Annotated in this window: 48 protein-coding genes, 2 pseudogenes and 1 other annotated feature (1 of these 51 running past the window's edge); of the genes and pseudogenes, 39 read left to right on the top strand and 11 right to left on the bottom strand. The window is 49.8% G+C overall.

Going from position 1 to position 57,671, the window contains the following annotated elements:
- From NDK47_RS19780 to NDK47_RS19765, 4 genes are all read left to right on the top strand, one after another.
- A protein-coding gene (locus NDK47_RS19780; RefSeq protein ID WP_251871491.1) for a nucleotide sugar dehydrogenase crosses the window boundary here: on the top strand, nt 1-1,174 show its 3' portion. Its footprint begins 182 nt before the window's first position; only the last 1,174 of its 1,356 coding nucleotides appear in the window; its start codon lies off the left edge, out of view; the stop codon is at nt 1,172-1,174.
- 231 nt (nt 1,175-1,405) lie between these two features.
- On the top strand, nt 1,406-2,146 hold the full coding sequence (locus NDK47_RS19775) for a hypothetical protein (protein WP_251871490.1): 741 nt from the start codon (nt 1,406-1,408) through the stop codon (nt 2,144-2,146).
- A 359-nt stretch (nt 2,147-2,505) separates the two neighbouring features.
- Nucleotides 2,506-2,904, top strand: a complete 399-nt coding sequence (tnpA, locus tag NDK47_RS19770) for an IS200/IS605 family transposase (protein ID WP_251871489.1) — start codon at nt 2,506-2,508, stop codon at nt 2,902-2,904.
- An 11-nt stretch (nt 2,905-2,915) separates the two neighbouring features.
- Nucleotides 2,916-4,028, top strand: a complete 1,113-nt coding sequence (locus tag NDK47_RS19765) for an RNA-guided endonuclease TnpB family protein (protein ID WP_251871488.1) — start codon at nt 2,916-2,918, stop codon at nt 4,026-4,028.
- Nucleotides 4,029-4,229: 201 nt separating this feature from the next.
- Here the strand turns inward: NDK47_RS19765 and NDK47_RS19760 are convergent, their stop codons facing one another.
- Both NDK47_RS19760 and NDK47_RS19755 read right to left on the bottom strand, forming a co-directional pair.
- Nucleotides 4,230-5,042 carry an MBL fold metallo-hydrolase gene (locus NDK47_RS19760; protein ID WP_251871487.1) on the bottom strand — a complete coding sequence of 271 codons (813 nt, stop codon included), beginning with the start codon at nt 5,040-5,042 and terminating at the stop codon, nt 4,230-4,232.
- Nucleotides 5,043-5,148: 106 nt separating this feature from the next.
- Nucleotides 5,149-5,925 carry a class I SAM-dependent methyltransferase gene (locus tag NDK47_RS19755; protein WP_251871486.1) on the bottom strand — a complete coding sequence of 259 codons (777 nt, stop codon included), beginning with the start codon at nt 5,923-5,925 and terminating at the stop codon, nt 5,149-5,151.
- Nucleotides 5,926-6,235: 310 nt separating this feature from the next.
- Between NDK47_RS19755 and NDK47_RS19750 the strand changes: the two genes are divergently transcribed.
- The 3 genes from NDK47_RS19750 (at nt 6,236) to NDK47_RS19740 (ending at nt 11,140) form a co-directional block, all read left to right on the top strand.
- Nucleotides 6,236-9,634 (top strand): ATP-binding protein, encoded by a 3,399-nt coding sequence (locus tag NDK47_RS19750; RefSeq protein ID WP_251871485.1) that lies wholly within the window; start codon nt 6,236-6,238, stop codon nt 9,632-9,634.
- 139 nt (nt 9,635-9,773) lie between these two features.
- Nucleotides 9,774-10,532 (top strand): copper amine oxidase N-terminal domain-containing protein, encoded by a 759-nt coding sequence (locus NDK47_RS19745; protein WP_251871484.1) that lies wholly within the window; start codon nt 9,774-9,776, stop codon nt 10,530-10,532.
- Between the two features lie 230 nt (nt 10,533-10,762).
- Nucleotides 10,763-11,140: a hypothetical protein gene (locus NDK47_RS19740; RefSeq protein WP_251871483.1), complete on the top strand. Its 378-nt coding sequence runs from the start codon at nt 10,763-10,765 to the stop codon at nt 11,138-11,140.
- Between the two features lie 102 nt (nt 11,141-11,242).
- Here NDK47_RS19740 and NDK47_RS19735 read toward each other — a convergent pair whose 3' ends face one another.
- Entirely contained in the window at nt 11,243-11,767 is a 525-nt protein-coding gene (locus NDK47_RS19735; RefSeq protein WP_251876256.1) for an ECF transporter S component, read from the bottom strand.
- Nucleotides 11,768-11,927: 160 nt separating this feature from the next.
- Between NDK47_RS19735 and NDK47_RS19730 the strand changes: the two genes are divergently transcribed.
- The 7 genes from NDK47_RS19730 to NDK47_RS27855 all read left to right on the top strand — a co-directional run bounded on the left by NDK47_RS19730 (nt 11,928) and on the right by NDK47_RS27855 (nt 17,433).
- Entirely contained in the window at nt 11,928-12,683 is a 756-nt protein-coding gene (locus NDK47_RS19730) for a YybI family spore inner coat protein (protein ID WP_251871482.1), read from the top strand.
- A gap of 88 nt (nt 12,684-12,771) precedes the next feature.
- Nucleotides 12,772-13,650 carry an SDR family NAD(P)-dependent oxidoreductase gene (locus NDK47_RS19725; protein ID WP_251871481.1) on the top strand — a complete coding sequence of 293 codons (879 nt, stop codon included), beginning with the start codon at nt 12,772-12,774 and terminating at the stop codon, nt 13,648-13,650.
- A 2-nt stretch (nt 13,651-13,652) separates the two neighbouring features.
- Nucleotides 13,653-15,188 (top strand): AMP-binding protein, encoded by a 1,536-nt coding sequence (locus NDK47_RS19720; RefSeq protein ID WP_251871480.1) that lies wholly within the window; start codon nt 13,653-13,655, stop codon nt 15,186-15,188.
- A gap of 144 nt (nt 15,189-15,332) precedes the next feature.
- Nucleotides 15,333-15,785 carry a VOC family protein gene (locus NDK47_RS19715; RefSeq protein WP_251871479.1) on the top strand — a complete coding sequence of 151 codons (453 nt, stop codon included), beginning with the start codon at nt 15,333-15,335 and terminating at the stop codon, nt 15,783-15,785.
- A gap of 148 nt (nt 15,786-15,933) precedes the next feature.
- On the top strand, nt 15,934-16,743 hold the full coding sequence (locus NDK47_RS19710) for a helix-turn-helix transcriptional regulator (protein WP_251871478.1): 810 nt from the start codon (nt 15,934-15,936) through the stop codon (nt 16,741-16,743).
- A gap of 93 nt (nt 16,744-16,836) precedes the next feature.
- Nucleotides 16,837-17,259 carry a VOC family protein gene (locus NDK47_RS19705; RefSeq protein WP_251871477.1) on the top strand — a complete coding sequence of 141 codons (423 nt, stop codon included), beginning with the start codon at nt 16,837-16,839 and terminating at the stop codon, nt 17,257-17,259.
- A 45-nt stretch (nt 17,260-17,304) separates the two neighbouring features.
- Nucleotides 17,305-17,433: a hypothetical protein gene (locus NDK47_RS27855; RefSeq protein ID WP_407653456.1), complete on the top strand. Its 129-nt coding sequence runs from the start codon at nt 17,305-17,307 to the stop codon at nt 17,431-17,433.
- Here the strand turns inward: NDK47_RS27855 and NDK47_RS19700 are convergent.
- Nucleotides 17,414-18,271: an amidohydrolase family protein gene (locus NDK47_RS19700; protein WP_251871476.1), complete on the bottom strand. Its 858-nt coding sequence runs from the start codon at nt 18,269-18,271 to the stop codon at nt 17,414-17,416. The genes NDK47_RS27855 and NDK47_RS19700 overlap by 20 nt on opposite strands.
- Nucleotides 18,268-21,378, bottom strand: a complete 3,111-nt coding sequence (locus tag NDK47_RS19695; protein WP_251871475.1) for a GNAT family N-acetyltransferase — start codon at nt 21,376-21,378, stop codon at nt 18,268-18,270. The genes NDK47_RS19700 and NDK47_RS19695 overlap by 4 nt, the downstream gene beginning before the upstream one ends.
- A gap of 249 nt (nt 21,379-21,627) precedes the next feature.
- On the opposite strand from NDK47_RS19695, the gene tnpB reads away from it, so the two are divergent.
- From tnpB to NDK47_RS19610, 17 genes and pseudogenes are all read left to right on the top strand, one after another.
- The gene (tnpB, locus tag NDK47_RS19690) at nt 21,628-22,746 is read left to right on the top strand and encodes an IS200/IS605 family element RNA-guided endonuclease TnpB (protein WP_251871474.1); all 1,119 of its coding nucleotides are present in this window, start codon (nt 21,628-21,630) and stop codon (nt 22,744-22,746) included.
- A gap of 98 nt (nt 22,747-22,844) precedes the next feature.
- Nucleotides 22,845-24,776 (top strand): annotated as a pseudogene (locus tag NDK47_RS19685) (penicillin acylase family protein); the annotation flags it as partial.
- 102 nt (nt 24,777-24,878) lie between these two features.
- Entirely contained in the window at nt 24,879-25,340 is a 462-nt protein-coding gene (locus tag NDK47_RS19680) for a DUF1801 domain-containing protein (protein WP_251871473.1), read from the top strand.
- A gap of 255 nt (nt 25,341-25,595) precedes the next feature.
- The gene (locus NDK47_RS19675; protein WP_251871472.1) at nt 25,596-26,021 is read left to right on the top strand and encodes a MarR family winged helix-turn-helix transcriptional regulator; all 426 of its coding nucleotides are present in this window, start codon (nt 25,596-25,598) and stop codon (nt 26,019-26,021) included.
- Nucleotides 26,022-26,166: 145 nt separating this feature from the next.
- Entirely contained in the window at nt 26,167-27,567 is a 1,401-nt protein-coding gene (locus NDK47_RS19670) for an MFS transporter (RefSeq protein ID WP_251871471.1), read from the top strand.
- Nucleotides 27,568-27,710: 143 nt separating this feature from the next.
- Nucleotides 27,711-28,888: pseudogene (locus NDK47_RS27850) on the top strand (NAD(P)/FAD-dependent oxidoreductase).
- Nucleotides 28,889-29,053: 165 nt separating this feature from the next.
- Nucleotides 29,054-29,434 (top strand): carboxymuconolactone decarboxylase family protein, encoded by a 381-nt coding sequence (locus tag NDK47_RS19660; RefSeq protein ID WP_251871470.1) that lies wholly within the window; start codon nt 29,054-29,056, stop codon nt 29,432-29,434.
- Nucleotides 29,435-29,648: 214 nt separating this feature from the next.
- Entirely contained in the window at nt 29,649-31,472 is a 1,824-nt protein-coding gene (gene htpG / locus NDK47_RS19655; protein WP_251871469.1) for a molecular chaperone HtpG, read from the top strand.
- Nucleotides 31,473-31,684: 212 nt separating this feature from the next.
- The gene (locus NDK47_RS19650; RefSeq protein ID WP_251871468.1) at nt 31,685-31,912 is read left to right on the top strand and encodes a FeoA family protein; all 228 of its coding nucleotides are present in this window, start codon (nt 31,685-31,687) and stop codon (nt 31,910-31,912) included.
- Nucleotides 31,909-33,918 (top strand): ferrous iron transport protein B, encoded by a 2,010-nt coding sequence (gene feoB / locus NDK47_RS19645; protein WP_251871467.1) that lies wholly within the window; start codon nt 31,909-31,911, stop codon nt 33,916-33,918. The genes NDK47_RS19650 and feoB overlap by 4 nt, the downstream gene beginning before the upstream one ends.
- Entirely contained in the window at nt 33,866-34,096 is a 231-nt protein-coding gene (locus NDK47_RS19640; protein ID WP_407653320.1) for a FeoB-associated Cys-rich membrane protein, read from the top strand. The genes feoB and NDK47_RS19640 overlap by 53 nt, the downstream gene beginning before the upstream one ends.
- 148 nt (nt 34,097-34,244) lie before the next feature.
- Nucleotides 34,245-34,474: a binding site (T-box leader), on the top strand.
- A 94-nt stretch (nt 34,475-34,568) separates the two neighbouring features.
- On the top strand, nt 34,569-36,128 hold the full coding sequence (locus NDK47_RS19635; protein WP_251871465.1) for a 2-isopropylmalate synthase: 1,560 nt from the start codon (nt 34,569-34,571) through the stop codon (nt 36,126-36,128).
- Between the two features lie 418 nt (nt 36,129-36,546).
- Nucleotides 36,547-37,851 carry a globin-coupled sensor protein gene (locus NDK47_RS19630; RefSeq protein ID WP_251871464.1) on the top strand — a complete coding sequence of 435 codons (1,305 nt, stop codon included), beginning with the start codon at nt 36,547-36,549 and terminating at the stop codon, nt 37,849-37,851.
- 230 nt (nt 37,852-38,081) lie between these two features.
- Nucleotides 38,082-38,402, top strand: coding sequence for a hypothetical protein (locus tag NDK47_RS19625; protein ID WP_251871463.1), 321 nt, complete (start codon nt 38,082-38,084; stop codon nt 38,400-38,402).
- A 38-nt stretch (nt 38,403-38,440) separates the two neighbouring features.
- Complete coding sequence (locus NDK47_RS19620) at nt 38,441-38,935, top strand: hypothetical protein (protein ID WP_251871462.1); 495 nt, start codon at nt 38,441-38,443, stop codon at nt 38,933-38,935.
- A 10-nt stretch (nt 38,936-38,945) separates the two neighbouring features.
- Nucleotides 38,946-39,893, top strand: a complete 948-nt coding sequence (locus NDK47_RS19615; RefSeq protein WP_251871461.1) for a serine hydrolase domain-containing protein — start codon at nt 38,946-38,948, stop codon at nt 39,891-39,893.
- A gap of 219 nt (nt 39,894-40,112) precedes the next feature.
- Nucleotides 40,113-41,336, top strand: coding sequence for an RtcB family protein (locus tag NDK47_RS19610; protein ID WP_251871460.1), 1,224 nt, complete (start codon nt 40,113-40,115; stop codon nt 41,334-41,336).
- A gap of 92 nt (nt 41,337-41,428) precedes the next feature.
- Here the strand turns inward: NDK47_RS19610 and NDK47_RS19605 are convergent, their stop codons facing one another.
- Nucleotides 41,429-42,082, bottom strand: coding sequence for a YHYH domain-containing protein (locus tag NDK47_RS19605; protein ID WP_407653319.1), 654 nt, complete (start codon nt 42,080-42,082; stop codon nt 41,429-41,431).
- A gap of 129 nt (nt 42,083-42,211) precedes the next feature.
- On the opposite strand from NDK47_RS19605, the gene NDK47_RS19600 reads away from it, so the two are divergent.
- Nucleotides 42,212-42,415: a transcription initiation factor TFIIIB gene (locus NDK47_RS19600; RefSeq protein WP_251871459.1), complete on the top strand. Its 204-nt coding sequence runs from the start codon at nt 42,212-42,214 to the stop codon at nt 42,413-42,415.
- A 154-nt stretch (nt 42,416-42,569) separates the two neighbouring features.
- Here the strand turns inward: NDK47_RS19600 and NDK47_RS19595 are convergent, their stop codons facing one another.
- Entirely contained in the window at nt 42,570-43,469 is a 900-nt protein-coding gene (locus tag NDK47_RS19595; protein WP_251871458.1) for an SDR family oxidoreductase, read from the bottom strand.
- Nucleotides 43,470-43,908: 439 nt separating this feature from the next.
- Between NDK47_RS19595 and helD the strand changes: the two genes are divergently transcribed.
- Nucleotides 43,909-46,251 (top strand): RNA polymerase recycling motor HelD, encoded by a 2,343-nt coding sequence (gene helD, locus NDK47_RS19590; RefSeq protein WP_251871457.1) that lies wholly within the window; start codon nt 43,909-43,911, stop codon nt 46,249-46,251.
- Between the two features lie 79 nt (nt 46,252-46,330).
- On the top strand, nt 46,331-48,856 hold the full coding sequence (hrpB, locus tag NDK47_RS19585) for an ATP-dependent helicase HrpB (protein WP_251871456.1): 2,526 nt from the start codon (nt 46,331-46,333) through the stop codon (nt 48,854-48,856).
- Between the two features lie 166 nt (nt 48,857-49,022).
- On the opposite strand, the gene NDK47_RS19580 is transcribed toward hrpB, so the two are convergent.
- From NDK47_RS19580 to NDK47_RS19565, 4 genes are all read right to left on the bottom strand, one after another.
- Nucleotides 49,023-49,784: an IclR family transcriptional regulator gene (locus NDK47_RS19580; protein WP_251871455.1), complete on the bottom strand. Its 762-nt coding sequence runs from the start codon at nt 49,782-49,784 to the stop codon at nt 49,023-49,025.
- Between the two features lie 100 nt (nt 49,785-49,884).
- A complete protein-coding gene (locus NDK47_RS19575) occupies nt 49,885-51,162 on the bottom strand; it encodes a TRAP transporter large permease (protein ID WP_251871454.1) in 1,278 nt (425 codons plus the stop codon).
- Between the two features lie 4 nt (nt 51,163-51,166).
- The gene (locus tag NDK47_RS19570) at nt 51,167-51,661 is read right to left on the bottom strand and encodes a TRAP transporter small permease (protein WP_251871453.1); all 495 of its coding nucleotides are present in this window, start codon (nt 51,659-51,661) and stop codon (nt 51,167-51,169) included.
- 12 nt (nt 51,662-51,673) lie between these two features.
- On the bottom strand, nt 51,674-52,705 hold the full coding sequence (locus tag NDK47_RS19565; RefSeq protein WP_251871452.1) for a TRAP transporter substrate-binding protein: 1,032 nt from the start codon (nt 52,703-52,705) through the stop codon (nt 51,674-51,676).
- A 517-nt stretch (nt 52,706-53,222) separates the two neighbouring features.
- On the opposite strand from NDK47_RS19565, the gene NDK47_RS19560 reads away from it, so the two are divergent.
- The 5 genes from NDK47_RS19560 (at nt 53,223) to NDK47_RS19540 (ending at nt 57,335) form a co-directional block, all read left to right on the top strand.
- Entirely contained in the window at nt 53,223-53,477 is a 255-nt protein-coding gene (locus NDK47_RS19560; protein WP_251871451.1) for a YciI family protein, read from the top strand.
- Nucleotides 53,478-53,543: 66 nt separating this feature from the next.
- A complete protein-coding gene (locus tag NDK47_RS19555; protein ID WP_251871450.1) occupies nt 53,544-54,488 on the top strand; it encodes a fumarylacetoacetate hydrolase family protein in 945 nt (314 codons plus the stop codon).
- Between the two features lie 2 nt (nt 54,489-54,490).
- Nucleotides 54,491-54,988 (top strand): DinB family protein, encoded by a 498-nt coding sequence (locus NDK47_RS19550; protein ID WP_251871449.1) that lies wholly within the window; start codon nt 54,491-54,493, stop codon nt 54,986-54,988.
- A gap of 18 nt (nt 54,989-55,006) precedes the next feature.
- Entirely contained in the window at nt 55,007-56,119 is a 1,113-nt protein-coding gene (locus NDK47_RS19545) for a cupin domain-containing protein (protein ID WP_251871448.1), read from the top strand.
- A 28-nt stretch (nt 56,120-56,147) separates the two neighbouring features.
- A complete protein-coding gene (locus NDK47_RS19540; RefSeq protein WP_251871447.1) occupies nt 56,148-57,335 on the top strand; it encodes an FAD-dependent monooxygenase in 1,188 nt (395 codons plus the stop codon).
- Nucleotides 57,336-57,671 lie beyond the last annotated feature (336 nt).

Here is a 57,671-nt window from a genome sequence, read left to right as displayed (position 1 = left end):
TCAAGATGTTCCCAGCACGGTTGTTGCTGATGCCGTGGATTCCGGCAGGTTTATTCCGACGACGGACTACAGTGTCATTCAAGAGCTGGATGCGATCAGCATTTGTGTCCCCACTCCATTAAGTGAAAATCAGGAACCGGATACTTCCTTTATCAAGAGTGTTGTCAACGAAATCAAAAAATATGTGAAAAAGGGTACGTTGATTGTGCTCGAAAGTACGACATACCCAGGTACTACTGAAGAACTGATTCAATTGGAATTAGAAGCAATCGGGTTAACCGCAGGTGTCGATTTGTTCATCTGTTTTTCGCCAGAGCGTGTTGATCCAGGCAACCGAAACTTCAACACTCACAATACGCCAAAAGTGATTGGCGGCACGACGGAAAGATGCAAAGAGCTAGGTGTGCTTCTCTACAGCAATGTTGTAAAAACAGTCGTTCCGGTCTCTTCTCCAAAGGTAGCAGAAATGTCCAAATTACTGGAAAATACGTTTCGCAGCATCAATATCGCTTTTGTGAATGAATTAGCGATGATGTGCGATAAGATGGGCATTGACGTATGGGAGGTCATTCGAGCAGCTTCGACCAAACCATTTGGATTTATGCCTTTTTATCCAGGTCCCGGAATCGGGGGACATTGCATTCCGCTTGATCCGATGTATTTATCCTGGAAAGCAAAAGAATACCGGTTCTACAGCAAATTTATCGGGCTGGCACAATCGATCAATGATACGATGCCGGAATATGTTTTACATTACGTCGCTCAAGTGCTTAATATTTACGCCAAGTCCATTCGCAACTCGAAAGTGTTGATCCTGGGAATGGCGTATAAACCGGATGTTGATGATCTTCGTGAGTCACCAGGCTTGGAAATCTATGAATTGTTCAAAGAAAGCGGCGCAAAGGTTCAATTCTACGATCCGCATGCCACTTCTTTCCGGGATGACCAGGGAAACGTTGTACATTCGGTCAAATATGACAGCTCCGCATTTGCCGGATATGACTGTATGGTATTGATTACCAACCATCACAGCTTCCGTTATCAGGAATTAGCTGATCTGGGCGTGCCGATCATTGATACACGCAATGCTTTCGCGGATATCAAGTCTGACAACATCTATAAATTAGGGACGGGCATCACGAAAACCGACAGGAAGGTTATTGTAGGGGCTTAATAAGGGGGTGATCCCATCAAGAAACGATTGCAAAGGATCTTTCCACTTCCATACAACCAAAAAAAGAGATGGCTGTTTTTATTGGGGGTTGTAGTTGTCAGTATCATAACAGCGTTATTGTTCGTGCATTTCAATCAGAGCTCCGCTTTACCAAAAGGGACATGGATATGGGATGCTCCGACGATTATTACCGATGGGGAAGAAATCATTTCCTTTTCCAAGCAAAATCATGTGACCGATATCTACCTGTATATTGATCGGAAGAATGTGCCTCCGAAAGCATATGCGCGTTTTATTAAAGAGGCTGCAAAAAATGGAATACGGGTTGAAGCACTCGGTGGTGACCCGACTTGGGGATTGAAAGAAAATCGCGAGCATATTCAAGCGTTTATCGAATGGGTGAAAAGTTACAATTTCAACGCACATGAAAATGAGCGCTTTTCCGGGGTCCATCTGGATATCGAGCCGTACCTCTTGCCGGAATGGGAGAATAACCAGAATGATACGCTTGTGGAATGGCTTTCTAACATGGATTTTGTCGCAAGAGAAGTGAAATCGCTTGGCCATATGGAAGTCACTCTCGATTTGCCATTTTGGATAAACAAGATTGAAATCCCGGGTTACCACGATTATTACCTAGGTACATGGATCCTCAAAAGGTTCAATACCATTGCCCTGATGGACTATCGGAATTACGCCCAAGGCGATGATGGGATCGTCGCCAACGCCCTCGCTGTGGTGAAGGAGGCTTCGTCCATGGGGAAATCGGTGATCGTCGGTGTGGAAATGGGCAACAGTAATGAAGGTGGGAAAACTACCTTCTATGAAAAAGGCTACCGGAAGATGGAAGAAGAGTTGGAGATTGCTCAAAAGGAACTGGGAAAACATGGGGGGTTTCGAGGTTTTGCGATTCATGGTTTCCCGGCCTGGGTGGCGTCCTATCAGGAAACTGTTTTACCAGGTTCGTCGTAGGAATATAAAAGCTGTTATCCAGACCAATCTTGCAAAAGACTGGGCTGGCAACAGCTTTTTTTCCATTGGCTCTTCCTGCATCCCTTAATGGGCTGTTACGAAAAATTCTTATGGAAACCAATCAAGATATCCAAGTCTATGGTGATCTCCGCAGCATCCTGATTTTTAAAGAAATCAATACGCGTATGATCTGACGACCAAATGAGAGGCGCCTTTCTTCATAATGTTAGCGTAACGTGAAGGTGCTTTTAGCAACAGTGAAAGTGGGAGATGAATTTCGGTTAGGCGTAGCCTAAAGTTGTCTCTTTTTTTGTGTCATGATATAATCAGTCTTAGATAAAAGAAAGGCTGTTATATAAATGAAATTAGACAATAATAATCATTCAGTGTTCCTATTGTATTATCATCTTGTTCTGGTCATAAAATATCGCAGAAAAGTGATGGATGATACCATATCTGACTATGCAAAAAATATGTTTGTTCGATTGGGCGAAAGTTACAATATTTCCTTAGTCGAATGGAATCACGATATTGACCATGTGCATATTTTGTTCAAAGCACATCCGAATACTGAAATGTCAAAGTTTATCAATGCCTATAAAAGTGCAAGTTCACGACTTATCAAAAAGCATTTTCCACAGGTGAAAAAGAAACTGTGGAAAGAGTATTTTTGGTCAAGGAGTTTTTGTTTGCTTACAACAGGTGGTGCTCCCATTGAAGTGATAAAAAAATATATAGAAAATCAAGGTGTAAAGTGAGGTGATTCGATATGGCAAACAAAGCATATAAGTTCCGTCTGTATCCAACGCAAGAACAAGAGAAACTCCTTGCCAAAACCTTCGGTTGTGTTCGTTTCGTCTACAACAAAATGTTAGCTGAACGAAAGGAAACATATGAACAATTCAAGGGTGACAAAGAAGCGCTAAAGAAACAAAAGTTTCCTACTCCTGCTAAGTATAAGGAGGAGTTTGCATGGCTCAAAGAAGTAGATAGTCTCGCATTGGCGAACGCCCAACTGAATTTGCAGAAGGCATACAAAAACTTCTTCTCTGGTCGTGCTGAATTTCCGAAGTTCAAAAACCGTAAGGCAGGACAATCCTACACAACCAATGTGGTAAACGGAAACATTATGCTTTTGGATGGCTATATCAAATTGCCGAAACTGAAACTTGTGAAAATGAAGCAACATCGGGAAATTCCGTCGCTTCATATTGTCAAGTCTTGTACGGTTTCTCGAACAAAAACAGGAAAATACTATGTTTCTATTCTCACTGAATACGAACATCAACCTGTACAAAAAGAAGTGCAAGCTGTTGTTGGCTTAGATTTTTCCATGAATGGCTTATTTGTCGATAGTGAAGAAGGTGAGACAGCCAATTACCCTCGTTTCTATCGCCAAGCCTTGGAAAAATTAGCGAAGGAGCAGCGTATTTTATCACGTAGAAAGAAAGGCTCTAGTCGTTGGCACAAACAACGTCTGAAAGTAGCGAAGCTACATGAAAAAATTGCGAACCAACGAAAGGACTTTCTCCATAAGGAATCGCACAAATTAGTGAAACTGTATGACTGCGTGGTTATCGAAGACCTCAACATGAAAGGAATGTCACAAGCACTCCATTTCGGGAAAAGCGTTGCTGATCATGCCTGGGGCATGTTCACGACATTTCTTGGGTACAAGTTAGAAGAGAAAGGGAAAAAGCTTATCAAAATAGATAAATGGTTTCCATCATCCAAAACGTGCTCATGTTGTGGTCAAGTAAAAGAGTCTCTATCCCTTTCTGAGCGTAAATTCCACTGTGATTGTGGTTTTGTGGCAGACAGAGATTGGAACGCTTCCATCAACATCAAACGGGAAGGATTACGCTTATTAGCGTTGGTATAGCAAAAAGAACTCTTGGAACGAGAGGGATAGCTCGGTCAGTTTTCGTTGGCTACTAAAAGCAACGATAAGTCGAGAAGCCCCCACTTCAAAAACTGTAAGGTTTTAAGTGGTGGGTAGTTCACTAATCTCCTTTTAGAGTTTAAGTACTTTCAGGACTCCAGTATAGCATTGCTGTTAGAGACGTTCAAGAAAGTTACACTCTTATCCTCGATTTAGAAAATTACGCACCATATGAATGGGTGACCACTCGGTGTTAGAGTATGTGATGATCGGATACGGAGTAGGGAATAGCTCAGCTGTAATTTCGTGAATATCCTTCCCTTGTTTGGAAAGAGCGAGTACCTTGCCTTCCATTTCTTCTAAATAGTCGATTTTGAGCTGAATCCATTTTTTCGCGTCCCTTACGTGGCCAGCGTGGCAGCAATACATATCTGCAAAATCGTAGGCCTGAATTTTTTTTAGTGAGTCGAGTGTCGTAAGAATATTTTCATCGATCAGCACAAGCTTTACTTTCGGTGTGATAAATAGGTCCCCGGTGAAAATGATCCCTCGATTTCGATTATAAAAGGAGACGTGATCTTTCGTGTGTCCGGGTGTTTCGATGACGTCCCATATATCGTTACGGGATACAAATGATTTGCCGAGTGGTTGGGATGCAAATGTCTCAGGCTGCCCCCAAAATGCTTTGCGATACGTCGGTACACGAAAAGGTTGTTCCGTTACGTGAGTGGACATTTGATGGATAAAGGTCGGAATTTCCCGGTCTTGCTGTAAATAAGCAACATTCCCTGTATGGTCTTCATGGAAATGGGTGAGCATGATTTGGTCGAAATCGGCTTTTTCAAAAAACGGCTGAAACTGTTCAAATAATGACTGCGAGCCCGCATCGATTAAAACGCCGTCAATATTAAAACTGTAAACAGCCAAAGTAACACCAGGAACTTGCAGCGTACACCGCGCCATTACCAGATCATTTTCTTGCAGTATTTCTCCGCTTTTTACTGCAGTTAACATCTAATCACCCCTTTTTGACAGTATATCAGCTCTAAAAATGAATGAACAGTCACTCAATTTTGATTTTGCAAATTTCGTTTTACAAATGAAAGGTAAATCCGTAGGTTCATAAATGATGTATTAGGCTTCCATTCCTTTCCGTTTCTTTCCGTCCCGTTACAATCCGAACGGGAGGAAACATCAGCCAGTGCGGCCCGATGATTCGTACGTCGGCAGCGCCGAGCTGTTCAAACGCATCTGCGTACTCCCGCACATGCTGGAAATCAAGAACGGCGAAGCGTCCACCGGGCTTCAGCACGCGCATCATCTCGGTTATCGCCCGAAACCGCTCCTCGGAGCCGGGAATGTTATGAATGGCCAGGCTGGAGACGACGACATCGAACTCGTTATCCGCAAACGGCATGTTCCTCGCATCGCCGTCCACGATTTCCACTCGTTCGGCCACTCCTTCGATAACGGCGTTTCTCCGCGTCGCGTCAGGATCGTTCCCAGATTGGTCCTGCTTGTTCCAAATATCGACGCCGACCGCTCGTCCTGTGGTTAGCCTGCGGGCCGCAGCATTTAGAACAAGTCCCCGTCCGCATCCGACATCCAGGACCTTTTCGTCGCCGCGAATTGCCACAAGATCAAGCAGTCTCTCCCGCTCGCGAAATTTGCCTACTTTGCTGCTCCATATCATGTACAAAACCTCGGCAGCTAAGATAAGAAAGGAGATCAAGCAAACGAGACCCACTACTTTCCCCAGCCATTGCAGCCGTCCCGAAAACGTGACAATTGCCCCGGCGCCAAGAAGAAGAAGTCCAGCTCCAATCAGTGACAGGTTACGTACGACGATCGGAGCATCAATCCCGTAGTTTCCTCGCCGTTTTTTACGTTGCTTCATTTCCCACACCCCTTAAGCTCGGTTTGGTCGTTACATTTTTTCGGTCCGATACTAGCATAACCTATCACTATTATATATTAGGTTTTGAAACAGATGTCTTGCGGCTGTATTATTAGCGTTAAAAGAGAGTGTTTCCTTCGGGGAGGAAGGACGATGAACGAGCACAGCACTTGCTTCTTGGACGAATCGGTACTCTTGAATTTATCCTCTCACCCGACAAGACCCCCGACTTCAAGGAATGAAATGAGTTGGAATCTCCATCCTCTACGCGATCGGGGTGGAGTAGTTCAACAAAAGTGTGAATAGATTGATGACAAGTAGACTTTTTGCAGGGGAGGACGGGGCGGTGGGCGGTCATTTTCAACTGTTCGGCAGTTTGAAAGTCTCCTTCGACGATGTAGAGGTAACGACGGTTATTTCCGCCGGAAAGGTCAGGCTGCTGCTGGCATACTTGGTTTTAAACCTTGACATGCCGCAAAGCAGGAGGAAACTGGCATTCGATTTCTGGCCGGATTCCACCGACAAGCAAGCCTTGTCCAATTTGCGGAAACTCCTGCATGACCTGCGGGAATGTCTTCCGCAACTGGATCAGTATCTTCATGTCACCCCTGCATATATTCAATGGAAGCAGGAACAGCCCATTTATTCGGATGTGCGGGCGTTTGAACAGGCGGCGAAAGGAACGACCCTCCACGAGCTGCGTATAGCGGAAGAACTGTACAAGGGCGAGCTTTTGCCCGGGTTTTACGAGGAATGGCTCAGTGCCAAGCGCGAATGGCTAGCGCAAACGTATGCAAGCGTCCTGGAAAAACTCGTATCGATTCTGGAGGGGAAACGGGAGTACATATCCGCCATATCCTATGCAAAAAAGCTCTTAGCTCAGAATCATTTAGGAGAAGAAACGTACCGCACACTGATGCGCCTGTACGCCTTGAATAACGATACGGTGAACGTCGTGAAAATGTATCGGCAACTGTGCACCACATTGCACGACGAGCTTGGAATTGAGCCTGCGGAGGAAACCACGCTGCTTTTCGAGAGGCTCACGCAAAAAGGCGGCGAATCGCAGGCTGCTGTATATCGTCAGGCAAGTCATGTAAATAGTCCCACGCCGCTGATCGGCAGAATCGAAGAATGGGGAAAGCTGGTCCGTGTCTGGAAGCAGGTGACAGACGGCAGAAAGACCCTGCTGATCGTGAAAGGGGAGGCGGGAATCGGCAAAACACGATTATCTCTGGAATGTAAAGCGTGGGTGGAGAGCCAGGGAGGGTACACGGCATTTGCCGGATGTTTTCCGTCAGTGCGCTCGCTGGCTTTCACTCCCGTTACGGCATGGCTGAGAAGCCTGCCAATGCCGCCGCTCTCTTTGGCAGTACTGTCGGAATTGTCCCGCTTGCTGCCGGAGTTGTCGGAACGCTACCCGGATTTGCCGCAGCCCACTGCCATCCAGGAAAATTGGCAGGTAATTCGATGGTATGACGCTATCGAACAGATGCTGCTCGCTATGCAGCCGCTGCTGCTTATCCTCGATGACATTCAATGGAGCGACCGGGAGACGCTCCAGCTTCTCTCCTATCTTCTGCGCAGCGATTCCAAAGCCAAACTGTTTGTCATCGCGACGATGAGAACAGACGAGGATCCAGACGATGCTGTCGGCTCTTTTTTTGCCGGACTGCGAATCGAGCGGCGACTGACGGAAATGGAACTTGCCCCGCTCACAGAGGACGAAACGAAGCGACTGATGGCAGCCAGTGTCGGCGATGCTCTGGCGAACCGTCACTCGTCTGGCTTATACGCGAAAACGGGCGGCAATCCGCTATTTATTGTGGAAACATTGCGGGAAACGCGAACGTTCAGCGAGAAGAGTGAAATCGATCTATCCCCTCTCGTTAGAACTGTAATCGAAAACCGATTCAACCAACTTTCCCCGGATAACCGAAGGCTTGCCTCCACCATTGCCGCAATCGGAAGGCCGGTGTCACCTGCGTTGCTGGCGTTGATTCTGGATAGGAAAGAGGAAACCATTCTTGAAAGACTGGAACAATTAATCCAGCGAAAGGTATTGCAGGAAGACGAGAACGGGCAGTTCAATTTTACCCATGATCTCGTAAAGGAAACCGCCTACAAGCTGACAAATGAGAGCAGACGCAGTCAAAGCCACCGTCAAATCGCGGGTGGATTGCTCGCCTTTCACCGGGAGCAGCCTGAAATGGTTGCAGCAGAAATCGCCTTTCATTACGAGCGTGCGGGTGCGGAAAAGGAAGCCATTACCTACTATAAAATGGCCGCATCGGCTGCAGAGAAACTCTACGCCAATGAAACGCGGATCAAATACTATGAAAAGCTGTGCATGCTGCTCCATCCCGAAGAGACCCTGCCCATTCTGATGAAGCTCGGCGATGCTCTGATCCTGGTGGGTGACTGGAGTGGAGCGGAAAAGACTTACAGGCAGTGGCTCGATCGTTTTGGATACGCCATCACCTTCAAAGAGCGAGCTCTCTGCGATGTGGCACTCGGCAATTGCTTGCGCTTGCAAGGAAAATACGAAGAAGCCCGCTTTCATTTGGAACGGGCTCTCCACCATTTCATGCTGATGGAGGAGCAGGCCGGACTCGGCTACGTCTATGGAGCACTGGGTATCTTGCATTATTATATGGGAAATTATGACAAATCATTGCATTATCTGATGGCAAGATTGGAATTGCCCGACGATGAGAATCGAGCGAGGGACGATTGCCGCTTTTTTGCCTTCATCGGTTTCCTGTTTTACGACCAATGCGAATACGAACAAGCCGTTCACTGGTTCAAGCGACAAATTGGGCGCGCCACGGAATGCCGGGATGAATACTCCATCGGGGAAGCGCTGGGCGGATTGGCTCTTGTTTATCTGGAGACAGATGACATGGACCTGGCTTTCGACAACATCGTGGAAAAAATGAACATCAGCAAATCCATCGGGAACCGGATGGGTTTCGCGATGGCGCTCGGGATGTTGGGCAAGTATTATCATCTGCAAGGATGGGGCGAGCAAGCGGAGCCGTGTATCGCCTTTTGTCTGGAGGAAGCGGTCCTGATCAGGGATTGGCATATAGCGGCAGTCGTACTCGGAATTGAAGGGTGCATTCTCATGGATCAGCACCGGTATGAAGAGGCCGAGCTGATGATCGGTCGCTCGATACGATTGGCTGAGCAAACCCGCATCCCTTTCTTCGAATGCGAAGGACTCTACTTTCGAAGTTTGCTGAGGCAGCGCGAGAATCAAGCTCAAAGCGCCGTGGAGGCCGCCGCGGAAGCGCTGGAAATCGCCAATCGGCTCAAAAGACGGGAGATGCAGGTTCTGCTTCTTTCGCAGCTTTCACATTTGAAAGTGGAGTTGGGATGGGTAAGTCCCGGCGTGGCAATGAGGCAATTGCAGAAGATGCTGAAACAATATTCCGGTCAACGGGAGCAAGCCGCCATCCGCTTGGCAATGTGGAAGCTGCAGCCCAATTCGCCCGAGCGCCGCACCGCTGCGCTTTTGTTGAACGAAGAACTCTATCGAAAGTCAGGCAAACAAGAATATCTCAGCCGGTGCCGAGTCATGAACGGCCCCGCGCAAGCTGCTCCCGCGCGACCGCTGCCTCCACTTGCAGCTCTGGCAACGCAAAACAAAAGAATCACTCCGAACATCCTGTCGGAAATCGAGCGATATCTTGACTCATCCAATTGAAACGCTTTTTAGTGCGCCCCCCTCTTTCGAGATCGATCGGAAGAAGGGGTTTTTTCATGATCGTTTGTAACGCTTTTGAAGCGGGCCTTTTATTAGGATGAAGTATGGTTTTATATCGTGATGGAAGGGTGCATGCTTGATGTTTTTTAAACAATCGAAAACAGCGAAAATCATCTTTTTTCTCGTTGCCATCCTGGTCACCTCTGTTGGGTCGGCTTTTGCCGCAGTCAATCTGCAGCCGATTCAGGCATTTTTAAACCGAAGTGTTACGTTTGTGGTGAAAGGGGAACGATGGCAGCCCAAGGACGCATCTGGACAACCTCTGACGGCGATTCAGTATAACGGGAGCAACTATTTGCCCGTTCGCGCTTTGGCAGAAGCGCTAAAAGTGCCGATTGACTACGATAGTGCTACACAAACCATTTACATTGGAGGCAAACCGGGAGTAAAAACACCGCTTTTCGCCATGCCGATCGAGATTGACAATATCTATGTGACACAGACAAAAGACACTGCAGAAACGATGGTAAACGGGAAACAATTCCAACAAGTTTTAAAGATCGACCAATATGGAGACGTTTACTTTACCCTTGACCGTAAATATAAGCGCCTCGTCTTGGATGCCGCTGTCATAAGCCCAGGAGAGCATGATGTTGAATTTTCGCTGTATAATGCGGCGAGCATGGCAGGAAACACAGCCGAGACTGTCCTGGAAAAGCACACAGTTAGTCCGGAAGACCGGATGAAGACGATGATCTTTAACGTAGAAGGTCTGGAAAAAATCAAAATCCACGTACAAAGCCCTAATCTAAACCCCTATATTTATGCCAGGATTTTAGACACCTCCTATTTTGATAACGGAGAATCTTCCGCTACGGACAGTCCCAGCGTCAAATAAACATGAGAATACGGAGTGTTGTCATGAAAGCGTTCAGAACGGTTTGTTTGCTCATTTTTTGCGTTCTAGTGTCGGCCGCACTCACTGGATGCGGGGGAGGCAGCATCCAAAAGACTTCTGAAGACAGCGAGACTAAGTCGCCCGCAACCGAAAAGACTGGGACAGGCGAGGAAAAACCAGAGCCACAGAAAGAAGCAACTGAAAGCGTCGAATCTCCAAAGGAAACACCCATGAATGTGGTGGATATGCCCAATCAGAATGTGATCACGGCGGAAATGACACAGCAAGGGGTAAAGCCTTCCGATTCCGTTCCAACGGACATTCCCATTTTGGAAAATGCCCGGAATCAAACGGCGATCAAAATCGGCGATGGAACAAACCCAGGAGACCCCTATTACCTTGTCCAGTTTGTCGTAGAGGAATCTGTCGAGAAAACGGGTGAGCGATATCGGCAAATTTTGAAAGAAAACGGGTTTGAAATTTCTGAGGAATCGGTCACGGACGGTATGCCAAGCTTCCAAGTGAACACGGATTTATGGGAAGTTACGGTAAAAATCCTTCGAATGTTAAATGAAACGACGGTTTGGATCAGTTACGTGAAAAAATAGGTGGGTTTCAGAGAGGAAGTTCATAGAAGAGAAAAAATCGCTCAGGTGACGTGATGATCCCCTAAGCGATTTTTTATGTTTGCCAAGCGTTTTTTCACACAATCATTGCCCAACAATCTTCTTAAAGCGTCCGACCAGCGGCACGACAATGAGTCCGGCTACCACAACCTGAAGAACGTTTCCGGGGATGGAGCCGAATGGCTGAATCCAGTTACTGTAAAGGATCACTTCGACAAAATAGTAGCCCACGATTTTAATCACAAGTGCAGCGGCAACTGCCAATGTGTAAACAAGTACTTTTTTGCCAGGTACCTTTTCAGCGATGAGGCCGGCTACATAGCCCATTGCTCCTACGATGACGAATGTAAACGGCGCCCATGCCGTCCAACCGGAGATAACATCGAAGAGGCCCATTCCAAAGGCGCCTGCGATGGCTCCCGTTCTTCTGCCAAAAACAAAGGCTGCAATAAAAAGTGGCACGTTGCCCAGATGAATGAGGCCGCCGTTACCCATGAAGGGGAGCCTGATGTTTATGAACATGGTGGCAGCAAGGGTAAAAGCGATGAAAAGGGCATTGATGACCAGGGTCTTTGTCTTCGTTGTTTTTTTCTGTGAGAATGAATCCATATGATTGCCTCTTTCTTTTTTACCTATTATCATACTCGCAATCCGGTAATTATGAAATATATTTAAAATGATTGATAACTGCAATCTGGGCAGCACCCCAGTCATCTGGTTAAAAACCTACATATCGTAACGGGAGGAGAAAAAACAGGGGGTGTTTTTTTTGCACAGTCCAATGCCAGGTCAGAGGTATACCAGTCATGCTTCCCGTCTCACTTTGCTTGATTGGAAGCGAGGGGATGTAACGGGAGACGGTATCGTGGATAACGTCTACTTATACGGAGATACATCCGCAGGAGCCGGAAACTTTGCAGACCACATCACACTGGTGATCGAAGATGGATTTTCCCATAAACAGACGAAAGTACCATTAAAAAACAATGCAGGCTATCATGCAAGGCTGTTCCTTGGGGATTTTTCGAAAGATAACGTACCCGACATACTGGTCAGCATTGATTCGGGAGGAAGCGGCGGCTACGGCTTCTTCTATATCTATTCATGTAAAAATAACATTCTGCACGAAATGTTTGATGTTGATCATTACAATCAAGCGCATAAATTCCATGTGAATTATGAGGACTTTTATAAAGTAGGCGTCGGGAGTCCCACGTTAGACGTGTTGTTCACGATTGACATTAGCAATAAAGGGTACGACTATGTGTCGAAATATTACTTCGAAAATGGAAAGCTAAAACAACCTGTTACAGGAGAAGTTCTCGCTTTAGGTGCGCTGTATCCCATTGTGACCAATGAAAAGAGGATGGGATACGATATACTCGCTTTTCAGCGGATTATTGGCACGACAAATGCTGATACATTGGGGTATGTCGAAAACCTTTTGACCTGGAATGGGACTCAATTTCAATCTATGCGATTGACCGTAGCCATACTTGGCACAAAACTGATTAGCCTTTACTAGTTAGAATCCCGTCCCGTTTTCCTTCGCGAAACGGGTTTTTCTTTCTCCCCCTTGTCTCCACTGTAAAAGTCAAGGAAAATGGAACTGTATGACACGACAACCAAAAAAGGGATTTACCAACATGCCAAACGATAACCTTTGGGGAAAACTTCTATTTTCGCCTACCATTCTGAACAAAACCAAACTCGCGAGCTCCGTTCAAGCTAAAACAATCGTGATAACAGGGGCCAGCTCCGGAATCGGCGAGCAATTGGCCTATCTTCTTGCCGATTACCCGGTTCACTTGATCCTGGTCGCCAGAAGAGGGGAAAAACTCCAACAAATGAAGCGGGAAATCGAAAAGAAGTCTGCCCGTGTTAGCTGCTATCAAGCCGACCTTCGAGATGCAAAGGAGCGGGAAGGGTTCCTTGCATTTCTTCATCAACAGCCTGCCGGGGTGGATATCGTGGTGAACAATGCGGGCCACTCCATTCGACGCTCCATTCAGGACTCCCTGGATCGCTATCACGATTTTACGCGAACCATGGCGATCAATTATTTTGCGCCCGTCCAATTGCTGTTATCGCTTATTCCTCAGCTTCAACGAAATCAGGGGAAGGTCATCAATATTTCTACCATCAACACGTCGTTAATCCCTCTCCCGTATTGGGCAGCATATCAGGCTTCCAAATCAGCCTTCGATACATGGTTTCGATCCGCTGCACCTGAATTGAATGCAATCGGAATCGCAACGACATCCATCTATCTTCCATTAGTGAAAACACCGATGATTCTGCCAACAAAAGCCTATCAAAACATGCCGGCCATGAGCGCACAGCACGCAGCGCAATGGATCGCCAAAACGATGTATACCAAACGAAAAACCATCATGCCGTGGTGGCTGATTTTCGGACAGTTGGCCTCCATTTTTGGCAGAAGATTTTGGGAATGGGCCATTCCACGATGGCTCCGAAAGAGGAGGGGGTGAGGGTGCGGATCTTACGTCTGTTCACGGCTCTCTACAAAATGGGAATACTCTCACCAGCCGTCTTGTATCGGGTGTTTGCTGCGATCTATCAATACGGAATCAATGTGATGACGCTCCTAAAGATTGCGGAGAGACTGTATGGTCATCAAATCGCATTGGTGGATGACCGGGAAACGCTCAGCTTTCAGCAGCTATGTTCCCAATCAGAGCGACTTTCTACCATTTTGAAGCAAAAATATGCTCTTACGCGTGGAAAGAAGGTCGGGTTATTGTGCAAAAACCATGCTTCCCTAATGAAAACTATTTTTGCAGCTTCCTTTACGGGTGCAGACATTTTATTGCTCAATACCGAAATGAGCAAGGGACAGTTGGAGCGGGTATTGGATGAAAATGATGTAGATTTGCTTGTTTATGATGAGGAGATGACCTCATTGCTAGAGCAATCATCATACACGAAGGACAAGCTGCTAAGCTATCACGGCTCTTTGCCTTCCATCAATCATTTGCTCGATTCATCCGTTGAGGTAAAACAGAAGCGGCAGAGAACCTCTTCAAGCAAGTTGATCCTGCTTACAGGCGGTACCACCGGCAAATCAAAAAAAGTGGCACACCACTCCTCGTTATTCAATTATTTGCCGCCGTTTTCAGCGCTGCTTACCAGACTTCAGCTGCTGCGTTACCACACGGCTTACATTGCGACCCCCATTTATCATGGATATGGTCTCGCCATCATGCTGTTGTTCATTGCATTAGGGAAGAAAACCGTCGTCACATCCGGCTTTGACGCCGCAAAGGCATGTGGCCTTGTAAAACGACACAACGTCGAAGTCATAACGGTTGTTCCGTTAATGCTAAAGAAAATGCTGAAAGAGAATGTCGAGGCTTTGAAGTCTCTTCGTTGCATCGCATCTGGCGGAGCCCAGCTCAATCCCAAGCTCGTATCCGAGGTATTCAGCAAATTAGGTGAGGTCTTGTACAATCTGTACGGGACTTCGGAAGCTGGCTTGAATATCATTGCGACTCCACAGGATTTAAAGGATTCTCCGCAAACGATCGGCAAAAAAATAAAGAACGCGAGATTGCAATTGTTGAAGGACGATAAAAGCGTGTGTAGAGCAGGGGAAGTCGGTCAATTTTGCATAAAAAATTTCTGGTCCATGCGAAATGCCAACCGTTCCTGGATTGAAACGGGTGATCTGGGTTGCCGGGACGAGCATGGCTTTTATTATTTATGCGGAAGGATCGATGATATGGTTGTGTCGGCTGGAGAAAATGTTTATCCTATTGAACTCGAACAGATCCTTATCGAACATCCTTCGGTAGAAGACGCAGCGGTTATCGGGGTTTATGATGAAGCATTTGGGCAAAGATTGAAAGCGATCGTTCAGCCTGTTTCAAATGCTATACTGACAAAAGAGTCGCTGATGGAATGGCTCCGCCCGAGAGTGGCGAGGTACCAAATGCCCAAAGAGATCGTCTTTGTGGAACAGATCGCCTATACACATTTGGGGAAACGAGATACAAAGCGGCTTAGATGAACTGTCACATTTTCCTATAAAGTGACTCATCTTTGTTATCATGAACTGTGACAAGATGTTAATTGTTTGGAAGTAATTAGTAATTTTTGAAAGAATAATAAAGATGATCAGGTAATAAATCTGTACACATAAGGAGATAAAACTATGGCAAAAAACAGATTACTAAGAATGGACAATGTTGGCATCGTTGTAGAATCCCTTGATGACGCTATCTCTTTCTTCGAGGAGTTTGGCTTGAAGCTCGAAGGGCGAGCTACTGTGGAAGGTGAATGGGCTGGTCGCGTAACCGGGCTGGGTTCACAGTGTGTAGAGATTGCTATGATGGTTACCCCAGATGGCCACAGCCGACTTGAACTTTCGCGATTTCTCACCCCACCTACTATATCAGATCACCGAACTGCTCCTGTAAATGCCCTCGGTTATCTACGCGTCATGTTTACCGTTGAAGACATTGACGAAATGGTATCCAGACTCGCTAAGTATGGCGCTCAGCTCGTTGGCGAAGTGGTTCAGTACGAGGACTCGTATCGGCTCTGCTACATTCGTGGAATTGAAGGACTTCTAATCGGTTTGGCGGAACAACTCGGTAATAAATAAGTGACGTTTAACATTGTGGAAAAGCGTACGCAGATTCCCCCCAACCCAGTCTAATGCTATTTTTATTTCAAAATTAGAAATCAGAGAAGGAAAATGAGTTAAGATTGATAGGAAAGTGATACACACCCGACAAGAAAGGAGAAAATACATGCGCGTCTATCTTCCGTTGCAGCCACCTGCACTCCAAAACGAAACATCAGATTCCCATTATCGCTATCGAGAGTTTTTGCCAAGCAACGAGTTGGAATCTTATGTTGCATGTTATTGGACCCTTGATGCGAATGTATCGGAGAGGAATCATCTGCACCGCATCATACCGGATGGATGTGTAGATATTATTTTTGATTTAAACGCTTCGTCCTCTACAAATGCCGCATTTGCGGTAGGATTGATGACCACCTATGAAACGATAAACCTTACCGTAAACCAGTCCTTATTTGGCATCCGCTTCTTTTCGGACACTGCACGTCGATTGATACGATATCCTGTCTCTGAATTAATGAGTTATCATGTGTTTCTTGAAGAGATTTGGGGAAGTGAGGGAAAGTTTATTGCGGAAGAAGTGACATCAGCCAATAATAGATCGGAAATGATTGAACGCGTTGAAACTCTGTTAATAAGACTTTTGCTTCAAAATGAATCAAATTCCGATCAACTGCTGCAATCAAGCATGAAATACATGTATGCAAGTCAAGGCACGATCTCGGTTCGCATGTTATCGGAAAAACTTGGCTATAGTGAAAGGAAAGTAAGAAGAACCTTTCAAAAGGAATTGGGGATCAGTCCAAAAGAACTGTTAGACATCCTTCGCTTTCAGTACATGCTGCGGGAGATGAAAAAGGGCGTTCCGTCCCGTTTAACTGATCTGGCATTAAATTATGGATTCTATGATCAACCACACTTTAATCGCAATTTTAAACGCTTTTACGGGTTAACTCCTGGTCAAGTGTTTACCTAACTTTGTCCGTTTTTTACAATTACAATCGAACTTAACTATGTATCATCTACGTAAAACGGTGTCAAATAATCAATTGATGGAGGAATAGTAATAATGAAACCACGCATATCGGTACTTACCTTGGGTGTGGATGATTTGGAAAGGTCATTGACCTTCTACCGTGATGGACTAGGCTTGCCGACAGAGGGGATCGTAGGCAGAGAATTCGAGCACGGAGCGGTTGCCTTTTTTGACTTGCAGGCAGGAGTAAAACTAGCAATCTGGAATCGCTGCGATCTTGCCCATGAGACGAAGGTTCCGCTGACATCACCGAGCTCATCCGAAATGACGATTGGTCACAATGTCGGGAGCAAGGAAGAAGTGGACAAGATCATGGAACAAGCAGAAAAGGCAGGTGCGACGATAACAGACCCTGCACATGATGCCTTTTGGGGAGGGTACTCGGGCCACTTTATGGACCCGGATGGACATTTATGGGAAATCGTTTGGAATCCGTTCTGGAAGATCGATGAGTAAATATTGGATGAGGCAACCACTTTGTGAGAACGGGAACCTGTATTTATCACCAAGAATGGTACGGGGGACATGGTTGTGATAAGTATCGAGGAGTATGAGCGCCGCCGATCCGGGCCTGCCGTGCAAAAACAGCAGGACCGGGTTGGCTTCGTATCTATTCAACGAATGATTTGACCCTCGGAAATACCTTTAACGCCGTCTTGTAAAAGACATCCTCGTGAAACTCTGCAGGGATCAGCTCCTGCACGAACTGGATATACGGCTTCACGGGAGCAAGCGGCCAATCCGTACCAAACAAGAATTTGTCGTAGTGATCGCAATAGGCAAGCGCTTGGCGCAGATGGGCGAAAACGAGCGGGGAGTCCTTCATCCGCTGACAATTATCTGCGTCTCCTACGATCAAGCCGGAGAGGTCGGCAAACATATTGCGGTTTTTATACACCACCTCCGCCCCGTCCAGTACCCACGGATCGCCGAAATGGGCCATCATGAAGTTCACATCCCGATGTTTTACTGCCACTTCGTCCAGCGTAAGCGGATGGGAATACTTTAACAGCCCTCGCTCCGAATACGTATCACCGCTGTGGAAGACAACCGGAACCTGGTATGTGGCAGCCAGCTCATAGACCGGATCATAGACGCTGTCGTAGGCATAGAAGGGATAGTAGCCCAGATAGATTTTCAACCCGACGACGTTGGGCTTTTTCAGGTCTTCTTCCAATCTCGCCACCGCGGCTTGATCCAGCTTGTACGGATTGACTCCCAGACAATAGACGAGCTTCGGGGGAAGCCCATCTGTCAGATCCAGTCCCATCGGCGTGACAGCCTCCGCATCGGGAAAGCCGAACGGCTTGGTCTCGGTCAACCCCATGCCGATTCCCAGCACGACTCCATTTTCTGCATATTCCTCTAAGATACCAGTGACCGAGTAATCGACAAAAGACTTTTCCGCCGCTGTCCGCTTGAACTCCTCAATCCGGGATAAATGCATGTGCGCATCGATGATTTTCATTCGGAAACCCTCCCTTGATCGGCAAATCGTATGGCTCGCAACGCAGACAAGGCATCAGACGGAATCGTCTTGTCTGTAAAGAGGAAAAAAGCAGGCGGGAGAAAGGTGGCGGTATTGTCAGGCAGATTCAGTTCGCGCACGATGGAGGCGACAGCAACTTCCTTGTTGGAGTAGGCTTGCAGCTCGGCAGTATCCAGGTCCGTGACGATCTGCATCTGATTCTTCCGGTTGGCTGACCCTACTGTGTAATCCGAAGCCTCAAAGACGGACAACTCTCCCTGCGCCAGCTTGTAGATTCGCTCCTCGCCAGACATTCCAACGGTTTTCAGCCAAACCTTCTCGCCCGCATCCTCCGTTTGCAAAAAGATATCAGTCGACCAGCTTTTGTCGGCAAAATACGTTCCGGTATTCTGCTCAATCTCTACGGTGTGACAAAGAACAGGTACCCCCGGAAGCAACAAGTAATACTGATGACACGTCAGACCGCGATACTTCTCCTGCTTTTTAACCTGGTAGCTCAGCTTGATGCCCTGCCAGACATTTTGTCGGTTATCTGCCAGTTGGACAAAGGAGGCCGTCCGCTCTTCCTTGATCAGTGAAAACGCGCTCAGTTCAGCGACAAGGTTGCCAATCCCCCCTGTCCACGGATTCCACCAGGATTTGGGCTGCCGCACAGGAAAAGAGCTGGCCAGCCACTCCTGTCCATTGCTGGTGAGCGAGTAGAGCGACGGTGCAAAATCTGGAGCGGCTTTGATCCGCAAAAGGCCGTTGTCGGCGATAAAAACCTGCTGGCCTTGTTCCTCGATTTGTTCCATTGCAATCTGAGCTTGTCCGATCGGGAAAAGGGCGCTGCGCAAGTGCGTCTCATGTGTGGCAAAACGACCGTCTACCTGAACCAGATCATATGCTTGACGCGGGGTGACAAAGGAGAAGGTGGATGCTGTCTCTTCCTCGTCTTCTGCAAAGTGTCGGGTTTGACCTGCAGCAGCGTCGCTCTTCAGCGCCGCAGACAATTCTCCATCCAGATACTGCTGCTTGTGCTCTTTCACGTGCACGGCGATTTCCTGACTACCCACAAACGGGTTATTCCCGTTGGCGATCAGCTCCAGATGAGACGTCAGGGACAGGTCCGCTGGCAATGCTTCTTTTTTGGCAAACGCACGAAACTCCTTCCAGTTGGTAAAGCTTCCGTGGGTGAGGGTAACCGGACCAAACGTTTTTTTGCCGTGCGGGTCCAGCTTGCCGATACCTGCTTCCAGCGTGATATACCAGCCTTGAAAATCCAGGCGGTATTCTTCGGGCCAGCACATCCCCCAGGGAGCCGCTTCATCTCTGGAAAACAGCCAGTTTTCGCTGATCAGCTCAGCATCCCAGTAATCCATATCACTGCCGTACGAGGCTGGCGTTTCGACATAGCGGCCTTGATACGGCAGGATCGGGCGCTGAAATTCATGGGAATAGCCTTGGTTTAGCCAGAGCTCAGCGGTCATGTTGTCAGCCGAGAGGTTTTCCAGCTCCAGACTATGCTCCACCGTACCGTCTCCGAACAGCAGCGTCTGTCCAGTCAGCGCGATATGCGGGTACGTACTGGAGTGATAGGTGGCGCGAATCCCGATTGCTCCCTGTTCCCGAATAAATTCAACCCACTCGGCACGCTTTTTGGAAAATTCGCTGGAGTACGGTTTGCCGAGCTTGGGATATCTCAGAAAGGTGAGCTCGCCATCTGTCAGGCTGGCCACGATCAACTCGTTATCTTCCTTGTTCAAGCAGAGCCGGTATCGACCGTGATGAACCTGCCAGGCTTGCTCCGTTTCTCCCTCCAGCATGGCCCCCAGTCCGGTAAAGGCGGCACCGAGCTTTTTGACAAAGGAGACAGAGGAGCCGTCTTGCAGTTTGGCCTCTACCTGCACGTCTCCTCCATAAAACCCGTGCGCAAAGAGTTCGGCAGTGAGCGGAAGCGAGGTGCGTTCTTTGCCGGGCAGCTGCAAAATGTGAGGCTGCTCGCCTATGCGTAGAAATGAACACGAAGGGAGTGTAAATGAAAACTCGGCCTCTTCGGCAAAGTTGTTCTCTACATCCAGATAAAATCGCACTGTCTGTCCGGGATAGGAAAGGCCGGGCACATGCAGGGAAAAGGAAGCCGGAAATTTGGGGAGAATCCCCACCTGAAACAGAGCGCTCTTGCCGTTAATGAGGATGTGAGTGCTGACGCGAGGGTGCGTACGCCACACGCTCTGCTCTTCTGTAATCGGCTCGACAAAAAAGCGGGCGGACAGCGTCGTTTCTCCCGTAACCTCCAGCTCCTGCTGATAATCAAAACGGATCGTTTCGTTGGGCTCCCCCTTCAAGGAAAGCTGTAGCGGCTTGCCGGATTTGTTGACGACCCGGTAGTGAATCTGGTACTCCCGGCCAAAGACCAGCTCCAGCTTTTCTACCTCGGCAGACAGCAGATAGTCTTCGGTCTCGATCAGGCGCATGCCGCGGCCGAGCCGTTCAAACTCCACGCGCAAGCTCTTTTCCCCTTTTGCCCACGAATAGGTGAAGTAGTCAAAGCCATTCTCTTTCCGTCCGTCCGGCTCAACCACAATCTCTCGTGTGGAGTCCCGGTACCAGTCAAGCTCTTCAAAATAGTGGGCAATCGCCTCTGTACGCAAGACCGTGGGAATCATGTTCATCAAATGTGTGGTATCGTCCCGGTCCTCCCAGAAAAAGCCGAATTTCTTATACAGCGGTACAGCCTTGGTGTTTCCCGACCAGGTATAGAGATCGATACGCGGCCAGCCAAGCTGAATCGTTTGCTCCAGTACGCGGGCAAGCAGCATGCGGCCCACTTTTTTTCCATGATAAGCCGGTCGTACATTGAGCAGCGGGATGTAGAGAGCACCCGTGTCCTCTCGGTATTCTGCCAGGCTGCAGTAGCCCACAACTATATCACCGTCGATTGCCAGGTAGACAGCGAGCGCATCAGAGCTTGCTTCCTCCTGTCGGATCTGTTCGGCTGTTGTGATCGAATTTCCGCCTCCCCAGCTATCCCGGCTGTCGTTCCACATATCAGCAACTGCTGCGGCCAGTTCAGGGCGGTAGGGGACGATAGAGATGGTTTCCATCTTTGCTGCACCTCGATTCCTATGTCAAATTTTGTCTCTTACAAGAAAATACGTTTGAAAATCGGGTTTGGTTTCGAGAAGGCAGCTTTCTCTATCAGGAATGATCAGCATCCGCTTGACCCCCAAGGTTTATCATTATTTGACCAGAAGACTCCTACCTTCTATAAGTGGGAGATGAATGGTCGACTTCTTTGGAATTACATGGTAAACTAGACTAAGAACAAGTGTTCTTAAAGGGGGTGAAACTCCATGGAACAATACAAAGCGTTTCAATTCCGTCTATATCCAACACCAGAACAGGCCACGCTCATCAACAAAACGATTGGATGCTGCCGGTTTGTGTTCAATCATTTCCTCGACAAGTGGAATCAATCGTATCAGGAAACAGGGAAAGGACTAACGTATCGTCGTTGCTCCTCACAACTTCCTGCTCTCAAAACCATGTATGGATGGCTAAAAGAAGCAGATTCCATTGCCATTCAAACGACTGTAAAGAATTTGGGAGACAGCTTCGCGCGGTTTTTCAAGGGACAAAATGATCGGCCCAGATTCAAAAGTAAGAAGAATCTTGTGCAATCCTACACAACGAAGTACACCAATGGAAATATAGGAATGGTCGGTCATCATGTGAAACTTCCGAGACTGGGACTTGTGAAATGTGTCAAGTCAAGAGAAATAGAGGGACGGATCTTGTCTGCTACCATCAGACGCAAACCATCCGGGAAGTACTTTGTTTCCATTCTCTGTGAAGTGGCCATCAAACCATTCGAACAAGGAGAACAAACGGTAGGCGTTGATCTTGGGATCAAGGATTTTGCTACGCTTTCCACTGGAGAAAAAATAGCGAATCCAAAGAACGATCGAAAGTATGAGAAGCAACTAGCCAGATGGCAACGAATCCTTTCTCGTAGAAAGAAAGGAGGGAAAAACCGGGAAAAAGCACGGATCAAAGTTGCTCACTTACATGAAAAAATATCCAACACACGCAACGACTTTCTCCACAAGCTCTCTGCCAGACTGATTCGCGAAAACCAAGTGATCTGTATGGAGGACTTGCAGGTGGAAAACATGGCCAAAAATCACAAGCTGGCAAAATCAATCGCAGATGCCTCATGGGCTGCCTTTCGTACCATGGTTGAATACAAGGCGAAATGGTACGGTAGAATCATCAGCATCGTAGACAAACGGTTCCCATCCAGTCAGCTATGTTCCCATCCCTCTTGTGGATATCGACATAAAGAGGTAAAGAATCTCAATCTACGTGAATGGGAATGTCCATCGTGTGGAACCGTCCATGATCGCGATATTAATGCAAGTAAGAATATTGAGCAAGAAGGACTTCGATTGTTAGGGATCATCCTAACTTAACTGTGGGTCGCACAGGGATCGCTTGGTACATTTGGCTTCGGTAGAAGTCATTACCCAAGAATCCCCCACTTCAAGCGAACGCGAGTAAAAGCTAAGTGGTGGGAGCGTTCAAGAGCGAAGCCAAAGCGAAGGGGGCTCTGCCCATCGAGTTTGCGCTGCTGGGCTATGAACCAAAGGAGTGGACGCCGCTCGATTCCCTGACCATCGGCAAATACATGGCGTATGATCTGGGCGGGCATTGGGAAGGGCAAGCCTTTCGCTACTATCTCCTGAACCAGTTTCCGGAAGAGAAAGCCTATGATCTGTTCCCGCAGGATGAAAAAGGAGGTCCTTTGATCATCCCTCCACAAGGGGAAGGAAAGGTAGATGTCGAAAAAAGCCTGGCCAAAGCGATCATTCCCCCTGCGTTCAACGGGAGCAATAACTGGGTGGTAAGCGGAGACAAAAGCGCGTCGGGCAAACCGCTGTTGGCAGATGATCCCCATCTCTCCTTGGCTACGCCATCGATTTGGTACCAGACTCATTTGAACAGTCCATCGGTAAATGTGAGCGGCGTTATTTTTGCGGGAATTCCGGGCATTATCCTGGGGCATAACGAATCCATCGCCTGGGGCGTGACGAATACCGGACCCGATGTACAGGATTTGTATATCGAAAAAAGAAATCCGAACCAGCCCAATCAGTTTCTTTATATGGATAAATGGGAGGATGCTCAGATCATCGATGAACCGATACAAGTGAAAGGCAAGGAAACCATACCGTATCAAGTCACCGTAACAAGACACGGACCGATCATTTCCGAATTTGCCGAGGAAAGCGGCGAAGATACGGTCTTCTCGCTGAGGTGGACAGCGCTGGAGCCATCCAGAGAACTGGAGGCTGTGCTGCGTCTGAATATAGCGAAAAACTGGAACGAGTTTGAACAGGCTCTGGAAGACTTCCATACGCCTACGCAAAATTTTGTATTCGCCTCTCAGGATGGAACGATCGCCTACAAGGCGAACGGAAAGATACCAATCCCTAAAAAGGGCAACGGTCTGGTTCCTGTTCCAGGGTGGACAGACGAATACGAATGGACGGGATACATCCCGTTTGATCAGCTTCCCAAGATCGTCAATCCGAAGCAAGGATTCATCTCCAGTGCCAATTACAAAGTCACAGATGACAGCTACCCTTACCACATCAGCAATGTCTGGGCTCAGCCGTATCGGCAGATGAGAATCCAGGAAGTGCTCAAGGAAAAGGAGAAGCTGACCGTCGAAGACATGAAACAGCTGCAAATGGATCAGGTCAACCTGCAAGCCAAGGAGTTTGTGCCGATCTTTTTGGAGCAGATAAAACAAGAGGCGCTCACCGACACAGAAAAAGAAGTTCTCACCGCTCTGGAAAACTGGAATTTTGTCGATGACAAAGATTTGGCTGCGCCGCTCGTGTTTCACAGGTGGATGCAACAGGTAAGCAATGTCCTTTTCGAGGATCAGATACCGGACAGCATGAGAGCTTTGTTTGAGGGAAGGGGGCAAATCATCGACGATCTGATCCGCAGAGCCCACGCAAGCAAACCAGGGCCTTGGATGCAGGAAAAAGGCGGGCTGTCCAAAGTACTGCATGCCTCCCTCCAGAACGCCATCCTGGAGATCGAAACCGAGTGGGGGAAGAAGCCCCAGGACTGGAAATGGGGGGAGGCGCACCAAATGTCATTCCTTCATCCGCTATCCAGTGTGACAGGACTGAACTATCTCTTTAACTGGGCGAATCCGATCCCGGCAGGGGGAAGCGCCGTCACTGTACAGGCTGCAGGCTACAACAAAAGGACGGGCCTCATCAACCACGGAGCTTCCTGGCGATTTGTGGTCGATACCGGTGATCTGACGAAGGCGTATCATGTTGTCGGGCCCGGACAGTCGGGGCATGTGAAAAGCCCTTGGTACCGTGATCAGTTTCCTGCATGGGTGGAGGGGACCTACCATACGACGTCGATTGTTGACTCCCGGAATCATGGTCATATTTTGACGCTCGTACCGAAATAATGGCTTGGAAACCGATAGGAGAGGGGAATCGCCATGAAGTGGCCGAATGTCGGCTGTCAATGAAAAAATTTCACCAAAACGTTGTCAAGGAGGTTATCCAAAATGAGCTACAGTAAGAAAAAAAACGAAACCACTGATAAGAAAACGAAGAAACTGTCTGGCCCCGAACAAGTGGAAGCATACTTTGACAGCCTCGAACATCCCCAAAAAATGGAGATAGAGGAGGTTCGAAATATCATACTTGAGTCAAACGATGAAATAACCGAACACATCAAATGGAACGCACCAAGCTTCTGTTATCAGGATGAAGATCGGATAACCTTTAATCTCCGTGGCAAAGAATATTTCATGCTTGTTTTTCATTGCGGTGCCAAGGTGAAAAACAACGAAGGAAAAGACCCCATTTTTGAAGATACTACCGGGTTATTGAACTGGGTATCACGTGATAGAGCTACCGTAACATTCACGGATAGGAACGATGTAATTGCGAAAAAAGAAAAGCTGGCTGAAGTGGTCAAGAAATGGATTGAAGTAACGCGTTCTTATGAAAGTACCATTGAATAATCTTCTTCATGATGCCCGCAGCCGCAAGCGTGTCCGGTAAATTGCTTCACTGTTCCGGTAAAATAAAGATCTGTCTCTGGTTGATAATAGGCCAGGGCCCTGCTCTGACCCCAATCCCGTAATAAAAGAGTCCGGGCTTGATCCTCTCCATTTAAAAGATCCGTCCCCACTTTGGGATCAGCCACTTATTTGACAAGGGGCTTGCTCCATATTACAGTTGTTACAGCTATGGTGGGATATGCCGGGGGTGTTGACATGCAACTTCATGAATATATAGGCGTCATTGTGAAACGTACGGATTTGAAGCTGCACAACTATTACCAAAAGGTTGTGAACCCCTTCAAAATTACCATTGACCAATGGATGATTTTGGTGGTGCTTTGGGAGAGGGAAGGGATCACGCAAAATGAACTGGCCGAGCGGACGTATAAGGATAAAACCAATATCGCCCGCATGCTATTCACAATGGAGGAGAGAGGCTTCATCTACCGTGTGACGGACAAAAAGGACAGGCGTTCTTTGCAAGTATTTTTGACGGATCATGGAAAAAAGCTAAAAGATGAGGTTCTCCCCGTCTCGATCGAGGCGTACCGCCAAACGGTAAAGGGGCTGAGCGAAGAGGAGGTCAACCAGTTTCGTTACCTTCTCAACAAAATCTATGATAATGTCAAGGATCTATAAGGAGGGGCTTGCAGCCGCTCGATTTCTATGTATAATAGTTGCTGTAGCAACAGTTATCAAAGCAACTATTTATTGATGTAACTGAAACCGCAGTGCTCCAACGCGTAAGCCGTGGTCCACAGGAAAAAAGGAGGGATGATTTTGTATGGAACAACCAAAGAGTATTTGGGGATCAGATTTTCGCGGAGTGACGCTTGGCATTATTTTCGTCGTCACAGCTGTCGCTTTTGAAGGGTTGGCAGTGACAACAATTGCCCCCGGTCTTTCTCAAGAATTGCATGGTGGGCATTTATACGGCTGGGTATTCAGCGCGTATCTGCTGGCACAGCTCGTGGGGACCGTCATCACGGGGCAATGGGTGGATCGGATTGGCCCTGCGAAGCCATTTATCGTCAGTATTTCTGTTTTTGCGATCGGCATCCTGATCGCGGCGCTCGCTCCCGGCATGCTGGTCCTGATTTTGGGACGGATATTGCAGGGGTACGGTGCCGGAGCTTTGATCAACTGTGTTTATACGGCAATAACCATCCGTTTCGACGATTCGCTTCGCCCCCAGATTCTGGCCGTGTTTTCTAGTGCGTATATTCTTCCGGGCTTGGTCGGGCCCTATATTGCCGGGTTAATCGCCGAGCATCTATCCTGGCGATATGTATTCTGGTGCATCCTGCCGTTCATTTTTATGTCTGCCTTGCTTACCACTCCTGCTTTTCGCGGGCTTCGCGCCAGTCAGGGTTCGGACCCAAAAAAGGGGTTTCTGCCATCCTTGCTGTTAGCGGCCGGGACGGGAATTTTGATTACGGGGCTAGGAAAAATTCCATCCCTATATGGCTTTATTCTTTCTCTGGCAGGGTTGGTTCTGCTCGTGTTCCCTTTGAAAAAGCTGCTCCCTGAGGGAACTCTTTTGGCCCGGGAAGGGCTCCCTGCAACGATCGCATCTCGCGGTCTTTTCGTCGCCGCCTATTTTGGCACCCAGACCTATCTGGTTTTGGCTCTTACCGCGCTGACTGGCTTCTCGGCGGATACGGCTGGCTTTGCGGTTGCTTCGGCTGCAATCAGTTGGTCGCTGGCCGCCAACCTTCAGGCCCGGCTTGACAAAAAAGATCAGGGAACGGGCCGCCGCAAGCGCGTACTGCTGGGGCTCACCTGCATGCTGCTCGGTGTGTCGGCCACAGTCCCTCAGGGTTTTATCACCTCTGAGGGCTTCGCGTTCATCAATGCAATCGTAAGCCAAATCGTGATGGGGTTCGGTATTGGCCTAGCTCATCCGACCAGTGGGGCGATCGCCTTTTCCCACGTCCAGGACGGAGAGGGAGGGAAAGTCTCTTCCACGCTTACGGTTGCAGACACGTTTACACCTGCAGTTGGCATCGGAATCGGCGGGGCGATGATTGCCATGATGGAAACGTTAAAGCTTTCGCTTGGCCTCGGGATTTTTCTTGCGCTCGCTTTGCAAGCCTTGATCGTTGTGACCAGTTTGATCGCGGCGACACGCTTGCGAGGAAGGGAGAGTATCGTTCAGTCAGCGACAAAAGCCGAAAAATGGTGAACCGTTATTCCTCCGGCCACAGTCAACCGTTAGACTCGTATGATTAGCAGATACGATCAGGAAAAAGTCCGCAAACGGCAACGTCACAAAACAAAGCCTCTCATCGTTATATGTGCAAATGAAAAAGCTGGGAGAGGGATACGATGAAGGATTTGACATGTGTCGTAGTGGGTGGAGGACATGCGGGGATTTACGCCGCCCAGGCTATATCGCAAGAATCGCAAAAACATGGACGACGTATTCAGGTCACGCTGATCGATAAACAGCCCTATCATGTGCGCAAGGTTTTGCTGTTCAAACCGGCCGTCGAAGCCGAAGATATCACAGTACCCTGGGGCAGGATTCTGCCAGATGGCATTCGTTTTGTTCAAGGAATGGTACGGTCCGTGGAAAGCGGAGAAAAATTTCTCCTCTATGTAGATGAGGCAGGAGATGAATGCCGCATGGATTACGATATGCTGGTTGTCGCTGCAGGGAGTGTCGTCCGGCAGCCCCATCGCGATCAGGGCGGGATTGCGCTTACGGATAAGGAAGCCGCTGTGAGAATTCGAAAGCGGTGGAACAAAAACCTGCGAATCGCTGCCCGTGAGACGGATGCACAGGAGCGGGAGCGGCTGCTGACCGTCGCGGTAGTGGGGCGGGCATCAGCGGGATCGAGACCTCAGCAGAGCTTGCTTGCCAGATGCGGCAGCAAGCAGAAGCGCTGGGAATGAACGCGGATGCCGTTACGGTTTATCTGGTGAATGCACGTGAGCGGCTTTTCCAGGAAGGGCCAGCCAAAGTGGGACAAAAGCTTGAACAATTGCTTGCGGAAAACGGTGTAACCGTCCTTCATCAGCGAAAGGCGTTGCAGGAGCGTGACGGGCAGCTTTTTCTGGAGGACGGTGGGACATTGCCGGCGGGTTTATGCGTTTGGACCCTGGGATTGTCGGCAAATCCGATGTTGAGCCAGATGGGCTTGCCGCTTTCACCTGCAGGCCAGGTTCTGGTCGACTCCTGTTACCGGGTCAGCGGAATGGAGTTCGTATACAGCATCGGGGATTGTGCAAAAATCGTTGACCCATCCACCGGCAAAGCGGATCGGATGACCTGCAAGGAAGGAATCATGCAAGCCAAGAGACTGGGGAAAATCGTATTGGCTGATTGGGAGGGCAGAGTGGCCCCTGCCCATAAAGGCGTCATGGATTCCTTTTGCATCGGTTTAGGTCCGGAACAGGGCTTGGTATGGTCGCGAAAGTGGGGGCTTGATTTTATCATCACCGGGAAATTGGCATGGAATCTCAAAAAATACGTTTGGGATTCCGCCAGTCTGCTCCGATAGGGAGATTCACTCCTACGCAGAGAAGGAGAGGGTGTGATCCCGGCACACCCGGCGAACCGGCTGATGAGGTAAAGTGACAAAGTTACCAGATGGCTTCCTGTTCATCTTCTACACTGAACATAACGGCAGTTGATCTGCCCATCATTTTAGAAGGAGATGAAAAGAATGAAGCCCTACTACTCCCCTGCAAATCTGCAGCGGATTCCGGATTTGATGAAAATGAGCCCTGAAGCTGCGAAAGCCTATTTCCACTTTGAACGGCAGGTGTATGAAAAGGCAAATGTACTGCCGCAAAAAACCAAAGAGCTGCTCGCATTGACGGTTGCGCATGTCACAGGTTGCCCATATTGCATTGATGTTCACGTCAAAAAATTCAAAGCGCTGGGCGGCAGCATGGAAGAAATCGTAGAGGCTCTACTCGTAGCAGCCTCCACCCGTTCCGGCGCAATTCTCAGTCATGGATTGAATGCCCTGAACTCCTATGAAGAAGCAGCAGAATCCCCAGACGAACGAAAAACCGACGACGAGCCGAAATGTTTTTGCTGACCGCCCCGGAAAACACGCCAACGCAGGCGTGTTTTTTGCTCATGAATGAGACACGATCCGTAAAGGCTATCAGTGAAACGATATTGACATAAAATGAGAGTCCTGCTATATAGAAGATGGGATGGCACTCGGAGGCTTCGAGTGCTAACAGAGAAAGGTAGACAGCCGTCATCCAGCAGGATGGCGCAAACCATGCGGAAGGAGAGAATTATTGATGGAAAAGAAGCAGTTTCAGGCAGAATCCAAGCGGCTTTTGGAAATGATGATCAATTCCATTTATACGCAAAAGGAAATTTTTCTCCGTGAGCTGATCTCCAATGCCAGTGATGCGATTGATAAAATCTATTACAAGGCATTGACGGATGACAACCTGGTCTTTGACAAGGACAGCTACGCGATCAAAATCACGGCCGACCAGCAGAACAGAACGCTCACCATCAGCGATACCGGGATTGGGATGACGAAGGAAGAGCTGGAAAATCATCTGGGAGTGATCGCAAAAAGCGGATCGCTGGCTTTTAAAAAGGAGAACGAAACCAAAGACGATCATACCATCATCGGGCAATTCGGCGTCGGGTTTTATTCGGCGTTCATGGTGGCCGATGTCGTTACCGTGATCAGCAAGGCCTTGAACAGTGAGGGCGCGTACAAATGGGAGTCCTCCGGTGCGGACGGGTATACCATCGAGCCTTGTGAGAAAGATACGGTAGGCACGGACATCATCCTGAAGATCAAGGAAAATACGGAAGAGGAGAGCTTTGACGAATTTTTGGACGACTATCGCCTGCGTTCGATCATTAAAAAGTACTCCGATTTTATCCGCTATCCGATCAAAATGGATGATGAGCAGATCAACAGCATGGTTCCGATCTGGAAAAAGAACAAAAACGAGCTGACTCCCGAAGATTACGAGAATTTCTATACGGAAAAACATTACGGCTTCGACAAGCCGCTCAAGCACATCCATATCAGCGCGGATGGAGCTGTCAGCTATCAGGCCATTCTTTATATCCCGGAGAGCATTCCTTTCGACTATTACTCCCGGGAATATGAGAAAGGTTTGGAGCTGTATTCCAGCGGCGTATTGATCATGAATAAATGCGGAGAACTGCTCCCTGACTATTTCAGCTTTGTCAAAGGGATGGTAGATTCGGAGAGTCTCTCACTCAATATTTCCAGGGAGATGCTGCAGCACGACCGTCAGCTGAAGCTGATCGCGAAGAATATCGCCAGCAAAATCAAAAGCCAACTGAAAAGCATGCTGCAGCAGGAAAGAGAAAAGTACGAGCAGTTTTACAAATCCTTTGGACGACAGCTGAAATACGGGGTTTACAGCGATTTCGGGAGCCACAAGGATGCTCTCCAGGATTTGCTGATGTTCTACTCCTCCAAAGAGAAAAAGCTGGTTACGCTGGAGGAATATGTGGCGGGGATGCCGGAGGAGCAGAAGTACATCTACTACGCTTCCGGGGAATCGATTGAGAGAATTGAAAAGCTCCCGCAGACAGAGCTGGTCGCGGAAAAGGGCTATGAAATTCTGTACTTCACCGAAGATATCGACGAGTTTGCCATCAAAATGCTGCAAAGCTATAAAGAGAAGGAATTCAAATCGGTTTCAAGCAGTGATCTGGGCATCGAAGGGGAGGAAAACCAAAGCGATGCCGATGCCGAGAACAGCGAGCACCAGGAGCTGTTTGCCTACATGAGCAATCTGTTGGCGGGCAAGGTCACCAAGGTGAAGGCCTCCAAGAGATTGAAATCCCATCCCGTTTGCCTCTCGACCGAAGGGGAAGTCACGATAGAGATGGAAAAAATCCTCAGCGCCATGCCGAATAACCCCAATGTAAAGGCAAATAAGGTACTGGAGATCAATATCCAGCATGACGTGTTTCAGTCATTAAAGAATGCCTATGAGCATGATCAGGGAAAACTGGATTTGTATACGGCACTGCTCTACAATCAGGCGCTTTTGATCGAAGGACTGCCGCTGCAAGATCCGGTCGAATTTACCAACGACATTTGCAAAATTATGGTATGACGACAGCTTCCAGAATCGATCTTCCCCGCAATCGAATAAAACAGCGAAAACGCTTGGTCCGCCAAGCGTTTTTTTGTTGAACCAGTGTCTAAAGTCAGGGGGAGACGGGACGTCACGACACTCGAAAAAAATGATTTACAAATGAGATTTTCGGCCCTATAATCGAGAATGTAACTGATAATCATTATCATCTTTATATTGAGGTGTATCCTATGGTTTTAACGGATCTGCAAGAAGGAGAGCAAGTACGGATCACCCATACGAACTGCAAAAATGGACTTGTCCAGCGTCGGCTGTTAGATTTGGGGATTATGGAAGGCTCTCTTGTGAGGATAAAGCGTATTTTGCCGCTGGGAGGGCCGATTGCGATTGAGGCAAAAGGTCAACTGATCGGAATCCGCCGTGGCGATGCGAAGCTGATCCAGGTGGAATGCGTATGAGAACCATTGCACTGGCAGGTAACCCGAATACGGGGAAAACATCATTGTTCAACAGACTTACCGGCTCCTATGAATACGTAGGCAACTGGACTGGGGTTACTGTCGAAAAGAAAGTGGGCGTCTTAAAGAACCAGGCCGGAAATCTGGTGGACTTGCCAGGCGTCTATTCCCTCAATCCATTATCCAAAGACGAAGGGGTAGCAACGTATTCGCTCTTGCATGATGATATATCACTCATACTTAACATTGTCGATGCTTCTCAATTAGAGCGAAACCTGTATTTAAGTGTGCAGCTTTTGGAGTATGGAAAGCCGTTTGCCATTGCTTTAAACATGATCGATGTGGCGAGAGCAAGAGGGATTCAGATTGATCACCAACTTTTGGCCGAGCGTCTCGGCTGCCCGGTGGTTCCCATTGTCGCAAGAACAGGCACAGGATGCGACGAATTGGTAAATCGGCTTTCATCATCGCTGGATCAACCGGCGTCTCTTGTGATCGACTATGGACCCATCATAGAAGAAGCCATTCAGGAGCTAGCTGCTTTGTTTCCAGAAAATGAGCAGTTTCCGCCGAGCAGATGGTTGGCTGTTCAACTTTTGGAAGGAAATCAGATGGTACGTGAAATGTTTCTCCAGTATGTCCCCGAGTCGACAGTAACGGAACAGGTGGAAAAAGCGGAAAGAAGAATCGAATTAGAAACAGATTCCAAATCACTCGCTCACCATATTCGCACGATACGGGGCGAATACATTCAGTCGCTCTTGGCCAGTTGTGTCGTCGACACGAAAAAAATGGAGTACACGCTCACAGACCGGATCGATAGTATCGTGACGAATAAAGTGCTGGGACTCCCGCTGTTTCTCTTATTCGCGTATCTCATCTTCAAGCTGACCTTTGATTGGCTTGGAACCCCATTGTCCGATGGGTTGGACGAATTTATTACCGGTCCGCTTACCGCTACCCTTCAGGGATGGCTGGATGCAGCAGGTGTGACTCCATTTATTGAGGCATTGGTTTTACAAGGGATTGTCGCAGGGGTTGGCGGCGTTATCGTTTTTGTGCCGCAAATTTTTATCTTGTTCTTTTTGATCTCGTTTATCGAGGATTCTGGCTATATGGCCCGGGTGGCTATGGTCATGGACAAAATCATGGAGAGCATCGGACTTAACGGAAAAGCGTTTATTCCCATGATTATCGGGTTTGGCTGCAATGTGCCCGGCATTATGGCGGCAAGAACGATTGAGCAGCCCAAGGAGCGGCTTCTCACGATTATTTTATCGCCGCTTATGTCCTGTTCAGCCCGGCTCACCGTATACAGCTTGTTTGTGGGAGCGTTTTTTAAACAAAATCAGGCATTGATCGTGCTCTCTCTCTATCTGTTAGGGATTGTGGTTGCGTTGACACTGGCGAAGGTCTTTTCCTCGACTCTCTTAAAACAAGACAGTTCGTTTTTTGTCATTGAGTTGCCGCCTTACCGAATTCCACAGCTCAAGACACTTTTGCAAAGCACGTGGGAAAAAGGGAAAGGGTTTGTGCGCAAAGCCGGTACGTTTATTTTCGGAGGATCGGTCGTGATCTGGCTGCTTACCTATGCGGGACCAGGCGGATTGGATGTACCGATGGATGAAAGCTTCCTCGCGATGATTGGCGGCACGCTGGCGCCTCTTCTGGCACCGATCGGATTTGGCAACTGGCAAGCGGGTGCGGCGCTGATTACCGGTTTCCTGGCAAAAGAAGTCGTGGTTTCCACGATGAATATTATTTACGTTGCCCCTGACTTGGACACGTTGCAAGGGGTTGTCGCCAATTTCTTCTCACCGCTTTCCGCCTACAGCTTCTTGGTCTTTATCTTGCTGTATGTTCCATGCTTGGCAACGGTGGCTGCAATCAAAAAAGAAACGAATTCCGCAAAATGGACATGGTTCTCCGTGATTTATGCGCTTGTGATTGCTTATGTCCTTTCATTTCTCATTTATCAAGGTGGCCGCCTTATCGGATTCCACTAATAACAGAAGGAAGGAATCGAACATGTTCATCAGCATTTTGATCGGTGTTCTGATTTTTGCCTACGCGGCTTTTACGCTTTTCCGTTTTGTCAAAAGAAGCAAAATGGGAAAATGTGCAGGTTGCTCTCTCAACAAGAGTTGTTCGTCCTCCTGTTCAGAGCCTTTCCCACGGCCATAGCACGCATGGTCATTCATTTGCCCGCATGGGGTTTGGTGGTGTGTGGTTTGAACCCCGTTGAATGAAGCAGGCACGAACGCTCATAAAATTCTGCTGGTCTATTGACAGTACCGTTCAGATGCCCTATAATACCCAGTAATTTCACATTTCAACTGTACCGATTAGAAATAGTAGAAATGACATGAGCTTTCAGAGAGCCGTTGGTTGGTGGAAAACGGCAGCATCATTCATTTTGAACTCGTCTATGAACTGCTGCCTGACAATGTAGGGTAAGCCGGAATTCCACCGTTACAAGGATAGATGGTGATGGCCATCGAATGAGCTCATTTCTGTTGAAATGAAGTAGAGTGGTACCGCGGGGTTAACCTCGTCTCTATACGTAGAGACGGGGTTTTTTTGTTGGCTAAAGTCCGGGTTTAGCCACCCCCGCTTGATATATAGAGAAACTGAAGTTTACTGAGGAGGAAGAGAGATGAACCGCAACATTATCGTATTGGACACAACGCTGCGTGACGGAGAACAGGTGCCGGGAGCCAAGCTGAATGTTCAGCAAAAAGTAGAATTCGCTCAGCAGCTGAAGCGCCTGCAGGTAGATATGATCGAAGCCGGTTTTCCCGCCTCGTCTGAAGGCGATTTTCAAGCTGTCCAGGAAATTGCCCGCAGTGTAGGGGACTCCGTGTCCATCACTGCGCTGGCGAGGGCGGTGAAAAGCGATATCGACGCCGTATACCATAGCATCAAGCTCGCGCAAAATCCGTTTATCCATATCGTGCTGGGAACCTCGAACATCCACGTGGAAAAGAAATTCAGCCGCTCCAAGGACGCGGTCCTGGAAATGGGCGTGGAAGCAGTCAAGTATGCCAAAACCTTGCTGCCGCAGGTGCAGTACTCGACCGAAGACGCTTCGCGATCTGATTTTGAATACCTGTGGAAAACCATTGAGGCCGTGGTCAAAGCCGGGGCTACCATCATTAATGTGCCGGATACGGTTGGGTATGCCGTTCCCGAGGAGTTTGGCGAGCTGATCCGCAAGCTGAATGAACGCCTGAAAAATTTGGACGACCGCGTGATTCTCAGCGTTCACTGCCACAATGACCTCGGGCTGGCAACGGCCAATACCCTGAGTGCCATTAAAAATGGTGCGGAAAAAGTGGAGTGCACGATTAATGGTCTGGGCGAACGGGCAGGCAACACGTCGTTGGAAGAAGTGGTGATGGCACTCAAAGTGAGAGAGAATTTTTACGGCTGCCAGACCCAAATCAAAACGACGGAACTGCTCAAAACCTCCAAACTGCTTACCTATCTGACGGGATTGGATGTGCAGGTAAACAAGGCCATTACGGGAGATAATGCCTTTGCCCATTCCTCCGGCATCCATCAGGACGGTCTCTTGAAGGATAAACAGGTGTATGAAATCATGTCGCCGGAAGAAGTCGGCGGAGAAAGCATGGAGCTGATCCTGACGGCTCGTTCCGGTCGTCACGCCTTCAAGAATGCGGTCGAGAAAATGGGCTTTGCGATCGGCGATACAGAAGATTTTGAGCGCCTGTTCCAGAAATTCCTTACCCTGGCTGACAGCAAAAAAGAAGTATATGATCACGATGTCTTTTACCTGGTGACCAATCATCGCGCCCATGATACGAGCAGCAGCCATCTGTATGAGCTGGCCTCTTTCCAGGTGGTGACCAATGATCTCTATCCCACTGCCACAGTCAAATTGAAGAAGGGCACGGAAATCTATAAAGACAGCTCCGTAGGCGACGGCCCCATTGATGCCCTGTATGGCGCGATCAAATCACTGGTCGGGCTGGATGTACAGTTGAAGGATTACAAAATCAACAGTCTGTCACGGGGCAAAGAAGCGATCGGCCGTGTCAATATCCGCATCGATTATCAAGGCAAGACCTACTCGGGCCGGGCGATGGATACGGATATTATCAAAGCGAGTGCACTTGCCTTCTTGAATGCAATCAATGCTGCGATACTGGAAGCTTCCATCGACAGCCCTGTTCCGGCAGAGTCGACTCCGTGAAGGAAAGAATCGTCTGAGCAACTCCTGATTGTAAAAGAACGATCAGGTATCCATGGCTATTACCGCGATGAAAACCCTTGGGAATTCAAGGGTTTTTCTTACTCTTTTCTTCTCCCCGTCGATATCCCCGGTTGAAATAAAATTGTCAAATTATTCTTGGAAAGGATATGATAGAATATAGTTCAGAAGCCTCTTTCATTTTGGGGGAAAGGAACTTTTGATCCACTGATTCCTCAAGCTCGGTAGGGTGCTTGGACGTGAGGTGGACGAGTGCTGTACCGCGACCAATGTACCGCGACCAAACCAGTTCATTCTGGTCTTTTTTTGTGCCTGGAAGAGAAAGAAGTAGAGATCCGTCCAATGTCAACAAAGAGAATCAACCTCATGATGATGATAAATGCGGTTTGGGGGAATTGGCATGTTTCGCTTGTTTCACGGAAAGAGAAATGCAGAGGCGATCGATCTTCACGCGTTGCGGGATTTTGTTGGTACGATTTCTGTCCAGGATTTTCCGGAGCTTTCCGCTCAGATGAAAATGATTGATTTGACCAAAGAGGATGTAGCCCTGATACGCTCGTTGAAGCCACTGGTCGAAGCGCATAGCGAGCAGCTTGTTGCTTCCTTTTATCAGGCGGTTTTGCAAGTGCCGCATCTAAAAGATATGATTGAGCGATTCAGTACCGTCGACCAATTGAGAAAAACCCTGCAAAGGCATTTGGTCGAGATGTTTGACGGTCAGATCGATGAAAGCTGGGTTCGGAAACGGTTGATGGTCGCTCGTATGCATGTCAGAATCGGTCTGGAGCCGAAATGGTACATAGCCGCTTTCCAAAATGTGCAGCATACGCTGCTGAGCCTGATGGAACAGCATTTGGCTACCAAAGAGGAGAGCATGAAAGTGGGCAAAGCGATTGCCAAAATGCTGAACCTGGAACAACAGCTTGTGCTGGAAGAGTATGAAAAGGAAAATACTCGCCAAACGGAGCAGCAGTACCAGCGGGTCAAGGATGAGGTGCGAGCCAAAATCTCTGATGTCAGTGCTGAGCTTGCGGCCTTGACCGAAGAGACCAGTGCTTCGATCCATCAGGTGGTGGCCAGCTCTGTAGAGGTAAACAAGTCGATTGAATTCAGCTTGGAAAAAGCGCGACACACCGAGCTGAACGCCAGCCAGGGGAAGGAGACAGTCGAGGAGCTGACGTGGCAAATCTCTCAAATTCACCGCAGTACCTCGGAGATTCACGTCGTAATCGACCAGTTAAACCAGTCTTCCCATGAAATTCAGCAGATCGTGGCACTGGTTCAGCAAATCGCGGACCGAACCAATCTGCTGGCCCTCAATGCGGCGATTGAAGCGGCGCGAGCGGGTGAGCAGGGACGCGGCTTCGCAGTCGTAGCGGCGGAAGTGCGCAAGCTGGCCGAGCAGTCCAGGCAATCCGTCGACCAAATTCGCGGACTGATTGTAAAATCGACGGAGCTGACCGCCATGGTCGTCCATTCGATTATCCAAGTGCAACAACTGGTAGAATCAGGGGAAAAGCGGTCCGTGCAAACCGGTGCCAAGTTTCATGAGATCGTGGAATCGATGGAAGGCAGCCTCAATCAGATCGTTTTCGTAGAAAGAGATATGAAAGCGCTTGTACAGGCGATTGAGAATATTGGCAGCGCCATGCATCGTGTTGCGACAACAGCGGAAGTCCTCAATCAAACAGCGATTGATCTGTGAAATGTTGCATGAAGAACGTCTTCGCCTGAAAACAGGAGGAGGCGTTTTTTGTTTACCTTGTGTATCGTCTTCTTATTGAATGCTGTATGAACAGGCCTAAAACTTTTTTATCTCAAAATGGGGTTATTGGGAATATTTGGGTGTTGTTGAGAATCCCTGTTTGGTAAAACGAGAAAAAAATGGTATTATACTGCCTACTGCGAATATTCCAAGAAAGTGCGGTGAGCGCCATGTTTCGAAGCTTTTTTACGTTTGGGGAATGGACGGCAAAGCAGACAATCCGCTGGCTGTTTCTCATCGGCATCCTGCCGATTTTTTGGTATACGATCGAGGTTGTCCAGCTTACTTCGCTCATGTTTTCCTACACGTCAGAAACCTTTACAGGCACCCAGTACATGCCGATGAGGACGGAAAATTACTTCCTGGGAATTCTGATCGGGGCTCTGTTTTACGTCGTGGCCGTATTTTTCTGGAAGCTGATTTGCGAACTGCTGCTCTTTATCTTTCGAAGCCTGGAGGTATTTATCCAGAAAAGTGAGCAACGGGATTAGGAGAGGTGAGGACGGACTGCAAAAAGGGGGAGAAACGGATGAGGAAAAAGCTGATTATCGCCCTTTGGGCCATTGCCGTACTCATGATGTTCACATTTGGCTGGGGCAAAGAAAGGCCGAAGGTAACGATTCAGGTCCTCCTCAGCACCCCAACCCAATCAGAGCTTGCGGCTGTCAAAGCGCAAGCTGCGGAGCAGAGAGACTTTCGAAAGCTGGAGGTCAACTTGCGCCTGGACGATTCCAAAAGCGCCGTGGACAGAAAGCTGGAGATTCCCGATTTGTCTGCGATCGTCAACCGATATGATCAAACGAGGGTCATTGCCGGCAGTGCTTTTCAGCAAAATAATATCGGCAGCGAGGCATATGCCATCCACGAGCAATCAGTCATTTTTGATGCCACGGGACTGGATCAGGAATCAATCCGCAGCATCTTTCGGTCTTCCTATGTCACGGTTAGCTGGAGTTCGAAAGAGGGGCAGAGGTCGGTTTCGGAGGCTTCCATCGGCAACCTGATGACGGTTCAGAAAGAGTGAGGAGGCTGCCATGACAGATTGTACAGGACCGACCGAAAGACGTTCCGGGGCATTTGATTTCGATGCGCTTGAACAACGGCTAAAAAAGGAAAAGATTGATACCTGTCTGATCGCCCGGGGACAGACGCCCGTTTTCCAGTACTACAAGAACAAAAAGATGATCGAAAAGCAGCATAAGATCAATTCGGTTTCCAAAAGTGTTCTCTCCATGCTGGTGAGCATTGCGATCGGTCGCGGGGAGCTTGCGGGGATCGATGTCCCGATCTCTGTGTACTTTCCAAAGTGGGGGGAGCGGCTGCAAGGAATCACGCTGGAGCATCTTCTTACGATGACACCCGGCTTTGACTGGCCGGAGTTCGGCGCGTGGGGAGGGCGTCCCTTTCCGATGATCAACAGCAAGGATTGGGTTCGTTTTGTGCTTGAGCGGGAGCGGGTGGAACCTCCTGGCACACAAATGTATTACAGTTCCGGCTGTTCCCATCTGCTGAGTGCGATCATGCAGAATGCCACGGGCAAAAATCTCGCGAGTTACGCGGCGCAGCACTTGTTTTGCCCGCTGGGGATCGAGGAGTTTACCTGGCACGCTGACGCCAAAGGCATCGTCATCGGCGGTTTTGGTCTGTCGCTCAAAGCCCAGGACATGCTGAAGCTTGGCCTGCTTATGAAGCAAAACGGCGTGTGGAAGGAGAGGCAGATTCTGCCGGCAGGATGGGTCAGCGCATCCACCGCTCCGCGCTATCTTACCTATAAGCAGATCGGAGCCTACGGATATCATTGGTGGATGCTGACGGATGAAAACAAGACGTTGCAGCACCCCTTCACCTACTTTGCGCTGGGGTATGGCGGACAATTTATCATCGTGGTACCGGAGGAAGGTTGGGTGGCGACATTCACCAGTCAGCTTTACGACCAGCCATTGCGGCCTTTGCAGCTCTTTCGGCAATTCCTACATTCATGAAATGTGGTTCGACTAGAATCGCTCGCGTGTTAGACGAAATCTTGGGCCAGGGAGAAGAGGTGATTCTGATCGTCGGACACGCGGCGCTGATGATGTATATGCGCAAAGAACTATTAAGGCGGGGATTCCTGGGACCAAAGCTGAATCCGCCAGCCCATGGGCGGCTTTATGTTTTCGAAAGGGAAAGTGTGTGGCAAGAAAGAAAAGGAGAAGAGAACCATGTATCAAACGATTGACAGTATAAGAGTCTGGGGAACGCCGCTGGAAAATGCCGTATCCCAGGCGGTAACCTGCTCACGGCACGGCAATGTCGTCCAGGTTTTGCTGATGGCCGATCATCATAAAGGATACTCTCAGCCCGTGGGAGGAGTGGTTGTCTACGACGGACAAATCTCTCCCTCCGGTGTCGGGTATGACATCGCCTGCGGCAACAAAGCAGTGCGGACCAATCTCCATTACGATGAGATTAAGGACAAAATCTCTGCGATCATGGATCAGATTGCGAAGCAGATTTCCTTTGGCATCGGTCGGGTTAACAAAGAGAGGGTAGAGCATGAATTGTTTGAGGACGACGCGTGGTATATCTATCAGCAGTTTGGCAAACACGAGCATGACTCCTTGAAAGCTCTGGCAAAAAGCCAGCTGGGTACTGTGGGCAGCGGCAATCATTTCGTCGATCTTTTTGTGGAAGAAACGACAGGAATGGTATGGGTGGCCAATCATTTTGGCAGCCGAGGCTTCGGACACAAGACGGCCAGCGGCTTTCTGAATCTGGCCAGTGGCCGGAAATTTTCCGACAAAGCGCCTGGGGAGAGTATGGACCAGCCGCCGAGCTTGTTCGATCTGAACAGCGAGCTGGGCGAGATGTATTTCGATGCAATGACGCTGGCTGGCAAATACGCCTATGCTGGCCGCGACTTTGTGATTAAACAGGTGCTGGACATACTCGGCGCCGAGGCTACCTTCGAGGTCCACAACCATCATAATTTCGCCTGGAAGGAAGAGCATCAGGGGAAAGAGTATGTCGTTGTCAGAAAAGGAGCTACACCTTCGGCACCGGGACAGCTCGGCTTTATTGGCGGGAGCATGGGGGATCGGTCTGTGATCGTGAAAGGCGTGGACTCGCAGGAAAACAAAGACGCTTTCTACAGCACGGTACACGGCGCTGGCCGCATCATGAGCCGGACGGAAGCAGCCGGACGGATGAACTGGAAGACGCGGAAGCGCAGTGGCGGCAAGATCACCAAAGAGCAAATGAAGCAGGCCATCCGTGAATTTGGCGTCGAGCTGCGCGGAGCCGGCACAGATGAAAGTCCCTTTGTTTACAAAAAGCTGTCTGAAGTGCTGAAAGCGCATGAGAATACGCTGGAGATTCTTCATGTCTTGAAACCGATCGGCGTCTGTATGGCGGGGGAAAATGAATTTGATCCTTACAAGGATTAGGGAAAAGCGAGTGTTTCACTCATAGAAAAGGGCGCTGAGTCTTTCCGCAAGATACAGTGCGGGGAGACTTTTGCGCCGCTCTCTTACTTTCGTCACCAAGCTACGGTCGAGGAGACAAACCCCTTTATCGTCTGGCCTTCGGCGTTCGTAGCCGAGATATAAAACCAGTCTCCATTTTTCCCAAGGGCTTGTACCGTTGCTTGTTTGGCAAGTGAACCGTTTGCATTCCCTGTGGTAGAGGGAGTGGAGAAAACGTAGGCTTTTTCTACTTGAATCGTTATCGTTTTGGGTGTAATGGCTTCATACGTGGTCATGACCGTTTTCGGAATGTAACCGATGCGACCGTCCACAAAGTGATAGGTAACCCAGCCCTCTATACTGCCCTGATCCTGGGCAATAACACCATAATCCAGTTGTCCAATCACATAATCCTCATGCTGTACAGGTTGAATGTAGACCGTGGCTTTGTCGACAGCAATGATCGGTACGATTACAGGCGCAGGCTTGGCTGGCTGCTGTGGGCTCGGATCGGTCTGCTTGTTCGTCTGGGGAGTCGAAGTGCTTTTTGGCGTGCTGCTTCCACCATTATGGTAGTGGTATTCTCCATAGCGGAGCCCCCATTTTTCACAATTTGTGCGGCAGGTATGCCCACCGTTTGCATCGGTCCTGCCGGGATGAGCCCACGAAACGGGCAGTACAGAGAAAAGCATCACGAGAAATAGAAAGAAAATGATTCCCTTTTTCAAAAGATTCCCTCCTTTACTCTTTTCTCTATTATAGATGAATGGTGGGATGTTTTGGGAAGAATGATAGGAATACCCACTCTTTTTACGTTATGCTATACAATATCTGAGTTGAAAAAGGAGGATGAGGTAATGGAACAAACAGACGTGATTTGTCCCAAGTGCAAAAGCTCTCAATGGGGCAGAGGAAAACAGAGCGGCTATGCCTCCGTCGCTCCCATGGACAAAATTTTCTCCTTCAATTCCGCGTTGATTCATATCATCTGTACGGATTGCGGATACATTCTCGAAAGCTATGTGGAGCAGCCGGAGAAGTTTAAAAGAAAGGAAACATAGAAAGAATCGAGACTGGGTCTAATCAAATGGACGCTGTCAGCGATCGATGTTACGAGATTGTAATGACTCGGGAAAAAGAAGTACTCCTGTCCCCGTCGAAAACAAACGATGGAACAGGAGCAAAGGCAGCAAAAGTGTTGGTTGATGATCATCATTAGGAAGAGGTCATGATGCCTCCATTTACATGGAGAACCTGGCCGCTGACGAAGCTGGAGTCATCCGAGGCGAGATAGACATACGCGGGAGCCAGCTCAAAGGGTTGACCGGCCCGTTTCATCGGGGTTTTCAGTCCAAAGGTCGAGACGTATTCGGCAGAGTAACTGGAAGGGATCAGCGGGGTCCAGATCGGGCCGGGTGCCACTGCATTGACCCGGATGCCTTGACTCACCAGTGACAAAGAAAGGGAACGGGTAAAGGAAACGATTCCCCCTTTTGTAGAAGAGTAATCGATCAGATTTTTTGCGCCAGCATAGGCCGTGACGGAGGCCGTATTGATAATGCTGCTTCCCGAATCCATGTGGGGCAGTGCGGCCTTCGTCATATAAAAGAAGGAGAACAGATTGGTGCGAAACGTGTCTTCCAACTGTTCGTTCGAGATGTCCAGAATGCTGTCCTGGGGGAATTGAACACCGCAGTTGTTGACCAGGATATCCGGTGGGCCCAACCGTTCGAGGGTATGGTCCACCACCTCTGCAGAGGTTTCGGGATAACGAAGGTCGCCGGCAATCGCCAGACAGCGTCTCCCGAGTGCTTCCACGCGTTGTCTGGTTTCTTCGGCGTCCTCGTGCTCATACAAATAGACGATCACCACGTCAGCGCCCTCCTTGGCAAATGTGATGGAGACGGCTCGCCCGATTCCACTGTCTCCCCCTGTAATGATCGCCACTTTATCCTGTAATTTTCCGGAGCCCTGGTAGCTGGGGTTTTCCGAGATGGGACGGGGAACCATCAGGTATTCCAGCCCAGGCTGACGGTCTTGGTGCTGGGGAGGAAAGGTTATCGGCAGTATTTCACACTCGAAACGGCTTGAGTAATAGGGGTACATCGGGATCATTTGCATAACCTCCATGGGATGTTTACCCTGACAGCGTATTCCGCTTGAGCCCAAGAAGTGCGGGGATTCCCCGTGAGTTGAAGTCATCCTCTGAAACCATCGTTTCAGGAACATCCACTGACATGTGAACGAACACCCCCCTCCACCTCCGCTTTATGTTAAAGGACTTCTGGCTGATTACGTTAAATAACGCACAAAAAAAACGGAGCCGTTCCTACGCGAACGCCTCCGTTTTGCTGTCTATTTGTCATGTATTTCCCATCAAAAAAAGGAAAGCCGAAATTGCAATCACCGATCCCCTGTGATACAATGGGAGTTGATTGCACTCTTCTGTGATATTCAAAAACAATTTCCCAATAATATCTTATCACAGTAGAAGCGGTTTGTCAAACCCATCTCGCAAAAGAAAGAAACAGGGCGAAAGGAGAGGTATTATAGCATGGAAGACCGAGAAAGACAGGCAGAAGAGGAGCGCGTTCAGCGGGTCGTTGGTGAAATCTCTCGGCGCATCGAATTCCTGCAAAAGCATGTCAGTGATGTAAAAGAGGATATTGTGCAAATCCGCAGGAATTTCTGGGACGATGTAACCGTGAACTTTGAAGATGATATCGAGGCGGTTGAAACCTACGCCAGCATCAAGCAGCAGGCGGAGGTGCTCTCCGAGCGTGAACGGATACATCGACACGCGCAAAATCAGTTGAAAACGCTGATTCGCTTGCAAAAATCACCCTATTTCGGCCGTATCGACTTTCGTGAGGCAGGGGAACGAGGGGCTGAACAGATCTATCTCGGGATTGGCTCTTTTCTCGATGAGAAGGAAGAAGAGTTTCTTGTCTACGATTGGCGTGCTCCTGTCTCCAGCCTGTACTATGATTATTCGCCGGGTCCAGCCGAGTACGAGACACCGGCCGGCCTGATCCAGGGGACGATGGAGCTGAAGCGGCAATTCATCATTCGCGATGGCGAGCTGACGTCCATGTTTGATACGGGTGTGACGATTGGCGATGAGCTTTTGCAGGAAGTCCTTGGCAAGCAGGCAGATGGCCAGATGAAAAGCATCGTCGCCACGATCCAGAAAGAACAGAACCGGATTATCCGCAACGTGAAGAATCGGCTCCTGATCGTTCAAGGGGCAGCAGGCAGCGGCAAAACATCTGCGGCCTTGCAGCGCGTCGCCTATTTGCTGTACCGCTATCGGGGGACCTTGCAATCCGAGCAAATCGTGCTGTTTTCTCCCAACCCCATGTTCAACAGCTACATTTCCACAGTTCTGCCTGAGCTGGGAGAGGAGAACATGCAGCAGACGACCTTTCAAGAATATGTAGAACATCGGCTGGGCGAAGAATTTGCGGTGGAAGACCCGTTTGCCCAGATGGAGTATAGCTACACGGCGATGGAGGAGCCTGGATATGAAGCCAGGACGGCCGGTATCCGTTTTAAGGCGGACAGTCAATGGCTCAGAGTAATCGAGAACTACGTCGACGCTCTGCGCCAGAAAGGCATGTGCTTCCGTGATATCAAATTTCGCGGACGCATCCTGATTCCGGCAAGCGCGATCGAGGAGCGTTTCTATGGAATGGATTCTTCGCTGCGCATCCCCAATCGCCTGCGGCTGGTGGCAGAATGGCTGCTGGGAGAATTAAAGCGCCTCGCCCGCAAGGAAATTTCTCGCCCTTGGGTAGATGAAGCGATTGAACTCTTGGATTCGGATGAATATCAGCGGGCATACCAGCATCTTCGCAGAAAGAATCAGTTTACAGAGGAGACCTTTAACGATTTTGACCGTGAACGGGAGCTGCTGGCCGTGAAGGTGGTACAGGATCACTTCATCCCGCTCCGCAGGGAAGTGAAACAGCTCGGGTTTGTCGACCACCCGGCCTTGTACCGGAAATTGTTTGAGTCGCCGCAGAGCGTGCAGCCATATACGGAGAAGGGACAACTGCCTGACTTCTGGGAGGAGATCTGTGAACAGACGATCGAAAGCCTGGAAAAATCCGTTTTATCCTGGGAAGATGCGACGCCCTTTTTATATCTGAAGGAAAGAGTGGAAGGCTTTCAGACCAATACAGCGGTTCGCCATGTCTTTATCGACGAGGCGCAGGATTACTCCTCCTTTCAGTTCGCCTTTATCAAAAGCCTGTTTCCCCATGCCCGTCTGACGGTGCTCGGTGATATCAATCAGGCGATTTATGCCCATTCCTCCGAAAGCGAGGATTTTGCGGGGCTCTCTTCTCTCTACAAAGAGGAGGAGATGGAACGAATTATTCTCACCAGAAGCTACCGGTCTACGCGGCCGATCGTGGAATTTACCAGCGGGATGATTGCAGGAGGAGATCAGATTGAGCCGTTTAACCGGGATGGGAAAACCCCGACGGTGACCAAAGCTGCCGACATCGGCGACCTGGCAGAGCGAATCTCCGCACGAATCGGCGAGTTGAAGGCAGCGGGACATCGGACGATCGCGGTGATCTGCAAAACAGCGGAGGAGAGCCGGGAAGCGTATGCCTTATTGAAGGAACGGGTGCCTCTTCGCTTGATCGACAAAGAGACGATATCCTTTGAGAAAGGGATTCACATCATCCCTGCTTATTTGGCCAAAGGGGTCGAATTTGACGGCGTTATCCTCTACAATGCTTCTCGGGAGCAGTACGGCAGGGAGACGGAAAGAAAACTCTTTTACACGGCATGTACCCGAGCCATGCATGAGCTGTCGCTGTTTTATCTGAATGAAAAAAGTCCGTTTATAAGTGAACTTCCTGCTTCTGCTTATCGCGATGAGTAAGGGGAAAAGGGAAGCTGAACGAACAGAAGAAACAGAAAAACAAACAACTGGCGGCTGGCAATGAGATGAGGTGACAGAGATGAAAACACTGCCGATTGATGCCATACTGCCCGATCTGTGCAAAGAACTGCGGGAACAGACCAGCGCTGTGCTTGTCGCTGCGCCGGGGGCGGGCAAAACGACCCGTGTTCCGCTGGCGTTTCTGGAAGAGCCCTGGATAAAAGGGCGGCGGATTCTGATGCTGGAACCGCGTCGTCTGGCCGCGCGGATGGCTGCCCGCTATATGGCCGCTTCGCTGGGAGAACAGGTCGGCGAGACGGTGGGGTATCGGGTCAGGCTGGATACGCGGGTGGGTCCAAAAACGCGCATCGAGGTGATTACTGAGGGGATTTTGACGCGAATGCTGCAAACAGACCCGGCTCTGGAAGACGTCGGGCTGGTCATCTTTGATGAATTTCATGAGCGCAGTCTGCAGGCAGATTTGGGACTCGCACTCTGTTTGCAGGCTCGCGAGCTTTTGCGCGAGGATTTGCGGATTCTGGTGATGTCGGCCACATTGGAGGCGGAGCCGGTCGCTGCCCTTCTGCAAAACGCGCCGATTGTGAAAAGCGAGGGGCGCACCTTTCCAGTGGATACACATTATCTGTCCCGGCGATCGGAAGTGGCGGTTGAGCAACAGGTGGTGGCAACCATTCAGAAAGCCCTGCAGCAGGATGGCGGAGATATTCTGGCATTCCTGCCGGGGGCCGGGGAAATTCGCAGAGTCGAAGCAAGGCTGATAGAGATGGACATGGGGCAAAAACCGATCAGAATCGCACCGTTGTACGGCAATCTTTCTTCGCAGGAGCAGGACCGAGCTGTCGCCCCCTGCCAGCCCGGGGAACGAAAAGTGGTGCTGGCCACCTCGATTGCCGAAACCAGCCTGACGGTAGAAGGGGTAACGATCGTGATCGACAGCGGGTGGATGCGTGTTCCCCGTTTTTCCCCGCGCACCGGACTGACCCGGCTGGAGACAGTGCGTGTGGCCAAAGCCTCTGCGGACCAACGCCGGGGACGGGCCGGCCGACTGGCACCCGGCGTATGCTACCGCCTGTGGACGAAGGAAGAAGAACAACAGATGGAAGCAAGCCGGAGACCGGAGATCAGAGATACCGATCTGGCCGCATTGGCATTGGAGCTGGCGGTCTGGGGAGTAACTGATCCAGCCGAGCTTTCCTGGCTGGACCCGCTTCCTGCCGCCGCCTTTTCCCAGGCCAGAGGGCTCCTTGTATGGCTGGGAGCGCTGGATCAGCAGGGACAGGTGACAGCGCACGGGAAAAGAATGGCGGAGACCGGACTCTCACCCAGGTTGGCTCATATGATTCTGGTCGCGATCCCGCTCGGACTGGGAGGGCTCGCCTGTGAACTGGCCGCTGTCCTGAGTGAGCGCGATCTGTTTCGCGGCGTGCGGGCAGGCGAACATGCAGATGTGCGGTCACGGGTAGAGGCGATCCGCAAAGTGCAGCGGTCTGACGCTCAACCGTATGCGTATCATGAAGGAATTTCCCTGAATCTGCCGCTTTGCCGGACGATTTGGACAGAGGCGGCTCACTGGAAGAAGCAGTTTGGCATCAGAGCCGATGAAGGCGGGCGTGACGATATCCATGCCTGTGGGCTGCTGCTGGCCCATGCGTTTCCGGACAGAGTCGCACAGCGGCGAGAGAATGGTCGTTATTTGCTGCAAAGCGGCAGAGGGGCCTTGCTCGCCCATGTACAGGAGATCTCCAGCGCCCCTTATCTGGTGGCTGCCGAACTGGATGACCACGGCAGCGAGAGCGCGATATATCTGGCCGCTCCGGTGGAACTGGCGGATCTGGAATCCAGCTTTGCCGATCAGATCGAAGAAGAGAGTCGCGTATACTGGGAACCGGGTCAACAGACGGTGCGCGCCCTTCTGCGCAAGCGGTTTGGAGCCCTGGTTTTGCGAGAGGCACACCAGGCTGATCCCGATCCGGACGATCTGCTGGAAGCACTTTTGACCGGGATCGCGATCGAGGGACTGGAGCTGCTTCCGTGGACGAAGCAGGCACGACAGCTGCAGCAGCGGCTGGTCTTTTTGCACAGACAGGAACCGGATAACTGGCCGGATGCTTCAGAAGAAAATCTGCTTGCCAGCTTGGCGGAGTGGCTGGGGCCGCATCTCTATGGGATGAAAAGCGGTGCTGACCTGAAGCGTCTTTCCCTGCATGAGATTCTGCTCGGGCTGATCCCTTGGGAACGGAGAAGAGAGCTGGAGAAGGAGGCGCCTACTCATATCGAGGTACCGAGCGGCTCCCGCATTCCCGTGGATTACAGCGATCCGGAGTCGCCAATTCTATCGGTCCGGCTGCAGGAGATGTTCGGGCTGACAGAGACGCCGCGCATTTATCACGGCCGTGTGCCGCTGACGCTCCATCTGCTGTCGCCGGCTCATAGGCCCGTGCAGGTCACCCGGGATTTGACCAGCTTTTGGCAGCAGGCTTATTTTGATGTAAAGAAAGATTTGAAAGGGCGGTATCCGAAGCATTACTGGCCGGATGATCCCCTGCAGGCCATGCCGACCAATCGCACGCGGCCGCGCAGCTGATCGCTTTTTTGCGCCGGGACCGGAAAAATGCACTTCTACAAAGCAAAGGTTCCATGCCGCGCAAGCGATAGGACGGCAATATGGACTTGGCTGTATTCCATACAAAAGGGTGTCCCAGCGACTGCAATCGTCGGGGACACCCTTTTTTGGGGTTCCAAGAGCTGTATTACGGTTTGTAGCCAAATACCTGCGAAATTTCATTCATCATCTTCAACAGGTACTGGCTCATGATGTCATCAATGCTTTTCGGGATCGCGTCGTCAAATCCGACGACGACGATGGCTCCCAACAGCCGTTTTTCAAAATTGAAGATCGGCAGTCCGATGGAGGAGATGGTCGGCACGAGCGGTTCGTTGGCAAAGGAGATCTGATGCTCGCGAACAAAGGCGAGATTGGACGCCAGCTGCTCTTTTTGCACTTCACTCAACTTGGCCAGCTGTTCCTTTTTCCACTCTGCCATCACCAGCTCCTCCTGGAAAGCAGCGTATACTTTTCCGGCAGACGAGGTGATGGGCAAAAACGTACCGATCTGCGCCCCGATGTTGAGACCTGGCTGGCTGTTGATCAGTTTGACCACGACCGGTCCGTTGTGTGTCCACATGGTCAAAAGTACCGTGTTTTTGCAGATGCGGTTGATTTCTTGCAGGTAAGGAGTAACCCGCTCAATCGTGTCGCCCTGGTTGACGGCCTTCATGCCGTATTCGATCAGTTTGCTTCCCAGGGAGTACAGACCGTTTTCTTTATCCCGATGGAGCATGCCGACTTGTGTGAGCGTGTTTAGATACTTATACAGGTTGCTCTTGGTGATTTGGCTCAGCTCGTGAATCTCGTTGAATTTCAACGGCTTTTCGTGAGAGGCGACCAATTCGAGAATATCACAACCAATTTGCAACGATTGAATGGTAGTGCTTGATTTTGGTGTGGTCATTCAAGACAACCTTTCCTGATTTCACTACAGATAAGTATAAAGGAAGATCATAGCTCCATCCAACTTTTCTTGCAGTGAAGCATGATGAAGTCTGCCCCTGTTACTGTCCGCCCATTCTTGGAATCCACATTACGAGATCTGGGAGATACGTGACCAACAGCAATGTGATCAAGGAAGCGAGCAGATAGGGCCAGATCGCTTTCAGCAGTTGTTCCAGCTTGACATTCGCAATCGATGAGGCGATGAACAACCCTGCGCCTACTGGAGGGGTCAGCAGTCCGATCGTCAGGTTCAGGCAGATGATGACGCCAAAGTGAATCGGATCGATTCCGAATTGCGGCAGTATAGGCGTAAAGATCGGCACCAGGATAATCAGGGCGGCAATCCCGTCGAACGCCATTCCCACCAGCAGCAGAAATAGATTAACCAGGAGCAGGAACATAAAGGGGCTGCTCGTCAGTTGAACCATTGATTCAGCGATCAGTTGCGGGATGCGTTCAAAGGCGAGTACCCAGCCAAACAGATTGGCCATGGCGACGAGCAGCGTGACCGTAGCCGTCGTAATCGCCGTGTTCAGAATAATTCCGGGAATTTGCTTGAAGCTCAGCTCCCGGTAAAAGAAAAATCCGACGATCAAGGCGATGAGGTTGGCAATCGCAGCCGATTCGGTGGGAGTGAAAACACCGCTCAGTATGCCCCAGATCATAATTCCGGGCACCAAGAGGGCAGGCAGCACCCTAACTGTAGCGTTCAGCCTATCCTTTGCCGACATTTTCTCTGATTTTGGCAGAGATTGCCGATAGCCGATGATCGCGATCAAAACGATAAAAGACAGTCCCAGAATCAGTCCGGGGACGATCCCTGCCAGAAACATCTTTCCGATAGAAGCCCCGGAGCCGACGCTGTAGATGATGAACATCATGCTGGGCGGGATGATGGGGCCAAGAAGACCGGCAGCCGCCGTCGTCGCTGCCGCGAATTCCCGTTTGTACCCTTCCTTTTCCATGGAGGGAACCATGACGCGGGACATCATCGCGATTTGCGCGGTAGCCGACCCGATAATGGCGGCCAGGAACATGTTGGCAACCACGTTCACATAGGTCAAGCCACCGCGAAAATGACCGACGAACCCCTTGGCAAACTGGACCAGCCGCGTTGTAATCCCGCCAGAATTCATCAGCTCACCGGCCAGCATAAACAGGGGAATGGCAAGCAGGCCGTAGCTTTCCAAACCGGAGTAGAGCCGTTGTGGCGCTGTCGTCAAAAGGGTGAGATTTCCGCCCATCAGGATGTAGGAAATACTGGTGATGCCAAGCACGAGCGAGATGGGTACGCGGATCAGGATGAGCGCGATAAAAATAAGCAAAGCAACTGCCACAGTATTACTCCCCCTTTTCCCGCCAGTCAAACAAGCTGTCAGCAAACTTGCTCAACGTGTGAAATGTCAAACAAAAGAAGCCAAAAGGTACGCTCAGGTACGGGTAGAGCATGGGGATTTGCAAAGTGCTGGACTTCTGAACCCCGATCGAGGGCGATGTCACCCAGATACAGGAGTAGATCAGGAAAAACAGGCAGAAGACAAATACAATGCCCCATCCGATGGCAAAGACGATTTGCTGCGGACGCTTTTTCAAAAAGTCGGTAATAATCGTGACGGACGCGGCCTGATCCAATTTAATGCCCATGCTCCCCCCGACAAACGTGATCCAGACGAGGGCGAAAATCGCAACCTCGTCGGACCAGATCAGAGGAGAGTTGAACAGATACCGGAAAGCCACTCCGGACACCAGGGCGCCGAGCATGACAAAGACCAGAACGGCGGCGCAAACTTTCTCGATTTGGAATATGGTGTCACTGACTTTTCTCAGGATCTTCACGAGCTACACCTCTTATTTTTTGTTTTCGTCGATGAACGCTTTAATCAGAGGGTTATTGCTGTATTTTGCGTACACCTGATCACGCACGGTGTTGAAGGTATCTTTGTTGGAAAGCTCGGTGATCGTGACTCCTTTGGTTTTCAGCTCCTCCAACGTACTCTTTTCACGGGCAATCGATTCCTGGTTGCCCCACTCCAGCGCGGCTTCAATCGATTCATTTACGATTTTTTGATCCTCTGGCGACAGCTTGTCAAAGGCAGCCTTGCTGGTCACAAATACGCCGGGGAAGGAGGTCAAATTGGCCAGTGTCAGGTTTTTGGCGATTTCGTAGTATTTCTCCGTATTCAGCGCATCCAGGTCGATCTCGATTCCGTCGATCACGCCGCTTTGCAGCGAGGTGTAGACCTCAGGCAATGGCATTGGAGTTGGGCCAGCCCCGACCGCCGTCCAGAAATCCTGTACCGCAGGGCTTCCCAGGATGCGAATTTTCTTGCCCTTCAAATCCTCTGGAGAGGTAACCGGTGTGTCTTTGGTCAGGATGTGACGGTTGCCTGCGAAGACGACGCCGTTTGCCTGAAGTCCCTGACTGCTTAGCTCGTCCAGAATTTTTGCAGCCGATTCGGTTTTGCGAGCTTTGGTGGCTTCCTCGATATTTTCAAACAGGAATGGCATGAACCAGGCGTTGAAGGCTTCCGATCGAGTGCTCAGATATCCGTTCGTGATAATCCCGAAATCGAGGGAACCGGTTTCGAGCTGCTGGACCATGTCCTTTTCGGCGCCGAACTGGCCGGCAGGGAAGAGATCGACTTTCATCCGCCCATTGGAGCGGACTTCCAGCTCTTCGCTGAATTTCTCCGCCGTCTTGTGCCAGATATGGCTTGTCTGCGTAATATGCGTCAGGCGGAATTTGTAGCTTTGACCGCCGCTGCCATCTCCTGCAGATTGTGTGGAGCCGCCGGCGCTCCCGCCATTATTGCCACAACCGGCGAGGACGAGCGACAGGCTCAGGATGCTTGCCAATGTAAAAGAAAGTGTTTTTTTCATCAGAGTAGACCCCCTCAACTTTTCTTTGCTTCTCGTATGGATGTTTGTTTTCGAAGTAGTGCGAATTGCCAGATACATAGGAACGAAAGAATTAGGCCCGTTTTCCATGGACGAGCGAAGCATCGCCCAAGCAATTTGCCCGGGAATCCCCTCCTCTCAAAATGGTGCTCTCGAAATGCCGGGTGAACGAACAACCAGCAGAAAGCGCTGTCAAAAGATTTAAATTGGGGTTTATTGGTGAATTAAGTTCTCTATATCACAATTTAGTTATACTCAGGCCTTCGACAGATGTCAACAAAAATTGTCACATAAATTTCGACTATTCAAAAGCATTTTTCTGTTACAATCCGCGCCAATCCTGGATAAAATCGCATTTCAATTGATTAAGTTTAAAAAATTATCAGACAGATGATTGACAAAAGGGAGGCTTTTGATCTTCAATTAATCATGTATAGGGAACTTAATTCTCTATTTGTGGAATTGGTTCAGTTTGTGGAAGAGGAGGAGGGGAGAGTCGGTGAAGAAGTTTCTCGTATTCATTGAACGGAAGTCAGACTTTTCGGGAACGTCAATCCCGGATCACCGCAGTTATCTGCAAGAACTGCGGGAAGGGGGCAGCCTGGTTTCTGCAGGCGGATTTCCGGATCAGACAGGGGGAGCCTACGTGCTTCAGGCAGAGACACTGGAAGAAGCCGCTGCCATTGTCCATCAGGACCCGATGTATCTGGAAGGTCAGTGTCTTTATCAAATAAAAGAATGGAATGTTCAGTAAGCGATTTCATTTTGTATGGCGACTCAGATGATGACGCAGATGATGACATGAAAGGGAGAAGATCTCATGAAACTGGTTAGCTTCACCTACCAAGGAAACACCCGTATCGGCAGTGTGCACGATGATCAGGTGATCGATTTGAATCTCGGGTATGTCGCGATGCTGGAGGCAGCGGGCGAGCTGAGAGCGAAGCAAATTGCGGAAGCCTTTATCCCGGCAGAGATGGTTGGATTTCTGCAGGGCGGAGAAAAAAGTCTGGCTCTGGCCAGAGAAGTGATCGACTATGTGAGCAAAAATGATGTCCCGTCTTCCTATCGAATCGTTCATCCGCTCTCCGAGGTAAAGCTGGAGGCACCTGTTCTCAAACCGGGGAAGATGATTTGCGTCGGGCACAACTATCGTGAGCACATCCTGGAAATGGGACGCGAGCTGCCGTCTGTCCCTGTTGTTTTTGCCAAATTCGCCAATACGATTATCGGACCTGAGGATGATATCCCGTTCTTTCCTATTTCGGAACAGCTTGATTACGAAGCAGAATTTACTTTTGTGATCGGCAAGCGGGCGCGCAATGTCTCTCAGAAAGATGCGCTTGACTATGTGGCCGGTTATACGATCACCAATGACGTCACCTATCGCGATATTCAGCGCAGAACCATCCAGTGGCTGCAGGGCAAGACGGTCGAGGGAAGCGCGCCGATGGGGCCGTGGCTGGTCACCCGTGAAGAGATTCAGGACCCGGCTGGATTGGAGGTCGTCCTGACGGTAAACGGAGAAGAGCGCCAGCGTTCCAACACGAGCAATCTGGTCTTCACCGTGCAATATCTCGTGGAATTCCTCTCCCAACTGGTGACGCTGGAGCCGGGCGACGTGGTTCTGACAGGTACACCGGGAGGAGTAGGCGTGGCTCGCGATCCTCAAGTGTTCCTGAAAGACGGCGATGTTGTCCGCATTGAAATCGACCGCATCGGCGCTTTGGAAAACCGGGTACGGAAGGCGGGGGAGCAGGGATGAACATGAACAGTGTGATTTCAAACCTTCAGGCATCTGTCGATGAGATGCTGCAGCTTGTGGATGGATTGTCGGAAGATTTGCTCAGGTGGAAACCTTCTGAAGAAAAGTGGTCCATCATCGAAGTACTGTGCCACGTGGAAGAAGCGATTCCCTACTGGCTGAGGGAGTTGCACGCTGCGATACAGTCTCCGGGCAGTGAGTGGGGACGCGGCTTGCAGCATGAGGGGCGTCTTGCCGCGGTAGCACAGGCAGGGCAGCGCAGTCTGTCCGAAGCAGTCGCTGGTGTCTGTCAGCTGAAGGAAGAGATGAGCAAGCAGCTTGCCTCGGTGCAAATGAGCGACTTGCAGAAGGAAGCGCCCAGCCGCAATCCGCGCTTTGGAACGAAGCCGCTGCAATTTATCGTGGACCATCTCTTGGTTGAGCATCTCCAGACGCATGTGGAGCAGATCAAGCGGAACCTGCGTCAATACGCGGAAGCCGGATTATCAAACACTCACTAAATAAACGGAGGGATTCTCATGGCTGAAAAAAATGACCATTTCCAAAGCCAAATCGTTCAAGACTTTAACAAGGAAATCGCCAAATACCACCTCGGACCCCTGTGGCATGCCATCCCCGAGCTGATGAATAAAACGCCTAAATCACAAGCGCTCCCCTATCTTTGGAAATGGGAGACGCTGCATGCCAAGCTGATGGAAGCCCGCGAGATTTTCACACCGGATCGGGGCGGAGAGAGACGGGCGATTTACCTGCAAAATCCCGGTTTGAAAAATCGCGAGCCCTGGGGCTGGGCCTCCACGACGCAAACGCTGTACGCTGCGGTCCAGTTGATTTTGCCCGGTGAAACAGCTCCTTCGCACCGCCATACACAAAGTGCCCTGCGCTTTATCACCAACGGTAACGGCGCTTACTCCATCGTCCAGGGGGAACGCATCTATATGGAAGAGGGAGATTTCCTGATCACGCCAAAAGGTCTTTGGCACGGTCACGCCCACCCGGGGGATGAGCCGATGATCTGGATGGACTGCCTCGACATCCCGACAATCTATGCGATTGGCGGAACCTTTTTTGAAAATTACCCGGAGAAAATTGAGCAGCCGCAGGTGCCAGACAATTTTTCTTCACAGCGGTATGCGGGCGGCATGGTTCGCCCGATTTCCGACCGGTACCCGAAGGTCGCTCCGCTCGGCTCGTACAAATGGGGACAGACCTTGTCAGCTTTGGAAGGTCTAAGCAAATTTGAGCCCGATCCGTTCGATGGGTACGCGGTTGAATACATCAACCCGTCTAACGGGCAGACGGCCAATCCGACCATTGCCGCCTGGATGCAAAAGCTGCCCAAAGGCTTCCACTCCAAAGCGCATCGTCATACCAGCTCTACGATCTATCAGGTGTACAAAGGCTCCGGCTACACGGTGATCGATGGGGTGCGCTTTGACTGGTCCCAGGGAGATTACTTCGTGGTGCCAAACTGGGCGATGCATGAGCATGTCGCATCGGAAGATTCGTATCTGTTCTCCGTCAGCGACCTTCCGATTATGGAAAGGTTCGACGTACAGCGTGAAGAAGCGCTGGATACGCATCAGGGGCATCAGGAGATTGTCTCCGAGTTCAAGCCGCTGCTTCCTTAAAGACTGCGAAGATGAGGTGCAAAAGGTTATGACAAATGGTATGAAGGTTCCCTTTTTGATCGTCGGCGGCGGCATCGGCGGGCTGGCGACTGCGCTGAGAGTGGCGAAAACGGGACGCACTGTGCATGTACTGGAGCAGGCCAGGGAATTTGGCGAGATCGGTGCCGGTATTCAGCTTGCCCCCAATGCGACGGCTGTTCTCGACCAGCTCGGTGTGTTGGATACGATTCGCGAATTTGCCGTGTTTCCCAAGCGTCTGGTGCTGATGGATGCGCTCAGCGGAAAAGAGCTGTGTGCGCTTGATCTGGGGGAAGCTTTTCAAAAGTATTACGGCTATCCCTATATTGTGCTGCATCGGTCTGATTTGCACAGAGTGCTGCTGGAGGCTTGCATGGCTCATGAAAATATTACTCTGCTGAATGATCAGGTCGTCGAGTCTGTTTGGCCGCTGGAGAAGCATGCACGGGTGGTCTGCCAGAGTGGTGACGAGTATCTGGCGGATGCCGTCATCGGAGCGGATGGCCTGTGGTCAAAGACGAGAAAACTGTTCAGTGATGACACACCGGTCTGCTCACAATACGTGGCGTATCGGGGCACGATCCCGATGGCAGAGGTGACGCCGCATGCGAAGCTGGACGATGATGATGTGATTATGTGGATAGGACCCAATCTGCATCTGGTCCAGTATCCGGTGCGTCGCAAAGAGCTGTACAACCAGGTTGTGGTGTTTAAAAGCTTCCGCTACAAGGAAGACTCTGACGACTGGGGGACGCCGGAGGAGCTTGACGAGCATTTCGGCAGCTGCTGTGCGCCGGTTCGTCATGCTGTGACGTATATCCAACGTCAGCGCCGCTGGCCGATGTACGACCGAGAGCCGATAGCCAACTGGACGTCCGGACGTGTGGCGCTGCTGGGTGATGCGGCCCATCCAATGCTGCAGTACCTGGCCCAAGGCGGTTGCCAGGCGCTGGAGGATGCCGCCTGCCTGGGGGAAATGCTGGAGGCGCATGGCGAGGATGTGGAGACTGCCTTCACTGCCTATCAGAAGGATAGAATCCCGCGCGCGACCAAGGTACAGCGCAATGCTCGCGTCTGGGGAGAGATCATCCATGCCGAAGACCCGATTACGATACTGCTTCGCAATACGATCATGGAGCAGCTCAATCCGCGTGATCTCAGTTATGTAGACTGGCTGTACAGCCGACGTTATCACTAAAAAATCAGGAAAAGAGTACTTCTCAAAAAAACGGGAAAAGGAGCTTTTTCCCTACGGAAATCTAGGAAAATCGCTCCTTTCTTCCTGCTTATTTTTTCCTAATTCTGAGCCCGAATCCCATTTTTTATTGCCAAAACAAAAGACGACACTTTTCGATATTGAAATTACATAGTACAATCTGTAGTAAGCGAACTTGGGGAGTTCGTAACTTGCAGCAGCGGCTCGAAACTGTGCAGGAGAGCCGCTCTACTTTTTTCTAGCTGGAGATGGTAGGTACTATTGCCTATCGTTTCGGGAAAAGAACAACAATGCCTGGCTGGTGCCGGGCTTTTTTTT

This window comes from Brevibacillus ruminantium (assembly GCF_023746555.1).
Lineage (GTDB): Bacteria > Bacillota > Bacilli > Brevibacillales > Brevibacillaceae > Brevibacillus > Brevibacillus ruminantium.
The sequence above is the reverse complement of the archived record's forward strand: the minus strand, read 5'-3'. Positions and strand labels throughout refer to the sequence as shown.

Bases quoted from the DNA above. Each gene is read 5' to 3' on its own strand.
- tnpA (WP_251871489.1), top strand. From the start codon at position 2,506: ATGAAATTAGACAATAATAATCATTCAGTGTTCCTATTGTATTATCAT.
- NDK47_RS19765 (WP_251871488.1), top strand. From the start codon at position 2,916: ATGGCAAACAAAGCATATAAGTTCCGTCTGTATCCAACGCAAGAACAA.
- NDK47_RS19760 (WP_251871487.1), bottom strand. From the start codon at position 5,042: ATGTTAACTGCAGTAAAAAGCGGAGAAATACTGCAAGAAAATGATCTG.
- NDK47_RS19755 (WP_251871486.1), bottom strand. From the start codon at position 5,925: ATGAAGCAACGTAAAAAACGGCGAGGAAACTACGGGATTGATGCTCCG.
- NDK47_RS19750 (WP_251871485.1), top strand. From the start codon at position 6,236: ATGACAAGTAGACTTTTTGCAGGGGAGGACGGGGCGGTGGGCGGTCAT.
- NDK47_RS19745 (WP_251871484.1), top strand. From the start codon at position 9,774: ATGTTTTTTAAACAATCGAAAACAGCGAAAATCATCTTTTTTCTCGTT.
- NDK47_RS19740 (WP_251871483.1), top strand. From the start codon at position 10,763: ATGAATGTGGTGGATATGCCCAATCAGAATGTGATCACGGCGGAAATG.
- NDK47_RS19735 (WP_251876256.1), bottom strand. From the start codon at position 11,767: ATGGATTCATTCTCACAGAAAAAAACAACGAAGACAAAGACCCTGGTC.
- NDK47_RS19725 (WP_251871481.1), top strand. From the start codon at position 12,772: ATGACACGACAACCAAAAAAGGGATTTACCAACATGCCAAACGATAAC.
- NDK47_RS19715 (WP_251871479.1), top strand. From the start codon at position 15,333: ATGGCAAAAAACAGATTACTAAGAATGGACAATGTTGGCATCGTTGTA.
- NDK47_RS19710 (WP_251871478.1), top strand. From the start codon at position 15,934: ATGCGCGTCTATCTTCCGTTGCAGCCACCTGCACTCCAAAACGAAACA.
- NDK47_RS19705 (WP_251871477.1), top strand. From the start codon at position 16,837: ATGAAACCACGCATATCGGTACTTACCTTGGGTGTGGATGATTTGGAA.
- NDK47_RS19700 (WP_251871476.1), bottom strand. From the start codon at position 18,271: ATGAAAATCATCGATGCGCACATGCATTTATCCCGGATTGAGGAGTTC.
- NDK47_RS19695 (WP_251871475.1), bottom strand. From the start codon at position 21,378: ATGGAAACCATCTCTATCGTCCCCTACCGCCCTGAACTGGCCGCAGCA.
- tnpB (WP_251871474.1), top strand. From the start codon at position 21,628: ATGGAACAATACAAAGCGTTTCAATTCCGTCTATATCCAACACCAGAA.
- NDK47_RS19680 (WP_251871473.1), top strand. From the start codon at position 24,879: ATGAGCTACAGTAAGAAAAAAAACGAAACCACTGATAAGAAAACGAAG.
- NDK47_RS19675 (WP_251871472.1), top strand. From the start codon at position 25,596: ATGCAACTTCATGAATATATAGGCGTCATTGTGAAACGTACGGATTTG.
- NDK47_RS19670 (WP_251871471.1), top strand. From the start codon at position 26,167: ATGGAACAACCAAAGAGTATTTGGGGATCAGATTTTCGCGGAGTGACG.
- NDK47_RS19660 (WP_251871470.1), top strand. From the start codon at position 29,054: ATGAAGCCCTACTACTCCCCTGCAAATCTGCAGCGGATTCCGGATTTG.
- htpG (WP_251871469.1), top strand. From the start codon at position 29,649: ATGGAAAAGAAGCAGTTTCAGGCAGAATCCAAGCGGCTTTTGGAAATG.
- NDK47_RS19650 (WP_251871468.1), top strand. From the start codon at position 31,685: ATGGTTTTAACGGATCTGCAAGAAGGAGAGCAAGTACGGATCACCCAT.
- feoB (WP_251871467.1), top strand. From the start codon at position 31,909: ATGAGAACCATTGCACTGGCAGGTAACCCGAATACGGGGAAAACATCA.
- NDK47_RS19640 (WP_407653320.1), top strand. From the start codon at position 33,866: ATGTCCTTTCATTTCTCATTTATCAAGGTGGCCGCCTTATCGGATTCC.
- NDK47_RS19635 (WP_251871465.1), top strand. From the start codon at position 34,569: ATGAACCGCAACATTATCGTATTGGACACAACGCTGCGTGACGGAGAA.
- NDK47_RS19630 (WP_251871464.1), top strand. From the start codon at position 36,547: ATGTTTCGCTTGTTTCACGGAAAGAGAAATGCAGAGGCGATCGATCTT.
- NDK47_RS19625 (WP_251871463.1), top strand. From the start codon at position 38,082: ATGTTTCGAAGCTTTTTTACGTTTGGGGAATGGACGGCAAAGCAGACA.
- NDK47_RS19620 (WP_251871462.1), top strand. From the start codon at position 38,441: ATGAGGAAAAAGCTGATTATCGCCCTTTGGGCCATTGCCGTACTCATG.
- NDK47_RS19615 (WP_251871461.1), top strand. From the start codon at position 38,946: ATGACAGATTGTACAGGACCGACCGAAAGACGTTCCGGGGCATTTGAT.
- NDK47_RS19610 (WP_251871460.1), top strand. From the start codon at position 40,113: ATGTATCAAACGATTGACAGTATAAGAGTCTGGGGAACGCCGCTGGAA.
- NDK47_RS19600 (WP_251871459.1), top strand. From the start codon at position 42,212: ATGGAACAAACAGACGTGATTTGTCCCAAGTGCAAAAGCTCTCAATGG.
- NDK47_RS19595 (WP_251871458.1), bottom strand. From the start codon at position 43,469: ATGATCCCGATGTACCCCTATTACTCAAGCCGTTTCGAGTGTGAAATA.
- helD (WP_251871457.1), top strand. From the start codon at position 43,909: ATGGAAGACCGAGAAAGACAGGCAGAAGAGGAGCGCGTTCAGCGGGTC.
- hrpB (WP_251871456.1), top strand. From the start codon at position 46,331: ATGAAAACACTGCCGATTGATGCCATACTGCCCGATCTGTGCAAAGAA.
- NDK47_RS19580 (WP_251871455.1), bottom strand. From the start codon at position 49,784: ATGACCACACCAAAATCAAGCACTACCATTCAATCGTTGCAAATTGGT.
- NDK47_RS19565 (WP_251871452.1), bottom strand. From the start codon at position 52,705: ATGAAAAAAACACTTTCTTTTACATTGGCAAGCATCCTGAGCCTGTCG.
- NDK47_RS19555 (WP_251871450.1), top strand. From the start codon at position 53,544: ATGAAACTGGTTAGCTTCACCTACCAAGGAAACACCCGTATCGGCAGT.
- NDK47_RS19550 (WP_251871449.1), top strand. From the start codon at position 54,491: ATGAACAGTGTGATTTCAAACCTTCAGGCATCTGTCGATGAGATGCTG.
- NDK47_RS19545 (WP_251871448.1), top strand. From the start codon at position 55,007: ATGGCTGAAAAAAATGACCATTTCCAAAGCCAAATCGTTCAAGACTTT.
- NDK47_RS19540 (WP_251871447.1), top strand. From the start codon at position 56,148: ATGACAAATGGTATGAAGGTTCCCTTTTTGATCGTCGGCGGCGGCATC.